The following is a 53,559-nucleotide window of genomic DNA, read 5'->3' as shown; positions in this document are numbered from 1 at the left end:
CGCTCTGCAGTCCGTGCTGAACGGCTGCTGACCCGCCACCGGTCCCGCCGCCCTCCCACCGGACCGGTGGCGACCGCGGTGTGACCACGAAGACCCTGACCTACCCGCCCGCCTCCGCCGTTCCGTACCCTTCGGAGCCACCGGTCACGAAGCGGTTGCCGGAGCCCCGGCCCCGGCAACCGTCCTTCACCACCACCGGTCACGGATACGCGAGGAGGGCACGACATGGCTGGGCTGCGCCTGGGACCACTGCTGCGGTACGTCGACTGGGAGTCCGGCTCCCGGGCGACCGTCTGGGTGGAGGCGAACCGTCCCTGCACGGCCGAGGTCCGCTGCGCGGACGGGGCGTCGGGCTCCTCACCCACCTTCACGGTCGCCGGGCACCACTACGCCCTGGTGGTGGTGACGGGACTGACCCCCGGCTCCACCACGGCGTACGAGGTACTGCTCGACGGCCGCCAGGTCTGGCCGCCGGAGGACTCCCGCTCCCCGGCGAGCACGATCACGACACCGGCCGTGTCCGAGCGGCCGGAGGAGGCCGCCCCGATCCGGGTCGCCTTCGGTTCCTGCCGCTGGGCGGCCCCGCCCGCCCAGGAACACGACCCCGTCGGCCCCGACGCCCTCGACACCCTGGCCGCCCGGCTCGCCGCCGACCCGCAGGGCACACGCCCCGACGTGCTGCTGCTCCTGGGCGATCAGGTGTACGCGGACGAGACGTCCGAGGCCACCCGGCAGCGGCTCGCGGCCCGCCGCGACCTGGACGAGCCGCCCGGGGCGGAGGTCGCCGACTACGAGGAGTACACCTGCCTCTACGACGAGTCCTGGCGCGACCCGGACGTGCGATGGCTGCTGTCCACGGTCCCCAGCTGCATGATCTTCGACGACCATGACGTGATCGACGACTGGAACACCAGCCGCGCCTGGCTCGAGGACATGCGCGGCACGCCGTGGTGGCAGAAGCGCATCGTCAGCGGGCTGATGTCGTACTGGGTCTACCAGCACATCGGAAACCTCTCCCCCGAGGCCCTGGAGGCCGACCCGGTCTACGCCGCCGTGCGCTCGGCCCCGGACGGCACCGAGATCCTGCGCCGGCACGCCACCGCGGCGGACGCCGACCCCACGTACACACGGTGGAGCTACCGACGTGTTTTCGGCCGAGTACGGCTGCTCATGGTGGACTCCCGGGCGGCCCGGGTCCTGGACGAACAACAGCGGTCGATGCTCACCGCCGAGGAGGCCCGCTGGATGCGCGAGGAGGCCCTCGCCGACCCGGAGAAGTACGACCACCTCCTGGTCGGCACCTCGCTGCCGTGGCTGCTGCCGCCGCTCGTCCACGATGCGGAGCACTGGAACGCCGCCCTGTGCCGGGGCGAGCGAGGCGGTCCGGACGGTCGCTGGGCGCGCCTCGGCGAGAAGGTCCGGCGCGCCGCTGACCTGGAACATTGGGCCGCCTTCCCCGAGTCCTTCCGTCAGCTCTCGGAGCTGTTGCGGGAGGCCGGGCGCGGCCCCGACGCCCCGGCGACTATTTGTGTGCTGTCGGGCGATGTGCACCATGCCTACATCGCGGAGCCCCAGTGGCCCACTTCCGCACCGGGCGGCACTCCCGACTCACGGATCCTGCAGCTGACCTGCTCCCCCGTCCACAACTCGGTCCCCGCGTCCATGAAGGCCGGCTTCCGTTTCGGCTGGAGCCGGGCGGGCCGGTGGCTCGGTCGCGGCCTGGCCCGCCACGGACGGGTCGAGCCCCCGGCGATGCGGTGGCACAAGACGGGCGGCCCGTGGTTCGGCAACCAGCTGATGACCCTCACCCTCCATGGCCGGAACGCTGCGCTGTCATTGGTACAGGCCAAACAGAAGACGACAGGCGCGCAGCTGGAGACGGTTCTGGAGCGCACGCTCAGCCCGAACGACTGAGCGACTTTCAGCCACTGAACAGAATGTTGAACTTGCAAGCACTAATGAGGTGTACCTAACCTGAGGGCCCCCGATCGGTTTCACGTCCCCAGACCGAAGGAGCCTCCCCCCATGCACACCTCCCTGAACCGGGCGCAGCCGTACGCACTCGGCCTGTTCCGCGCCGTCATCGGCTTCCTCTTCGCCTGCCACGGCGCCGCATCACTCTTCGGCGTCCTGGGCGGCGCCATGGGAGGCGGTTCCATACCCGCCGGCACGTGGCCGGGCTGGTACGCGGCCGTTATCCAGCTCGTCGGCGGCGTCCTCGTCGCCGTGGGCCTCGGCACCCGGGCCGCCGCCTTCGTCTCCTCGGGATCGATGGCGTACGCATACTTCAAGGTCCACCAGCCCGAGGCGCTGTTCCCCCTGCAGAACGGCGGGGAGGCGTCGGCGGTCTTCTGCTGGGCCTTCCTCCTGCTGGTCTTCACCGGCCCCGGCGCCCTGGCCCTGGACCGGCTGTTCTCCTCCCGCGACGGCTCGGCGCGCGAGGGAGAGGGCAGGCGCGAACAGGCGCCGGCCGTCTCGGTCTGACCGGCCGCGCTCCCGCTCCGGCCGCACGCCCCGGCTCCCCCACCCCAGGGGAGCCGGGGCGTGCGGTCCGTCAGGCACGTGACCTGCGCGACATCGCCCGGCACCGCGCGAACACCGGGTGAACCGGAGGCGTACTCTGGATCGCTGGCCCTGCCGCCCCTGCCGCTCCCCTGCGACGTCGCGGCGTTGACACGGTGACACGGAACGGGGAGTAAGAAGTGCTCGAGAGTGTGGGTGCGCTCACAGGCAGCCCATGGATCTACGCGGTGGTCGCCCTCTCGGTGCTCCTGGACGTCTTCCTGCCCCTCCTTCCCAGCGGTGTGCTGGTGATCACGGCCGCCACGGCCGCCGCGGCGAGCACGACGACGGTCACCGCGGCGGCGGGCGAGGCGACCCGGCAGGTGCCCTCACTGGTCGCCCTGACCCTCTGCGCGGCCACCGCCTCCCTGCTCGGCGATCTCGTCGCGTACCGCCTGGCCTGGCGGGGCGGCGAACGCCTCGATCGGGCCATCGCGCGCTCGCGCCGTCTGACGGCCGCGCAGGAACGCCTCGGGGCGGCCCTGAGCCGTGGCGGTGGCGTCCTCGTGGTCATCGCCCGTTTCGCGCCCGCCGGCCGCTCCGTCGTGTCGCTGGGCGCGGGCGCCGCACACCGCAGGCCCGTGGACTTCCTGCCGTGGTCGGCCCTGGCGGGAGTCGCCTGGGCGGTGTACAGCGTGGGCCTCGGCTACTTCGGTGGCCAGTGGCTCGGCGCCACGTGGCTCGGCACGGCGGTCTCGGTCCTCGCCCTGTTCCTGGCGGGCTCCCTGGCGGCGCTCGTCGTCCGCAGGCCCTCCCGGGCCGGGCAGGCGCCGGCGACCGGTGCCCCGATCGGCTCCTGACCCGCCACCGGGCCCGCGCCCGAACGGCGCGCGCACCTGACCGAGCGGCACCGCGCCGGTGCGGTCACACCCGGGCGGCGCCCCGTATCTCCAGGCCGTCCAGCAGTTCGCGGGTCGCCTCGGCGATCTTTTCGACGGCCCGGTCGAAGACCTCCTGGTTGTGTGCGGCGGGCGCGCGGAAGCCCGACACCTTGCGCACGTACTGCAGAGCTGCGGCTCTCATCTCCTCCTCCGAGGCGTCTTCGGGGATGGCGGGCGGGCGAAGCGTCTTGATGCTGCGGCACATGCCTCCAGTGTGACGCCCGCCACTGACAACGCGCATCGAGGACCTAGGCTCCCCGTCCGTCCCGGAGCCGCTCGATCGGCGGGATGACATAGCTGCCGTCAAGAACCCGCTGGTCAGGCTGGTGCATCCGCAGCAGCGGGCGGAAGCCACCCGCGGGTAGCGGCAGCCAGTTCGCCGCTGCGACCGGGTCCGCCGGCGGTCCGGCGGACAGGTGGAGCGTCAGCGAGCCGTCGGCCGCGCGGACGAGCCCGGGCGTACGGTCCCCGATCGTGCGGCGGCCGGTCTCGTCGCCGACCAGGCGCCCCCCTGGGTCGGCGTACACGGTCAGCGACCCGAACGCCCGGACCGGTGGCGGCTCCGCGAGGCGCAGGACATAGCCGTGGGACCCGTCGAGCGGGCGCCCCCGGGAATCACGGGACGTGTCGGCGTACACCGCCTCGTATCCGTGGGGCGGCCAGTCCCCCTGCCGAGGGCGAGCCCCCGCCCCAGCGCGCGCCCGAGGGCGGGCCCGGCCGACACGTACGGCCACACGCCCTCCTCCAGCAGCCCGAGGGGCTGGAAGCGGCCCTGGTACGCGCGATCGGCGGCACCGGGCGGGAAGTCCGCCATCCACACCCGCAGCCTCTCGAAGAACCGGAGCTCCCGGGGCACCCCGGGCTCGATCGCCGGAAGCCCGGTCCGGTGGGGGCGGTCACCCAGGTGCGTGAGCGTCAGCTCCTGCTGGAGCGCCCTGACCCGGAGCATGTCCCCGGGCCCGTCGCACTCGAGACGGCCGACGACGCAGACCACGGAGGTGGGCGCGTCGACCACTCCCGACACGCCGCCGGGCACGGTGCTCGCCCAGCCGGGCGGCACGATCAGCCAGTCGCCCTCGCCCGTGCCGGTGGCGCGGGTGCCGAGGTAGGCGAAGACGTTGCTCCAGGCGTCGACGAACTGGAGGACGTGGTAGGCCCCGCCGGTGTCCGGCAGGTGCAACCCGACCGGCCCCCGGACAGGTCGGCCGGGGCGAACGGGACCCGGGTGGCGGCAGTGGCCGGCCCGTCCGCATGGGCGAAGGCGTTGAACGCCACGGGCCCCGGGAGCCCGCAGCCCTCTTGGAGACCGGCCTGGACGGCCGACAGCCGGCGGACGAGCGGGGATCCGTAGACGTACGCCTCGGCCGCCAGCGCGGTGATGGCGTCCGGCTCCCGGGCGCCTCGCCCCGGGCTCACGTCAGAAGACCGGCTTCGACCGGTTGGCGCACAGGGCCCAGATCACGAAGACGTCGAGCGCGACGGAGATGACCGCCCACACCGGCTGGTACGGAAGCCAGATGAAATTGGCGATCAGGCTCAGCGCGGCCAGGCCGATACCCACGCCCCTGGCCCAGGCCGCACCCTTGAGAATGCCCCACCCGACGAGCAGCAGGATCACCCCGAGGACGAGGTGGATCCAGCCCCAGGCGGTGACGTTGAACTTGAACGTGTAGTCGTCGATGCGCGCGTACACGTCGTCGGACGCGATACCCGCGATCCCCTTGACGACGGCGAGGATGCCGTCGATGAGAAGCAGGACCCCGGCGAACGTCACCCCCGTGGTGGCCCAGGGGTTGCCCGCGTTGCCCGAGTCGGAGGCGGGGGGCCGTGAGGAACCGGGTGCGGACGCTGACTGGCTCATGGGGACTCCTCCACTCGACGGGCCACCCCGCACACTGCTGCGGGCAGATACGACCCTGGGGGACGACCCCACCGGCCACGACCGGGACGCGCCCGTTCGGGTGACGGCACCGACGGCATGCCGCCGCTGATCGAGGGGCCCTGGGACGGTGACGGGTCCCAGTCCCGGGCACTGGTGTCACGCACGAGCGGCGGCAGGCGGCCACGGCGGGTCGGCCGTGCGGGTCCGTGCCGGAGTCGCACGGCCGACCCGCTGTGGCCGTGCGGGTCCGTCCCGGGCCCTCGCACGGACCGCACGGTCCGTCCCGGGCCCTCGCACGGACCGCATGGGACCGGCACGGACGCCCGGGGGCTGAGCAGGCAGCGTAGAGGGGCCCCGGGATCAGCCCAGGGTCCGTCACCCCCGGCCGTGATCCGTGCAGAGACCCCGGGCCCCCCGTCACCCACGACCTGCGGTCGTGATCCGTTCAGAGACCCCTGGGCGCTTCTCCGGCGGCCGTGGCCTCGGCCAGCTTCTGGAACTCGCCCAGGTCGTAGTTGGCCAGCGCCGAATCGAGGTTGGTGAGCGCGCCGAGGTGCTCCACGAACCCCTTGGGGTCGTACTCGATCTGGAGGGCGACCCGGCTCGTGGTGTCGTCGATCCGGTGGAACGTCACGACACCGGCGTGGTGGACGCCCTCGATGGTCTTCCAGGCGATCCTCTCCTGCGGGACGACCTCGGTGAGCTCGGCGACGAAGCCCTTGTCCGCGCCCGGCAGGGAGAGCTGCCAGGAGAACCGGCGCTCGTCCATGGGGTCGACCCGCCGGACGTGGCTCAGGAACTTCGGCCACTGGGTGACGTCGCTCCACAGGGCCCAGGTGACTGCGACGGGCGCCTTGATGTCGACGGTCTCGACGAGGGAGGAGGACATGGTGATCACCCTTCTATCGCTCGGTAACGGCTTGCGCTGCCGACTACCCGGGAGTCGCCGCCGCACGCATGCCTCCCCCGGAGTCCCGAGCCCGGCCCCGTCCCGGCGCATCAGGATGTCCGTACCCCCGTCGCCGAGCGCCACCGCGTCCGGCCGGTGCCGCTGGACCAGAGCTTCGTACGCGGCACGCAGGGGCAGCACCCCGGTCCGTGGGAAGGCGTACACGGTCGACGGACAGTCCTGCCGGTCGAGTCACTGGGCGAGGGTCCGCTCGGGGAACCAGCTCTGGTGCGGCGCCGACCCCGGCGTGACGACGACGACATCAGGCGCCACCCACTCCTCCAGCAGAAGGCCTTCCAGCGCGCTGGAGGAGAGATTGGCGAGGTGGACCTCCTTGCCCTGGTGCATCAGGTCGAGAGCCAAGGGCCCGCTCCGGCGAGGAGGCCACGCTCGGCGTCGGCGAGCCGGGTGAACAGCGGATTGGCATGGAGGGAGGTCATGCATGGCGGTCATTGTCAGTGAGTGGGTACGCGGAGGTCCCTTTGCGATCCGGAATACGGAATCCGGTCGAGACAGCCCTGGCCTGCCCGAAGCGGCACTCAGCGGGACCGTTGCAACTCGATCGCGATGGCCCGGCAGCTGCGGACGAAGTCCTCGGCAGCAGCGACGGTCACTTCCTCGCTGGTGTGGACCGCCCGATTGCGCAGCTTGCGCAGTCGCACGTAGACGTCCAGTGCCTCACGGGACAGCCCCAGGGCTTCGATGGCCACCCGTCTGCGTTCGGTCGGCCCGACGAAGGGCGCGTCCTGCCCCTCGGTCTCGATTCCGCGGGCCCACATCACTTCCTGAAAACATGTTTCCAGGGCCTCCCATGCACGCATCACCGCAGCCCTGGGAGCGACGGGTGCTGTATGCAACGCCTTCCTGAAGCGCTTTCCTGACACACTCGACTCGAAGTCCGGCGGATCCAGGAGGTAGGGCACGCTCTCCAGCACCTCCACCACCCTCTGCCTCAGTCGCCGATCCTCCGGCACCCGGTCATCGGGCATTGCTCCGTCGTCAGTGTCCGCATCGTCAGTGTCCGCATCGGCCTCGGGCTCGACACGGCTGCCCTCCACGTCGGATGAGGAGGCAGCCGGCCTCGGTACCACCACGACCGGCTCCGGACCGCCGGCCGTGGACAGAGCGAGCTCTTCCGCGTCATCGAGTACGTCGGCTGCCGCCGCCGCGAACTCGGCGCTCCCCGCCGGCGTCTCCACACGCGTCAACCGACTGACGGCGCCTTTGAGTTGAACCCTCACAGTCCAGAGGAGAACAGCCGCGAACACCGGCCAGGCCAGGGCTTTGACGTACTCCAGTACCAGCTTCGCGATCTCCACGGCATCATCCTGCCGCTCGCCCCCTACGGACGTGGGGCGAACGCCCGGCGTTGTGACGAACACGCGACACACCACCGCCCGGTCTGCCACCACGGACCACCTTGGCGAGGAGGTGACGGAACGCGCCCTGATCCATCACCGGAAATCCCGCCACCACGGCAGTCGAAGGCCCGACCGCGAATCGGCCGGGCGCCTTTCGCGTGCGCGTCGCCCTTCATCACCCGTCGATCCTCGCTGTTCGTGCACGATCGGGCACGTGCTTCGTAAGCCTGGCGCCGACCCTAGGCCGGTCTTCGTCGGTCAACACTCGTGCACAGCGGAGGCTGCGAGGAACGACCCGCTGTACGCGGCGTTCGCGCTCGTCGTGGCTTTGGGTCTGCGGCGAGAAGAGCCCCTTGGACTCCGCTGGTCAGACGTCGACTTGAAGCGCCACACACCCACCGTGCGGGACCACATTCAGCGAGTACGGAAGGGTCTGTACGCAGACTCCGCGAAGGACCGCCGCACGCTTCGGGATCGGGCAGTGCGCTACCCCATGACCGCGCGGGCCGCGTCCAGAAACGCCAACCGGTTGTCCTCCAGATAGTCACGTACGCTTTCGCCGTCGGGCAAGCCTTCCCACACCGTCCGGTTGAGGTCGAGGAAGTACGCGCGTGCCGCGTCGTGCACGGGCAGGGGGAACTGGATGCGGATGAGCCGCTCCGCGACCCACAGCTTGTTCATGACGTCCCGGGTCGTGAGGAACCAGGCGTCGGTGTCCTCCCACTCGGACGGCCGGCTGAAGGCAGAGCGTTCGGCTGCGGCCCCCACCTCGATGAACCGCTCCAGCAGCGCCAGCCGTTCTCCGCGCCGGGCCTCCGACAAGGCGATCTTCTGCCGTCGTTGTTCAGCGCGTTCCGCCGAGAGCTGGGTTCTGTGCTGCACGAGGTAGGACAACGAGCCGCCGAGTACGACGCCGCCCAGCGATATGAGTGACACCCAGAACTGACCTGACATGGCGGCCATCGTGCCATGCCGTCGCTCTGCGCGACGATCTCGCTGCGCTGGTGTGAGCTCGGCGTCCGAGTCGTCCCGGCAGCCCTGGCCACCGGGCTGAGCCCGCACCAGTTCGGTGAGGCAATCACCGAGCAACGACGCGAGGGCGCGAATCCGGCACGCGAGGGTCGGCCGTGGATCCTGCCGCTGGAAGATCAGATTCTTCCGGTTCCCGCGTGCTGACACGCGAACCTGACACTGCGACAGCAGACCCCGCAGTTCGGCGCCTCGAAGTCACCGACACTGAGCCCGTCGGCGTGTGTCTGAGCCCTGATGCACCCCGATTGACCGTGGCTGACCGCTCGTTCTGGGATGGATCTGGCACGCGTGGCTCTGCTGGCACCGCCTCCCGCCCTGGTGAAGGGGATGCCTACGGTTCGGGACATTCGCCAGTGTTCGCCGTGGTTGCTGTACTTCGTTGCTGTACTGCGCCCACCCACGTACACTTGAGCGCCGCTTACTTCAAGAGCAACATCAACATTCACACGTAGATCGTGCTGGAGCGAAGTGCCGCAGCGGGCTCACCCGGTTGGCCATGCCGTCTACGCCTTCAAGAGAGGCGTAGTTCCGCATGCTCGAAAACGAAATCACGGCAGCACTGATCGCTCTGAGCCTGGTGATTTTCCTGATCTTCGGGGTCCTGGCTCTCCTGCGCTGCAATCGCAAGGACGTAGCTGAAGTCCTTCGCGTCCTTCTGCGTCGGAAGTAACGGGTAGACGTGGGCGGCTGGATCATTAATGGCCCAGCCGCCCACGCATATTCGCGCGGCCGGCGGAGTCTCAACAGCCGAGTCAAGCTGACGGGGCGACGCCCATCGATCGGGCGGCGCCCCGCCTGGCACAGCTTCGAGCCCCATCCCTATCAGGTCGAGCACCGGCGCACGTTTACGCCGCTCGGGTCAAGCCGCGCCAGTACGGGTGGTCCGTGGAGACACGACGACGACCGGTGTCGTTCGCCCGCGTTGGTGTCAGACACTGATGTTCAGCCAAGAAGCCGGACTGGACTGATGGAGCATCCGCCTCACGGACGATCAGTGGGGTGCGATCCGGTTCCTGTGCTCCGGTGAGTTCCCGTGTCGGGTGTCTTTCGCCGACGAGGAATGAGACCGAGCAGACCCAGAAGGCCTGCGAGGCCCCAGAGCCCCCATCCTCCGTTGTCGTCGTCCTTCTTGTCGTCATCCTGCGCTTGGCTCTGGGAGGTCTGCACCGTGGTTGCTTGGGTCACCCCCGTCGGCTGCGCTTCTGCGGTGACGGCAGCGGGCCCTGCGAGAAGTGCGGCGGTCAGGACGGCACCGACAGTCATGCGACGCATTGGTCCTCCTTCTGTGACCCGCGGACGGGGCCTTCTACCCATGGCGCGTGACGTCGGAGCGCGGCGCAACTCCGCCAGGCATGAAGGTCTCCGAGGAAGGAAGGTTCAGCCCATACCGGCGGCCCCGCGGCTGTCAGAGGCCACTAGGCCGAATGAGTGCTTGGTCTACCGACTCGTATGTCATCTCCGGCCACTCACCCAACACACCACTCACCCCTGCTCCCATCCCGTCCGCCTTCGACCCACACTCCGTGAAGCGGTCGTGGTTCAGGGCGTCGAGGTGGAGCGCGCCACTGTACGAACGACCTTGACGCCCTGGGCCGCGACTGCATGGCTCTGCCTGGCCTGGGTCGAAGGTGGTCCGGGGGCACTGCCGTCACTTACTACCGTCAACGCCCCCGCAGCGGCTCGCTGCGGGGGCGTTCTGGCTGGTGGGCGCGGACGGTTTCGAACCGCCGACATCTGCTTTGTAAGATATCGCGTCGGTCAATCTTGTATCGGTGAGTCCCAGTGAGTGCCAGTGAGCCAGGGCTAACGAGCCGATCAAGGCGGCGAGTGAGTAGCAGTGAGCGTGAGTGAGTAGCAGTGAGGGGTTTTTGTGGCCCCAGTGTGGCCGCTTGTGGCCTCGCGGCCTCACACCACCGCACGGAGCGTCCGCCCTGACACGAGCGCCGTACGCACCTCGTCGACCAAGTCGGCCCCGGCGTGCTGGTACAGCCACGTCACTCGGCCACCGCGCTCATGACCCATGACCACCTGCACGTCCTTCTCCGGGACGCCAGCATCCTTCAACCGGGTCGCGAAGGTATGCCGCAGATCGTGGACCTTCGGCCACCACTCCGTCCGCCCGGTCTCCGGGTTCGTTACCTGCCTGGCCAGGCCAGACGCCTGGATCGCGGGGAGCCACGACCTCCGGAAGTTGGGCCGCGTCAACGCGCCGCCGCGCGGGCCCCGGAACACGAGCTCCTCCTCGTGGAGGTCCGAGCCGTCTCCGATTGGTGACTCCGTGGCCGCCGGGTCCCACATCTCCCACATCATCTCGACCGCCTCGACGGCGGCCGGCGTGAGCGGCACCGTGCGGAAGCCGGCCTTGCTCTTGGGCGCGGCCTTGCGGTGGACCTTGCCGCGGTCGTCGATGAGAACTTCCTTCACCTTCATCACGGCTTGCCGTAGGTCCACGTTCGCAGCCCTCAGGCCAGTGAACTCCCCCCACCTGGTACCGGTCTCCTCGGCGAACACGATGAGGGGCCGGTAGTACTCGGGCAGGTGCTCACGGATGAGGGCGCACTGCTCGCGGGTGGGCGGGATCAGCTCGTCCGGGTGCCTGCTCGTAGCCGCGGTGACCTGGATGTCGGCGGCCGGGTTGAGCTGGATCCGCCGGTCCCGGAGCGCGGCCAGCATCATATGCCGGAATAGCTCCAGCACCTTGAGCTGCGTGGCGCGGCCCTTCACCTCGTTGGTGATCCAGTCCTGCACCTGGATCCACGTGATGGACGACAGCTTGCGCTTGCCCCACTTCGGCTTCACGTGGACCGTCCACGCGGACAGCTTCCTGTTCCGGGTGGTCACCGACTTGATGTCGACGGTCGGCCACCAGATCTCGTACCACTGCTCCACCGTGATGGACCCGCGCTTCGGGTCCTGGTACGTCCCGGCGTCCAGCGCCGCCTTGACCTTGTTGAGGTGGGCGACGGCTTCCTTGTACGTGTCGAAGCGGGGCCCGCACTGCCGGCCGTCGGCGTCCCTGTACCGGGCTTGCCACCGTCCCAGGCAATCGCGGCGGCCCTTGCGCTCACCATGCTCGCCGGGCGGGTACGCCTCGATGCACAGCTTGCAGCCACACTCCTTGCTCCTGATCTGCCTGGGGTTGTTCGTCGCTCTACGCGCCACGGGGCATCACCTCTCGGCTCCTACGCTGCTCGGGTACGCGGGGCAGCAGACGGACCGGCGCCCCGCAGAAACAGCGTGCACCGTCAGGTGGCTGCTCGACCGCGAGTTCGCGGAGAACAGCTCGGACGACGACGGCTGTGCTGCCGACAGGCAGTGACGCGGGGAGGGTGATGACGCGGGCGGACGGATCCCAGGGATCGGCCGGCAGGAGCGACGAGTATTCGATACGGACGCACACGTGAACCCCCGGAGTACGCAGGCGGAACAGGAACCTGCGGTCGATGAGGGGAGGGCATCGGCCGTACGGACGACCGTACCCCCGGATGGTGGAATATGCGACTACTGCTACGCGTGTTGACGAACAGTCATACACGGGGAGTGACGGAGTCCATTTAGCTGAGACTCACGGCTGCCGCGAACGGTTGCGCTCGACGAGGGCACGAATTTGGACCTCGGTCATCTCCTGCTGATCCTCGGTGAGTTCCTCGATCAGGGCAAGGATCCGCACGCGTGCGTCATCGGAGAGCGGGCCGGGTGCGGCGCGGCCGGCGGCGGCGAAGATCTCGGCCTCGGTGAACTTGGGGAAGGCGGCAGCGAGGGCGCGCAGCTTCTCCTTGTTGGGGCCGCGGGTGCCGCCTCGCTTGCGGTGCACCCAGGAGTTCACGGTGGCAGGGGCGACGCCGATGCGGCGCGCGATCTCCGAGTCGCTGACACCGTAGGTGTCTTTGAGGCGGGCGATCAGCTGCGCGAGATCCTCGGCGGGCTGCTGCTCATGGGTGTCCACGGACCTAAGAGTGGCAGTGGATCTTCTACTTTTGCAAGTAAAAGTAGAGGCATGGCGGAATCTCGCTGCGGCGCGTGACCTCCCCGTTGCGCGCCGTAGGCGGTGGCATATGTACAGAGTAGAACAGACGTTCGCTTCGCGGCCACCGCGACTAGGAACTCACTGAAACTCACCGAAACTCACTGCCGCTCACTTGACCCAATGACACTGACACAGTAGAAATGTGTCAACGGCGGCGCAGTACCGGCCGCAGAGACACCACCTGGCGTGAGGCACACATGACCAACCTGATCCGCAAGGGCGCAGGCCAGCCACTACGGGACGCAATGAAGCGGACCGGGCTGACCCAAGCCGAGCTCGCCGCCAAGACCAAGGCGGTCGACATTCGCGGACAGGGAGTCAGCCTCGGCACGGTCATCAAGGTGACCGGCCGAGGCGAGAGCGCGACCGACAGCTGCCGGCTCCGCACCGCGTGGCTCGTTACCACCGCACTCGGAGAGCCGCTCCAGAAGCACTTCGACATGCCCACAGTTTCAACCGACACAGTTGAAAGGTCCACCCCCCATGGCCACTCTCGCTGAACGCACCGAGACGCTCCGCGCCGTCGGCGTGGCACCCCTGCTCACCACCGCCCAGCTCCAGGCCCTGTACGGAGTCTCCAACTGGACCGTCAACAAGTGGGTGCAGGACGGGTGCCCCGTCGAGCCGACGAAGTTCCACGGCCGGCGCTTCGACCTCGACAAGGTCCGGGCCTGGATGGCGGCGGCGGACGAGCAGCAGCTCGCCGCGACCGGCTGACTCTCCACGCACCACGGGGCCGCCCCGGACGGCACATCCGGATGCGACCCCTCGGCAGTACCTCAACCACAGAGAAGAAGAGGACACCGTGAAACAGAATCCTACCGACCCCACGAACTTCCCCGCCGGTGACCGGCGCCCGACGACTGTGGCCGGCGTGTTTCGTGCGGCGGCCCGCATCCTCGCCGCGAACGGGTTGTACCAGGGGGACTACCTCCCGGACCCGTTCGACCGGGAGATGTGCATCCCCCACTTCCTGCGTCCGATGTCGATCGTGGCTGCGGTGAAGCGCGCGGTAACGGGTGACCCGCACACCGAGTCGCTGGTGGCGAACGAGGCGATCAGCGTGCTGGCGCTGCGACTGGGTGACGGGCCGCAGTGGGGGGACATCGCCAGCCTTGAGCGGCACGTCGACAACTGGGGGGACACCGAGGGGCGGACCACGGAGTCGGCTGTGGCGGTGCTGTACGCGGCGGCTGACGCATCCGAGCAGGTGGCGGCGTGAACGCCCGCGATGAGTTGGCCGCGCAGGTCGCCGAGCACGGGCCGTTCCCGATGCCGACCGGGGACACGACGCCCACGCCGATGATGCACGCAGGCCCGAAGGCGTGCGGCACGTGCAGGTCCCTCGCCCGGGAGGGCAAGCCGATCGAGCACGAGCAGTGCGCCGCCCGCGCGGTGCTGCTCCTGCCGCCGGACCAGCCGATGTATGAGGACCTTGTCGACCTGACCGACGAACAGCGCGCCGCGCTCCCCGCCCGGTTCCACACGCCGGTCTTCGACGGCCTTGGCCAGCCGAACTTGTGGCTGTGCCAGGTGTGCTGGGGTGACGGCTGGGTGTCGCAGTGGCCGTGTGGCCCGGCGCAGCAGAAGGGCGCCCTGGTCGTCGAGTCCGAGGGGACGGCCGAGGACACCGCTGCCGAGCTGATCCGGCTGCGTGCCCGGGTCGCCGAGCTGGAGGCGGGCACCCCGTGGGAGCGCGCGGTTGCCGGGCTGAACGCCCTGGCCGACGCGGACATTGCGTTCTGGATCGAGCCGGACGGGCACATCAGCGGTCCGTTCGGGGACGAGCACATCGAGTGGGACCAGTCGACCTCCCGGTGGCGCCTCGTCCACGACGACGAGAACCCGAATCGGGTATCAGCGGATCAGGCGCGTCGGATCGAGCGGGACCGTCCGAAGACCGCCACCTCCCACGAATGCACCACCCCGTTGACCCGGCGCCTCGACTGCGGCCACTGCCCGCACGAGATCTGTCAGGACTGCGACCGCTGCCCGCACACCTGCCGCTGCGCCTCGCCCGAGGACCCGCACGACAGTCCGCTTCACCGCACGTACGAGACGGGCCACGACCTGCCGCCGCTCCCCGGGGCGTGCGAGGCGTGCGGCGACACCGACGCCATGTGGTGCCCGGACTGCGGTGCCTGCCGCAAGGGCTGCCACGGCGGGCACGTCGACAACGACTGCACCCACGCGCGCGCCCCCTGGCAGGTGGCCCCGTGATCTGGCTCCTCACCCTCGCCTTCGCGTTCCTCTCCTTCTGGCTCCTCGAACTCGCCCTCGGAGGCACCGATGTCCGATGACCTGAAGCCCGTCACCGGGCCCATCCCGATCTACGTCCGCACCCTCCCCACCGGGGTGGTCCTCGACCTGGCCGCGCTCCGCGCGCTCATCGTCACCGACGTCGTGAACGAGCTCCTCAACTCCGAGGACACCACCGCGTGGGATCTCCTCCACCAGGCCGCCGACCCCGAGTCGGCCAGCGAGTTCGACGGGGAACTGCTGGAGCAGCGCCTCAACGAGCACGCCTCCTCCCGCATCCCCCTGTACGGGACAGCCGGCCTGGACCTCACCCGGAAGATCCGCGAGGCGTCCGCCCCGCGCGCCGTCCCCACCCAGAGGCGGACCGCATGAGCACCACTGTCCGCGTACTCGACCTGTACTCCTGCTCCGGCGGTGCGGCATGGGGCTACAACCTCGCCGGGCTGGACGTGGCCCGCGGGGTGGACATCGTCCACCGCCCCCGCTACCCGTTTCCCTTCACCCTCGACGACGCCATCCAGTGCCTGCTGGCCCACGGGCGGGACTTCGACTTCATCCACGCCAGCCCGCCGTGCCAGAGCCAGTGCGCACTGACTGTGGGCACCAACGCGTCCCGCAAGTGGGGTGCCGGCAGTGACCACATCGACTTGGTGGGGCCGACCCGCAGGGCGCTGGAGGAGATCGGCGTCCCGTACGTGATCGAGCAGCCTCTCGGCAAGGCGAAGATCCGCAAGGACATCACGCTCTGCGGGGAGATGTTCGGCCTCGGGGTGATCCGACACCGGGACTTCGAGCTCGGCTTCTGGGAGGCGCCGCAGCCGAAGCACATCCCGCACCGGGGGCGCGTGCGCGGCTGGCGCCACGGTGTCTACCACGACGGCCCGTACGTCGCCGTGTACGGCGACGGCGGGGGCAAGGGCACAGTCCGCGAGTGGCAGGACGCCATGGGCATCCACTGGACGGACGTCCGCAAGGAACTGGCCGAGGCAATCCCGCCGGCGTACGCGCAGTACATCGGTGAGCAGTTCCTGACGCTGGCCCGGAAGCCGGTGGCGGCATGAGCCCCCGCGCCTGGGCCTGGTCCCTGCTCCTCGTCACCCCGTTCTGGGCGGGCGTCACCCTCCTCATCACCCGGGAGGTGCTGTGATCGCCACTGGGAACGACGAGTACAGCCAGGTACTGGCCGAGCGGATCAGGGAGTTCATCCTCGACGCGGACCGGAACGCCGGCAGGTCGCAGCAGAAGGCCATCGGCCCGTCCGAGGTCGGGGAGCCGTGCGAACGCCAGCTCTCCTACAAGATGCTCGACTGGCCCGAGACAAACACCAACCGGGACCCGATCGCGGCGATCATCGGCACCGGGTTCCACATGTGGATGGCCGAGAAGTTCGAAGCGCGCCAGACGGTCATGGCCGACGGGACCCCGCGGTACCGCATCGAGGAACGCGTCACCGTGAGGGACAGCCCGATAGAGGCCGCGCGCCTCGGCGGTAGCTCCGACCTGTACGACCGGCTGGCCGCGCTCAACTACGACTGGAAGCTCGTAGGCACCAGCAGCCACGACAAGTACCGGCGGCAGGGACCTGGCCAGAAGTACAGGGTGCAAGCCCACCTGTACGGGCTCGGCCAGGAGAACGCCGGCCACCCCCCGGGCCGCGTCGCCGTGGTGTTCGTCGCCCGGTACCACGAGCTGAAGGTCCACGTCTGGTCCGAGCCCTACGACCGGGGTGTGGCGCTTGACGCCCTCGCCCGACTGGACCGCATCCGGGCCCGGGCCATGGAACTGGAGCCCGACCTCCACCCGGAGAACTGGGTAGCCATCCCCACCCCGGAGAAGCCGAACTGCCGGTTCTGCCCCTGGCTCAAGCCGGGCAGCACGGACCTCAGCCAGGGCTGCCCCGGGGCGCCGAAGACCAACGCGGGCGCCTCCCTCGAAGCGCTCATCGCCTGACCTACAGGCCCCACAAACTCGCCGCTCAACCGCAGTCGGCGTTCATCACAACCAGCAGGAGCAGAAGCAGATGACTACGCAGCAGTACCAGGTCCCCAGCGCCGACGACTTCCTGATGGGCGGCGGCGGCGCCCCCACCGCGAAGTTCCCCGTCCCGCAGACGACCGTCGGCGGCCGGATCACCGAGCGGCCCACCGTGGAGCAGCAGCGCGACATCTCCACCGGCGACAAGAAGTTCTGGTCCGACGGCAACCCGATGATGCAGCTCGTCGTCACCGTCCAGACCGACGAGCGGGACCCGCAGCTCGACGAGGACGACGGCCGGCGCCGCCTGTTCGTCAAGGGCCAGATGAAGAACGCCATCGCCGACGCGGTCCGCGCCGCCGGGGCCCGCGGCCTGGAGGTCGGCGGCACCCTCGCCGTCACCTACTCCCACGACGGGCAGGCCTCGCAGCGCGGCTTCAACCCGCCGAAGCAGTACACCGCCCGCTACACCCCGGCGGCCACCGTCGCACTGAACACCCCGGACCCCGGCACCGCCGCTCCGCAGCAGCAGTACGCGGCGCCTGCCGCACCCGCGGCGGCCATCCCGGGCCTCACCCCGGAGCAGATCCAGCAGGCCATGGCCAACCCGGCCACGGCAGCCCTGGTCGCCCAGCAGCAGGCGGCCACCGCCGCCGCGGCCACCACCCCGCCGCCGTTCTAGAACACCCCGCCAGCGCCGCCTGCCACCGCTGACTCTCCCTCGTCGCGGTGGCGGGCGGACCACCACAACTCGGCCCGACCGGTAACCACGCCAGGCCCCGCGGTGCAACCCCGCGGGCGGGCCCTCCCCGAGCACGGCACCACAGCTAGGAGCGACATTGAACGCCACACCGGACACGTTGGCCGCAGCCCTCCAGCTGCACACGGCCGGCTGCTCCGTCGTTGCTGTCAGAGCCGACGGGAGCAAGAGGCCGGCAGGCGACTGGAAGCAGGCACAGACCCAACGCCACACCGAGGAACAGCTCCACACCTTCTTCGCCCACAACCCGCCCGGCATCGGCGTCATCTGCGGCGCCGTCTCCGGCGGGCTGGAAATGCTGGAGCTGGAAGGGCGCGCGGTCGCCGAGGGCGTCCTTGACGAACTCGTGGAGATCCTCGTCGGCCACAACATGGCCGAGGTCTGGCAGCGCATCGCCACCGGGTGGCTGGAGCGCTCACCGTCCGGCGGCCTGCACCTCCACTACCGGGTGGAGGGCGGCGCCCCGGGGAACACGAAGCTCGCCAACCGCCTGGCCCGCGAGGACGAACTCACCGACGCCGAGCGGGACCTCCTCGTCCGCCACCCGCACAAGCGGATCATCCGTGGGCTCATCGAGACCCGCGGCGAAGGCGGGTTCGTTGTCACCGCGCCGTCCCACGGCAGCGTCCACCCCAGCGGGAAGCCGTATGAGCTCCTCGCCGGCGGGCCCGCGACCATGGCGACGATCACCGCCGAGGAACACAAGACGCTCCACACCCTGTGCCGCATGCTCGACACTGTCCCGGTCGACGAGGTGCACCCGGTGGCCACGGGCCCGGCGCCCGCGCCCCTTGACGAGGCGGCCGCCTTCCTCTTCGGTGGTGGCGGTGGCGGTGGCGGTGGCGGCACGGCCGAGCAAGGTGGACTCACCCCGGGCGACGACTTCGAGCAGCGCACCGAGTGGGCGGACATCCTCCAGCCCCACGGATGGAAGCTGATGTTCGTCCACGGGGGCACCCACTACTGGCAGCGCCCCGGGAAGGACGGACGCGAACCGTCCGCCACCACCGGCCGGGCCATGGACCGCGACCGCCTGTACGTCTTCACCACCAGCACCGAGTTCGTCGCCGAGAAGCCCTACACCAAGTTCGGTGCGTACACGCTCCTCAACCACGGCGGGGATCACTCCGCGGCCGCATCCGGGCTGCGCCGCCAGGGCTACGGGGCGCCCCCACCCGAACCGGTCCGCCACCTCACCGCAGTACCCAGCCCGAGGCCCGCCCCGGTCGACGGGACCGCAGCACTCGCCCTGGCACCGGAGCCGGTGGCCGAGGCAGGTCCGAGCACCTACTCCCGCACCGACGACGGGAACGCGCTGCGCCTCGTCGACGAGCACGAACAGGAAATCCGCTACGTCCCGCAGCGCGGAAAGTGGCTGCGCTGGGACGGGCACCGCTGGGCCTGGGACGACGCCGGGACGGTGCGGGAGATGTCCCGGGCCATCGCCCGCAAACTCCCCAACGGGGAAGGCGAGGCGAAGCACCGGGCCCGCAGTCTCTCCGCGGCCGGGATCTCCGCCATGGTCTCCATGGCCCAGACCGACCCGCGGATCGTTGCCCACGCCGGCGACCTCGACGCGCACCGCATGCTCCTCAACACGCCGCTCGGCGCTGTCGACCTGACCACCGGGAAGATGATCGCCCCCGACCCGACACAGATGCACACCCGGTCCACCGCGGTCGCCCCGGATACCGACGCGCCCACCCCGAAATGGGACGCCTTCCTCGCGCAGACCTTCGGCGGCGACAACGAGCTGCTCCAGTACGTGCAGCGCATGGCCGGCTACTCCTCCTCCGGCAGCGTGAAGTGGCACATCCTGCCCTTCCTTCACGGGGGCGGCGGCAACGGCAAAGGCGTCTTCCTCAACGTCATGCGCAGCCTCCTCGGCGACTACGCGGCCACCGCACCGAACGCGTTCCTCATGGCCGGAGCCCAGCGCCACGAAACGGAGATCGCCCGCCTTCACGGGCTGCGCCTCGTCATCGCCTCCGAGGTCAACCAGGAAGCGAAGTTCGACGAGGCCAAGGTGAAGGAACTCACCGGCGGCGACGGGCTCACCGCAAGGTTCATGCGCCAGGACCACTTCACGTTCGAGCCAACGCACAAGCTGTGGCTGATGGGCAATCACCAGCCCCGCGTCTCCGCCGGCGGAAAGTCGTTCTGGCGACGCCTGCGCCTCATGCCGTTCGTCCGCACCCCGGAGAAGGTCATCGAGGATCTCGACCTCCTCCTCATCTCCGAGGAAGGCCCCGGCATTCTCGCCTGGGTCGTCGCCGGGGCGGTCGCCGTGTTCCGCGACGGGCTCAACGACCCGGAGTCCGTGAAGGCCGCGACCGCGCAGTACGCGGCCGAGGAGGACGCGCTCGCCCGGTTCCTCGAAGAGGCCTGCCACGTCGGCGGCGGGCTCCAGGTCCGCACCGTGACCGAGGTGTTCCGCGGGGCGTACGAGAAGTGGTGCCGTGCCGAGGGTGAAGAGCCGCTGCCGTCCCGCCAGCTTGGCCGTGAGCTGAAGGACCGCTTCAACATCATCCGCAAGGGGTCGAACGGGACCTACTCCTACGTGAACGTCGCCCTGATTCCTGCGGCCGATGATCGGTGGGACGACGAATGACCATGATCAAAGTTCCGTTGCAGTTCCATCAAAGTGCCATTGAAAGTGCCGTTGAAAACAAGCGTTTCCCCAGGTCAAGTGCCATCAGTTCCATCAGTGCCGTTGAAATGAGCTATCCAGCTCCGTGCGCAGGTAAGAGCGTTGATGCTCAGAAACTGGCGCTGACGGCACTGATGGAACTGTCACCCCAGGTGACCTGCGAAAACAGCAGTTCCATCAACGGCACTGCAACGGAACTGCCCGCGGGCGGCACCCGATGAACCTGCATCCCGGCATCGCCGCGAAGCTCGCCGCCACCGCGGACCACGCGACCGAGACAGCATGCCCCCGGTGCGGTGCCCCGGTGCTCACCGCAAGAGCAGGACGGGTGGCTGCCCTCGACGTGATCGCCGATGTCGAGCCCATCGACACCACCGGCGAGATCCTCGCCCTCCTCGATGGCCGCCTCACCTGGCACCTCGTAATCGGCGCCCTCGGTACGCGGCGGATCACCTGGCGCGGGGCCACGCACATCCGTGCCGGCCCAGCCAGGCACGCGGTGCTGCAAGACCACACGTGTCCACCCCAACCCGTACAGGAGACGCTTCTGTGACCCGCAACTTCACAATCACCCTTCCCCCGGGGCTGAAGCTCCTCAACGCAAACCAGCGCGTCCACCACCGGGTCCGCGCCGAACTCACCCAAGCCATCCGCGGCGCCGCCATGGCGCAGTGCTCCGAGGAGCCCGGCATGCGCGCCGCGCTCGTCTCGGCCGGCGACGCCCCGGTCCTCGCCCACGCGTACATCCTCGGAGTCCTCCACCCGGGGAGCAGACGCCGGCTCGACCCGGCGAACTTCTACCCGAGCTTCAAGGCCGCGGTCGACGGGCTGGTGGACGCCGGGGTGCTGGAGGACGACGACCACACCCGGGTCATCGGACCCGACATGCGGATCGGCCCCGTCATGAAGGGCGGACGCATCGCCCTCCACATTCAGGAGCTGACTGCTGAGCAGCACGCCGCGTTTCAGTGGGCCCAGGCGGTGGCGTCGTGAACCGAACCATCGCCGAAGAGGGCATCTGCGCCCAGACCGATCCGGAGCTGTTCTTCCCGGAGAAGGGCCAGTCCGACGTGACGCGGGCGGCCATAGCTATCTGCATGGGCTGCCCGGTGCGGCGCCCCTGCCTCGCCGAGGCGCTCGCCGAAGAGGGCTCCGCTGCCGCGTCGCACCGCTTTGGGGTGCGCGGCGGGTGCTCGCCCCGGCAGCGCTTGCGCCTCGCACGACAGAAGGGATTGAAGTCGTGACCCTCACCCTGGCCACCGCCCGCGCCCTCCTCGACACCCCACCCACCCCGCCCGTCCCCGGGCAACTCACCACCAATCAGGAGCAGCACATGAAAAGCCCCGTCCCGTACTTCGGCGCAAAGGGCCGCACCGCCCCGTGGATCGTGTCCGTCCTGCCCCCGCACCAGCACTACGTAGAGCCCTACTGCGGCGGCCTGTCCGTCCTGCTAGCCAAGACCCCGTCCGCGATGGAGACCGTCAACGACCTCGACGGCGAGCTCATGCATTTCTGGCGGGTCCTGCGCGACCGGCCCGCCGAACTGATCCGCGCCTGCGCCCTCACCCCGCACAGCCGTGAAGAGCTCGCCGCGACGTGGGAGCCGACCACCGATGACCTCGAGCTGGCCCGCCGCATCTGGTGCCGCCTCGCCCAAGGTCGATCCGGAACCCTCCGCAACACCGGGTGGCGGTACTACATCGACCCCGCCGGCTCGACCCTGGGCATGCCGGACTACATGGCCGCCTACGTCGACCGCCTCGCAGCTGCCGCCGAACGCCTGCGCCGCGTGTCGCTGGAGTCGATGCCCGCCCTCGACCTCATCGCGAAGTACGGGCAGCAGGAGGACGTCCTGCTGTACGTCGACCCGCCGTATCTGGGCACGACCCGCGGGTGGGGCAACAACTACCGGGTCGAGATGAAGGACGAGACCTCCCACCGGGAACTCGCGGCCGCGCTCGCCGACTGCAAGGCCGCCGTCGTCCTCTCCGGGTACGACAGCCCGCTCTACGACGAGCTGTACGACGGGTGGCACCGGGCCGATCACCAGACCATGACCGGCAACGCGAAGACCGCGAAGGACCGCACCGAGGTCTTGTGGTCCAACCGGGTCCTGGCCGGCCGCCTGTCGCTCTTCGACGACGACGCCGCATGACCACGCAGCTGCGCCCCCTCGCTCGAACCGAGGGGGCGCCCCACCACCGTACCGATCACCGCACCCGTCTGGAGACACCATGACCACCACACCTGACCCCGCCGCCCGCGTCCGCTCGGCTGCACGGCGCGCCCTGGAATCCCTCGAAGCGCTGATCGCTGACAGCACCGACCCCGGTGTGGAGGCGCTCGGTGCCCGGGAAGAGCTCTCGACCGCCCTCTTCAACACCGGGGCGGGGGCCGACGGGCTCCGCGACCGGATCGCCCAGGCGCTGGCCGCCGACGATGGCCACCCGTGGGACACCCTCAGCACCCAGGCTCAGCAGCACTACCGCGACAACGCCGACGCGGTCCTGGCCGTCCTGCCCGCACCCGCCGACCGGGTCGCAGTCCTCCGCGAGGCCGCCTCAGTCCTCGATCGGCGGGCCACTGGCATTGACGCCTTCTCCAGCTCCGACTTCGGTGAGGAAGCGCGCGCCGTCCGGGAGCTGGCCAACGCCGCGAACGAGCTCCGCCGCCTGGCCGACGAGGCGCAGCAGCCCGCCCCCGCCGTGACCGAGGAGCCGACCACGGGCTGCCCCAGCCCCGAGACCCACAACTGGGGGTGCGGCTGCCCCACTGACGAGGCGCCCACGGCCAAGCGCAAGGAAGCCGAGCACGCCCTGTACGACGCCCTGACCACCGGCGTGAAGCACGCACAGATCCGTCAGCACCTCATCGATCAGCACCGCGAGGCCGTCGCCTACGAGACCGCCCGCACCACCCCCGACCGCGCCACCGAGGAGCCGAAGTGACACAGCAGCCCGACACCCTCGAAGCCGACTACGCCGCACCCGCCGCCAAGATCGGCCCGACAAGCCCTCTCGATGAACTCCGGGCTGCTGCCAACGTGCTGCGCGCCCGCGACACCTGGGAGTCCGGGGAGCTTGCCCTCTGGCTGGTCGACACCGCACTGATCCACGGCCCGGAAGACAACGGGCGCACCTGCTTCCGTGACGGCGACACCTGGCCCTGCATGGACGTCCACCGTGCGCAGCAGGTCGCGTTCGCCATCGGCTACGAACCCCCCGCCTCGTGATGTTCGCCCAGTACGCCCCGGACGGCGCCCTGTGCGCCGCCCTGGGCGTGCTGGCCGCACTCCTCATCCACCACAGCCACCACACCCCCGACAGGCCCGCAGCCGGGCGTACAGCGGGACGACAGGAGGAACCCATGGCCACCGCCCGCAGCATCCTCATCGAAGCCCTCGGCTACACCAGCACCGACTACCTCGACGCGCGCTTCGGCACCGGCCTCAACCTCGGCCAGATCGCCGACCACATCCTCACCAGCCGCGACGAGGAAACCCTCCACCGCGCCGCCGACGAGTACGAGCACGATCAGGCCGACCAGTACCCCGGCGCGATCTACGGAGCGATCCGCCGCATCCGGTCCTTCAAGGTCGGCGCGTACCTCCGGGCCATGGCCGATGAGGCTACCCGGTGACCACCTCGTCCGTGCCCCGGGGTGAACACGCACCTCACCCCGGGGCCCACCCCGACCCACAGGAGCAGCCCTGATGATCGCCCGCCTCACATGGCAGCCCGACGACACCCACCTCCCCGAAACGCTCACCGTCGACATGCCCGCGACCGGTGTCTCCGAGCTCCACAGCCTGCTGACCGCAGGCGCCTACTTCGGCGACACCGTCATGTGGATCCCCGTCCGCAACGACGACGGGACCTACACGCCGCGCCTCTTCCGCCTGGCCCGCATCACCGCAATCGAGGAGCAGCCCCGATGACTGGACAGCCTCGCCTTCCGGCCGACGCCGTCGAAGCCCGACTCAACCACCTCCTCGACCGGGCCCGGCGCGGGGTGCTCCTCCCTGCCGAAGGGGAAGCCCTCGCCGGGATGGTCGGGGAACTGGAGGCCAAGGTCACCGAATACGAGCACACGATCAACTGGCACACGACGTGCACCTCATGCGCCCGCATCCTCGACTCCGCCTATGCCGAGACCGTCCGAGCCGAGACCGCCGAGGCCGAAGTCGCCCGCCTCACCGCCGGGCAGTGCACCTGCTCCCGCCGCATGTGCGACCTCCACCACACGGTGCCCGTGGCCGGCTGCCCCTACCCGAAGTGCATCAAGGCGCGCGCCACCACCTGACCCCACCCCTGGCCGCCCGGACCCCACCCGGGCGGCCACCACCACCCCGTCCCACCCAGCACCAGGAGCAGCCACGTGAGCACCGCAGCCGCCGACCTCCGCACCATCGCCACCACCTGGACCGACCTCCACGACGCCCTCGGCGCACCCAGCATCGTCGGCGGCTTCGGCCGCGGCCTGTCCGCCTACCTCGCCGCCGCCAAGGCCATCGACACCGAGGAGATCGAAGCCCGCGGCTACCGGGCAGCAGCCCTCCGCCTCCTGGAGCGCGACCCGCAGCAGCTCGGCGACCGCCCCACCCCGATCCGCCTCGGCGTGTACGAGACGATGCGCACCGTCGAAGCCGCCCTCGTGGCCCTCGCCGACCAGACCGCGGCCGTGGTGCAGCGCCCCTCGATGTGCCGGGCGCCCCGGCACTGGCCGGCGGGCGAACGGCGGCGCCGCGACGAGCAGGCCGAAGCCGATGCGCTCGACCCCCGCCGGTGGCGGTACACCGGGGCCCGCACAGCGCCCTACGCCGCCCTGTGGCTCCTCGGCAGGGTCCAGGGCGGCCCCGGCCCGTTCCGCCCCTTGGGCGAGCAGCAGTACCGCCACGTGGCCCACGTCGCCGCCGAGGCCCGGCGGCGCATAGAGCATGCCCTCGACACCGGAGCCGCCGAAGCCGAACTCTCCCGCCCCTGCCCGCGCATGATCCACCAGGTGGTCCCCTGTGGCGGCACCATCACCGTCTACGGCGGGGCCGGCACCAGCCCGCTCGCCAACTGCGACACGTGCGGCGGCGTCTGGACAGAGCAAGGCGCCGCCCTACTACGGGCAGCAGCCCCCCACCGCCCGGCCCCTACGGGCCACCCCAGCAGTAAGGCACACTGAAGGTGGCGCCGGTGCGGAATCCCGATCAGAACGACAGGCGCGATCGGGGCCACGTAGTCCGTCTGCGTGGCGTAGCGGGTAACGGCCGCTGACCGGTTCGAATCCGGACCACCGGCGCTCCTGAACACAACAGAGCCCCCGACCACATTCCGGTCGGGGGCTTCCGCATGCCCGGGGCTACTCCACGGCCGGCCGCTTCTGCGTCCGAGGGTTCGTCACTCCGTCCGCGATCTGGCGCACCCGGCCGAAGCTGATGCCGAGCAGCTCGCCGATCGCGCGCAGCGTCATCCCCTCGTCCCGCAGCTCCCGCACCGCCTGCTGCCGTAGCTCCCGCGCCTTGGACTGCCGGCCCGGCAGCTCATCGAGAAGCAGCGTCAGGCGCTTCGCCCGCTCCGCCGCGTCCCCGTGCTCACTGAGTGCATCGATGGCGTCCAGCACCCGTTGCACCTCCTCGCCCTCTGCCATGCCCGCTCCTCGATCCGGGGCGGCGCGCCTACTGCTTGTGTAGAGACCCTACCCGTGTGTAGAGTCTCTGCACAACGAGGAGGGTCCGCCCTTCTCCACTCGATGCACAACGGCCCCGACCGGAGTTCGCACCTCCCGTCGGGGCCAGCCATCCCACCTGATCTCACCAGGAGGACAGCCTCATGGATCGTATCCAGCCCCCCGCCGTCCTGACCACGGACAGCGACCCCGACCCCGACGAGGCCCTGCGCCGCGCCCGCGCCGGCCGCCAGGCGGTGGCCGCGTGATGACCGACCTCGACACCGAGCTCCGCCACCTCCTCGCCGACCCGTCCCTCCCCCAGCAGATCCTCACCGCCACGGCGTCGTCGCTCCAGTCCGAGGACCCTTTCGCACCCCTCACCCTCGACACGCTCAACGCCACCCTCGACGGTGTCGCCTACGTCCTCACCGACGGGGTCCCCGTCGTCGTCGCCATGGACGCCACCCGCCGCGCCGCCGCAGTCCTCCCCAGCATCCACCCCGGCGAGACCGCCGACGCCTACGCCCTTCGCCTCCTCACCATCACCAGGGGACTGTGATGGCCCGCCCCGGCCCGGTCACCGGCCTCGCCATCGGCGCCGCAGCCACCACCGTCGCGCTCACCGCCGCCGCGTTCTGGCTGTCCTACGAGCACCTTCACGACATTGCCGAGGAGAACGGACTCGACGGGGCGCGCGCTTGGGCGTGGCCCGCAACGGTTGACCTGTTCATCGTCGCCGGGGAGCTCCTCATGCTCCGGGCGTCGCTCCGTGGCCGTGGCATGGACTGGTGGGCCGTCGCACTCGCTGCAACGGGCAGCCTCGGCAGCATCGCACTGAACGTTGCAGGCGTCGGAGCGCACGCGGACCCGATGCGGTACGTCGTTGCAGCCGTCCCGCCGACCGCTGCACTCCTCGCGTTCGGGGCGATCATGCGGCAGATCCACGAGCGCCTCGCACCGCCCGTTGCACCCACTGCTGCACCAGCCGTCGCAACGCTGCAACGCCTGCCGCAAGACGTCGTACCCGAGGGTGCAACGCAGCTCCCTGTCCTCCCTGCAACGCCCCCCGTTGCGCTGCCGTCCGCAACGCTGCAACGCCCTGCTCAGCGACCCGCAACGCCCCCCGATGACGCAACGCTGCAACAGGTCATCGAGGACGCCATGGCGCCCGTTGCAACGGACCTCGCAGGGGTGCAACTCATGACCGTTGCGGACGTCGCAGAGCTCAAGGGCGTGACGCAGGGCACCGTCCGCTCCTGGGTCAGCCGTCGCAAGCTGCAACCCGCGTTGCGCGACGCGAACGGGCGCCACCACTTCCACCCCGCCGACGTTGCAGCGATCGACTGATGGCCGCCGTCCTCGGCTGGCTGTTCGCGGTCACCGCCGTAGCCGCGCTCCTGGTCCTCTGCGCCCTTGTCCTCCACGCCGTGCCCAGGATCCTCGCCACCCTCGCCGTCATCACCACGCTCGCCGCACTCGCCGCGGCCATCCCGCACTGAGGAACCCATGAACGTCGTCACCGTCGGGGGCGTCACCCTCGGCCTCGCCCTCCTCGTCCACCACGTCGTCGCCTGGTGGCCCGGCACGAAGACCCTCCGCACCAACCCGGCCGGGCACGCTGGCACCCTCCTCCCCTTCCTCGCCGCGTGGGCCTACGGAGTCCTCACGATCCGCACCGTGGGCGGCATCATCGGCTGGATCGCCGACACCACCCTCTGGATCAGCAGCTGGCTGGGAGACGTCGCCCTCGTCTGGGGCGTCGGCGCACAGCCCGGCCAGAACGCCGGCACCGTCGCCTACCTGCCCCTCACCCAGACCGGGACCGCCCTCGTCCTCCTCCTCACCGTCGCCGTGCTCGCCGCGGTGAAGCGCAGCCGCTGGGGCTCGGACATCAAGCGGGGCGCCTGGTGCGGCATCTGCCTCGGCACCTCGGCCGGCGTCGCAGGGTTCGCCGCGGTGCCGCTCGCGCAGGCCGCGAACTGGTGCGGTGGCGCCCTGTACGGGGTGATCGCATGAGCCGCAAGCGACGCCCCGAGGAGGAGCCCGAGGAGGCGCCTGGGGGCAGCGCAACGGCCGGGGCGGTGGTCCTCTCCGTCCTCGGTACTGGGGCCGTCGGCGGCATCGTGGCCGTCTCGTCGACTGTCGGAGTTCTCGGTCTGTGGGCTGTTGGGACCGGCGCTCTGTGGTGGGCCATGCGCCGTCCGATGTCCGATTCGTCCGCCCCTCCCCCACCGAGGGAGGAGCGCCCCTCTTGCAGTGAATGCGCTGGTCACAGCCTTATCGGCGTGACCCCTCTCGAAGGCCAGAAGGGGATGTGGATCTACAAGACGGCGCCCCCGGACCGGCCCAACCACACCCACATCCACCTCGCCCGACAGGACGTGACGACATGATCCGACGCCTCATCACCGCCCTCGTCCCCACCTGGTGCAGCGCCTGCGGCTGGTGGACTGACGGCTGCGGCCACTGACTGTCGCACCCGCGCAGTACCGTGAACCCGAGCCCCGCCGTCACCCCCGTCGGCGGGGCTCACCCATGCCCGGCGCGGCCACGTTGCCGAAACGAACCGTCTCGTCTACAGTCAGGCGCAGATCCGGCATGCCCAGACACAGAACCACCGCATGCCCGATGATGTCCCCCTCACCAGGCACCACCCATGGGGGGACCATGCGCACCCGCACCACCACCGCACTTATCGCGGCCGGCCTGCTCGCCACCCTCACCGCCTGCGGCGGCGACACCGACGCCAAGCCAGCACCACCCAGCACAACGGCTGCGGCCAGCCCCACCCCGACGCTCAGCGCCCAGGCATGCGCCGACGCCCTGTACGAGGTCGACGGAGCAGCACGCAAGGCAGGCACCGACCCCGCCGACCGCGTCATGCCCGACCTCTGCGTCGGCCTCACCGCCGACGAGTACCAGGACGCGATCCTCGACGCCACCGTGCGCCTCAACCAGGACGCACGCGACGAGCTGCAAGACCAGAGCGACGAGGCCGCCGAGCAAGACCAGTAGCAGGGGGTGAGCGCCCGTGGCCGGCAACCCCCGCAACGGGCGCCGCTACAGGGCGCTGTGCGACTGGCTGCGGGCCCAGCGCCTCCCGTGCTGGCTCTGCGGCCACAACATCGCCTACGAGGTGCGAGGGCCCGAGGCGGGCAAGCACCCGCTCGCGTTCACCCTCGACCACGAGACGCCCCTCTCACGCGGCGGCGACCTCCTCGACCCCACCAACGCCCGGGCCGCACACCGCCGATGCAACTCAGCGCGCGGCAACCGCACCTCGGTCAAGCAGGCCCGAGCCTCACGGAGATGGTGACCATGGCCAGCCTCATGGACGCGGCAGCACTGCGACGCCTCGCAGACGCACTTGACCGCCTGACCGAGTCCACTGCCCAGACGGGCGTCACGCACTGCGCCTACGGGCTGCACCACGTGGAGATCGAAGGCGTCACCCTCGCAGTGGACAGCATCCACGAGGGCGACACCGTGCGCTACGGCGTCGACCTCAGCACATCCTGACCCTCACGGAAGTGGTGACCATGGCCGTACCCACGCCCCCGATCCCATTCCTCGTACGGCTCGCTGACGGCCGCACCTGGAGCGGAGCCGAGTTCACCCCTGGCGGGTTCGTCTGCGTTTACACCCCCGACGAGTACGGCGCCTGCATCATCGCTACATCCACCGAGCACCTGCTCGCCGACCGCACGCCGGAGGACCCCCTGCACGGGGCCACCATCGAGCCCTACGAGTGACGCCGTGCTCATCGTCGTCACCGGCCCGCCTGGCGCAGGGAAGAGCAGCTACATCCAGGCCCACGCCAAGGCGTGCGACATCGTCATCGACCTCGACTTGATGGCGCTCGCCATGGCCGGCCCAGGAGCAGACCACCACGACCACCACCCGGCACTACTCCGGGTAGTCCACCGGGCCAGGCAGGCAGCCATCCACGAGGCAGAGCGCCACCTGGATCAGGTCGACGTCTATCTCATCCACACGATGCCGCAGGCCAAGGCTCGCGCGCACTACAAGCGACTCAACGCACGCATCGTCACCGTCGACCCCGGTGAGCACATCGTCCGTCAGAGGGTCCGAGACATGCGCCAGCCAGCCATGGAGGCTGTGGTCACCCGCTGGTATCGGGACCGGCGCAAGGGCGGATCACGACCCGTGACCAGGCAGGCATCACGCACCTGGTGACCACGCCTCGCGACCGGCCGAGCACGCCGGCGGGAGGAGCTGGATCAAAACTTCAGCGCACTACCGGGCGACCCAAACGCCCTTGTCGCCCTGTTTTTTGCGCGGCCATTTTTCGAGCCACTAATTCGCGAATCCAACGGCTCGGGTAAATAGTGGCTTCACTCTCTGTGACATCACACTGCGTGACGGGGGTCGGTCATGATCGCTGACAAGATCCGCGAAGAGCTTGACAAACTCGGAGTGACCTCGGTGTCTCCCGGCATGTCCGCCGTCGCAATCCAGCTTGCCGAGGTGCTGGACAACCTCGGCTCCGGTGACGCTCCGACATCACAGGCCATGGTTGCCGACAAGCTGGCCGCCATCATGGCCAAGCTGCGCAACCTCGCGCCGCCAGCGACAGAGGGGGACGTCCTCGATGACCTCGCTGATCGACGGGCCCAGCGCCGTGGCGCCTGACAAAACCGCAGGTCAGAGCGGTGTTCAGCGTCCTCGGGTGTTCACCGCACCGCCGTACACGTCGTCAGCGGGGCAGGAGGCCATCGAGCTGGCCGCCCACGCTGGCCTGATCCTCGACGACTGGCAGCAGCACGCGCTGCACGTAGGGTTGGGCGAGCGGCCTGACGGCTCGTGGTCGGCGTTCGAGGTCGCGGTGAACGTCCCTCGCCAGAACGGCAAGGGCGGGATCATCGAAGCCCGCGAGCTCTGGGGGCTGTTCGTCGGCGGCGAGCGCCTGATCCTGCACTCGGCCCATGAGTTCAAGACGAGCATTGAGGCGTTCCGGCGCATCGTTGCGCTGGTCACGAACACTGACGGCCTGCGGAAGCGCGTCAAGGCGATCCGCCGGACGACCGGCGAGGAGGCCATCGAGCTCCTCACGGGGCAGCGGCTGCGGTTCCTGGCCCGCTCCGGCGGCTCCGGCCGCGGGTTCACTGGGAACTGCAACATCCTGGACGAGGACATGATCCTCGGTGACGACGCGATGGGCGCGCTGATGCCGACCATGGCCGCGGTGAAGGACCCGCAGGTCTGGTACTTCGGGTCGGCGGGAATCGGTTCGCCGTCGCAGCAGCTGGCCCGCCTGCGTCGTCGTGCGCTTGCTGCGGTGGAGTCGGGGCAGCCTGACCCGTCGCTGGCGTACATGGAGTGGTCGATCGACCCTCACCTGCGGGAGTGCCCGCCCGGGTGCACCGACCATGACGACCCGCTGTCGCCACTGTCCGTGGCCAAGGCGAACCCGGCGCTGGGATATCGCCTGACGCTGGAGCACACGGAGCGGGAGCGGCTGACGATGAGTGACGAGATCTTCGCCCGTGAGCGCCTCGGCGTCGGGGACTACCCCAGCGACGGGGAGGACACGTGGCGGGTCATCGACGAGGACGTGTGGCGGGCCCTGGCGGACGGTACGAGCAGCATGGCGGACCCGGTGGCGTTCGCCCTCGACACGACGCCGGAGCGCTCGCACACGGCGATCTGTGCGGCCGGAGCGAACGGCGACGCGAAGCACGTGGAGGTCATCGACCATCGGCCCGGCACCGGGTGGGCGCCGGAGCGGCTGGCCGAGCTCGTTACGAAGTGGCAGCCGTGCGCGGTCGTCATCGACGAGGGCGGCCCCGCCGGGTCCCTGGTGCCCGCGGTACGCAAGGCGCTGCGGGACGCAGGGCTGAGCGAGGACGAGGTGGACGCTCTGCTGCTCATCCCGAAGACGAGGCAGGTCGCTGCGGCGGCCGGCCAGTTCTTCGACGGGGTGGCCGAGCAGGCGATCGTGCACCTCGATCAGGCGCCGCTTGCTACCGCGCTGGCGGGCGCGGACAAGCGGCCGATCGGTGACGGGTGGGGCTGGGCCCGCCGGGGCGTCTCGGTGGACATCAGTCCGCTGGTGGGTTGCACGCTCGCCGTGTGGGGTCACGCAGAGCGCGCGGACGTCGAGCCGGAAGGGGCGCCGAACCTGTGGTGAACGTGGCGCTGTTCGTGCTGGAAGTCGTGTTCGTGCTCGCCGTCGTGGCGGGCGTGGGCATGTGGTCGGTCCCGGCTGCGCTGGTCCTGGCCGGCGCCCTCGGGGTGCTGGCCGTCGAGCGGAAGCAAGCTGAGCGGAAGGGGACGACCTCGTGAGCCTCTTCGGGATGTTCGAGCGGCGCGCGTCGGTGGAGTCCCCCACGACGCCCCTGACGGCGTCGTCTCTGTCCGAGCTGCTGGGCGGTGGGGCGCCGGTCGAGGCGGGTGTCAACGTCACGGAGACGGGCGCCCTGACGATGCCCGCGGTGTGGCGGGCGGTGTCCGTCGTGGCGAACGTGTCCGCGTCGCTGCCGCTGCATACGTACACGGTGGGGACGAAGGATCGCGCGGAGGTCGCGCTGCTGGAGGATCCGCACCCGGAGCTGACGCGCTTCGAGCTGTGGCGGCTGGTGTACGTACACCGTCTGCTGTGGGGCAACGCCTACGTGCAGAAGGTGACCAACGGGGCCGGCGCGGTGGTGCAGCTGTGGCCGATCCGCCCGGACCGGGTGAAGGTCGACAAGGAGCAGCCGACCCCGGAGAACCCCAGCGGGAAGGTGTTCTGGGTTGAGACGGACAACGGCGGCAGGGTGCGACGGACGTCCGCGGACATCCTGCATCTGCCGGCGCTGGGATACGACGGGGTGACGGGGTGCTCGCCGATCCGTGCGGCGGCGCAGGGTATCGGCCTGGGTATCGCTGCGGAGCGTGCGGCGGGGCGGCTGTACGGCTCGGGGAACATGATCTCTGGGGTGTTGCAGACCGAGCAGCGGTTGAAGCCGGACCAGGCGGCGGCGCTGAAGGCGGGCTGGAAGGCGCGCTACGGCGGGTCACAGTCGGCGCACGACGTGGCGGTTCTCGACTCCGGCGCGTCCTTTCACCCGGTGACGATGCCGTACAAGGACTCCCAGTTCCTGGAGTCCCGCATGTTCCAGGTGACCGAGGTGTCCCGCATGTTCGGGGTGCCGCCGTTCCTCCTGATGTCGACGGAGAAGAGCACGTCGTGGGGCACGGGGCTGGAGCAGCAGGCGCAAGGTTTCGTGACGTGGGACCTCGCTCCGACGTGGCTGACGCCGACAGAGCAGCGCGTCACGAAGGAGTTGCTGCCCAAGAACGTGTACGCGAAGTACCAGCTCGGTGGGCTGCTCCGCGGGGACTCCAGCGCGCGGGCGACGTTCTACCGGGCGATGCGTGACAGCGGCGCCTACTCGGCGAACGACATCCTCGCGCTGGAAGACCTGCCGCCCATCGAGGGCCCCGAGGGCGACATGCGCCTTCAGCCGCTGTACATGGCACCGCTGGGCTACGACCCGAGCGTCAAGGCGCCGGCGGACCTGCCGCCGGACGCGGACCGGGCGGCGCGCGCCGCCGACCATCTCGCCCAGGCGGCGGCCCTGATGGCTATGCCGGAGACGAAGGAGGGCAGCGATGCCGAAGACGACTGAGCGCCGTGACCTGACGCTCTCCGCAGCCGATGTGGCGCTGCGCGCGACCGAGGGCGGCGCCCGCCAGTTCTTCGGGCATGCCGCCGTGTTCAACAGCCGGACCGCGATCGGCAACCCGCTGACCTGGGGGTTCTACGAGGAGATCGCAGACGGGGCGTTCACCAAGACCCTGAGCGAAGGCGACTCCCGGTACCTCGTCGACCATGACACCCGGCTCGTCGTCTCGCGCGTGTCGGCCGGGAGCCTGCGCCTGACGCAGGACCAGATCGGCCTGGCCGTCAACTCGGACCTGGACGAGCGGCTCTCCTACGTCGGTGACCTGATCGTGAACCTCGACAACCGGAACATCACCGGCATGAGCTTCGGGTTCCAGGTCGTCAAGGACGACTGGGAGATGGTCGACGTCGAGACGGTCGACGGCGACAAGGCCGAGGCCGAGCTGCGGATCATCCGCGAAGTGCGGCTTTTCGAGGTGTCCGCTGTCACCTTCCCCGCCTACGAGGACACCGACGCCGGTCTCCGCTCTGTCGGAGTCGCCCTGGCTGCGCGCGGGAGCGATGACGCTTTCAACCGCCGGGCGAAGTACCGCCCGGAACTCAACGACTTCCGCCACGAGCCGGGCCCCGCGCCCACTCGTCGCGGTGACGCAACCCAGCCGGGAGAGACCACTGGGGGCCGTCAGGCGATGCGCATGGAGGCGCTCGCCGCCCGCTACCTGCTCGCACGGTAGCCGCTCTCACATCCGCTCTCAGCCCCTCGCCGTTCGGCGGTGGGGCTCTTCGTGCTGGGAGGCACAATGCCCAACCTTCAGACCCTGCTCGACAAGCGCGCGCAGGCGTGGGACAAGGCGCAGGAGTTCCAGTCCCGCGGCGACGACAAGCCGCTGTCCGCCGAGGACTGGCGGGCGTGGAACGCGGCCCTGGCTGACGTCGAGACCCTGTCCAAGGACATCGAGACCGAGGAGCGTCACCAGCGCCTCGCGTCCGTCGACTACTCGCAGATCGTCGCCCCCGGGGCGGACACCGAGGAGGCCGAGGAGGCCCGGTCCCGTCACGGAGGCGAGGACGGGGTGAAGGCGTACACCGCGGCGTACCGGTCGTGGATGCGCGATGGCACCAGCGAGCTGACCGCCGAGGAGCGCACCGTTCTGCGTACCGGCTGGGTCGACGGCAAGGAGCTCCGCGCCCAGGGCGTCGCCACCGGTGCGGCCGGCGGATACCTGGTGCCCCCGGAGTTCCGGGCCAAGATGGTCGAGGCCATGAAGTTCTACGGGGCGATGCGCGAGGTGTCCGAGGTCATCACCACATCGACCGGTGCGACGCTGCCGTGGCCGACGAACGACGACACGGCGAACGTCGGCGCGATCCTCGCCGAGAACTCCCAGGTCACCGAGCAGGACGTGACCATCGGCCAGGCCGACATCGGCGCGTTCATGTACACCTCGAAGCTCGTGCGCGTCAGCCTCCAGTTGCTCCAGGACTCCGCGTTCGACATCGAGACGTGGCTGCCCCGGAAGCTCGGTGAGCGGATCGGCCGGATCCAGAACACGCACTTCACGACCGGCACCGGGTCCGCCCAGCCGGAGGGCGTGCAGACCAACGCGGCCATCGGGAAGACCGGCGGCACCGGGCAGACCACATCGGTCACGTACGACGACCTGATCGACCTGATCCACAGCATCGACCCGGCGTACCGGTCCTCCGGCCGCCAGCGGTTCATGCTGAACGACGCCACCCTCGCGTCGGTCCGGAAGCTCAAGGACGGACAGAACCGTCCGCTGTGGGAGCCGTCGATTCAGGTCGGCGTTCCGGACGGGATCCTCGGCCACGGTTACGTCGTGAACCAGGACATGCCCGTCATGGCCGCGAACGCCAAGTCCATCCTCTTCGGAGACTTCTTCGCCGGCTACCTGATCCGTGACGTCAAGGACGTGCAGATGCTGCGCCTGGCCGAGCGGTACGCGGACTACCTGCAGGTGGGATTCCTCGGGTTCGCCCGGGCGGACGGCACCCCGCAGGACACCGCCGCGTACAAGGCGTACCGCAACAGCGCGACCTGACCCGGCACCCCCCGCACGCCACGGAACAGAAGGAGTAGGAAATGGCGATCACGCCGAAGAAGGAGGGCGCCGAATCGTCGGTGCTCCAGGACAAGCCGACCCCGGCCGCAGCGGAGAAGGGTGACCATGACCGCATCGTCATGGCGTCGCGCCGCGCGGACGGCAGCATGGACCAGACCCACCCCGAGTTCATCGGCGACAAGGACGTGGCCATCGCCGCGGCCAAGGAACAGCTCGGCCAGCAGGCGGCCAGCGCGGTGGACGTGGCGGCCCGAGGGGTGGCGAGCACCCCGGAGGGTGCTGGTTCGTCCGAGCCGGACCCGGACGTCAAGGCGCTGAAGGACGCCCAGGACAAGGCCATCGAGTCGGCCGAGTCGCAGGCTGAGCGTGAGGTTCGGAACCTGCACCAGGGTCTGGGTGACTGACCCGTGGCCCGTATCCGACTGCTGACGAGCGTGTCGGGCCGCGGGTTCGCGTGGGCGCCGGGTGAGGTCGTGGACCTGCCCGGCGCCGAGGCGGCCCAGTGGGCTGACGGTGTCCGCGCCGTCATGGTCCGCGACGAGCAACCCGACACCCCGGAGACGACCGCAGCCCGGCCGGAGCGGGCGCGGAAGCGGACGACGGCGCCCCGGCGCGAGACCCGGTAGAGGAGGACACCAGTGGCGCTGCTGACCCTGGACGAGGCGAAGGCCCAGCTCAACCTCCGTACCACTGCGTCTGACACGGAGCTACAGCTGTACATCGACGCGCTGACCTCGGTCATCGAGGGCTACGTGGGTGTGGTCGAGGAGCGGGAGGTCACGGAGACGGTGGCCGGGCAGGGTCCGGCTGTGGTGCTCCTCCAGACCCCGGTCCTGTCCGTGACGTCGCTGACTCCGGTGCAGACCGGGGGGACGGCCGTGGACGTGGCCAGGCTGCACGTGGACGGCCCGTCCGGGGTGGTCGGGTACTCGGACCGCTCTGTGTTCTCCTGCGGCCCGTGGACGGCGGTCTACACCGCAGGCCGGGCCGAGGTCCCGCCCTCCATCAAGCTCGCGGCGCTGCTGCTCCTACAGCATCTGTGGCGGACGAAGAACGGCCCGGCGCGCGGAGCGTCCAGCTCTGATGACTACGCGGTGACGGAGCCGGTGCCCGGGTTCGGGTACGCAGTGCCCAACCGGGTGCTCGAATTGCTGGAGCCGTTCAAGCTGCCGCCGGCGGTCGGCTGATGGCCACCTCGGCGGCGCACGCCGCGATCAACGCCCTCGTCGTCCGCTTCGAAACGGCCAACGACCTGACCGAGGTCCGGGTCATCGACGGGCCGCCACCGGCCACGAACTTCAGCGAGCCCGACCGGCTGTACGTCGGCTGGGCCCCCGGGGCGGAGCAGGCCGCCGAGATCCAGCAGCGCTTCGCTGGCGCTGGCGCCCGCCAACGCGACGAGGACGCGACCATCTCCTGCTACCTCGAGACTCGGGCCGGGGACGAGGACATGGCCCTGTGCCGCGCGCGGGTCTTCGAACTGCTGGCCGTGGTCGAGTTCGAGCTCCGGGCCACGACCGGCCGCCCGGAGGCACCCACGCTCGGTGGCGTCGTCCTGTGGTCCGAGCTGACCGCCGGCGCCCTGATCCAGGACAACGGCCCGGACGGTGCCCTGGCCGGCCTCGTCTTCACCGTGGCGTACCGCGCCCGCATCTGAACACCTACCACCTGAGGAGATACGCCATGGCGCGAGTGCGCTACATCGGCGCCGAGCCGGTCACCGTGCCGGAGCTCGGCAACAGGACCATCGAGCCGGACGAGCTGGTCGAGGTACCCGACGAGCGGTACGACGGCTACGTCTGTCAGCCCACCGCGTGGGAGGCGGTCGAGGAGCCCCGGGACGAGGCGCCGCCCGTCGTCGCCCCGAAGAAGCTTTCCGTCGCGGCCAAGGCCGTCCCCACCTCGAAGGAGGGCTGACCCATGGCGATCGGATCCGGGCTCGGCGCGCAGGTCGGCATCGCGGCCGAGACGACGTACGGCACCTTTGTGGCCCCGGCGAAGTTCATCGAGTTCACGAAGGAGTCCCTCCAGCTCAAGAAGACGACGGCCCAGTCCGCCGGCATCGCGGCGGGTCGGTTGGTGCCGCTGTCCTCGCGGCGTGTGGTGACGCAGCGGCAGGCGTCCGGGTCGCTGGAGATGGAGGTCACCAACAAGGCGATGGGGGTCCTGCTCCAGAGCCTGATGGGCACGACGGTGACCCCGGCTCAGCAGGCGGCGACCTCGGCGTACCTGCAGACGCACATCCTCGCGGACACGGCCGGCAAGAGCCTCACCATTCAGAAGGGCGTCCCCCTGACGACCGGGGTCGTGACCAGGAAGAACTTCCTGGGCTGCAAGGTGATCAGCGCCGAGTTCTCGTGCGAGGTCGGTGGCATGCTGACCGCGAGCTTCGAGATCGACAGCAAGGACGTCGAAGAGACCAGCGTCCTGGCCTCGGCAAGCTACCCGGCGATGGCTCCCTTCCACTTCGGGCAGATGTCCCTGAAGACCGGGGTGTACGCGTCCGAGGTGGCGCGCAACGGTGTCCGCAAGGTCTCGATCAAAATCGAGCGGCCGCAGGCCACCGAGCGGTTCTACGCCGGGGCCGCCGGGCTGAAAGCCGAGCCCATCGCGAACGACCAGGTGAAGATCACCGGCAGCATCGAGATGGACTACGTCGACACGATCCTCGACGACCTCCACACCTCGGACGCCGCGACCGCGCTGGTCTGGGACTTCACCGGCCCCCTGATCGCGGCGACGCATTTCGAGCGGTTCACGATCAAGCTCCCGGCGATCCGCTTCGACGACGCACCCCCGACCGTCGAAGGCTTCGACGTCGTCAAGCCCACGCTCAGCTTCACCGGCCTGTACGACGGGACGAACCCCACCGTCATCGAGTACATGAGCACGGACATCACGCTCTGATCGGAGGCCGGGATGCCCGCCTCCTTCCAGATCGTCGGGACCGGCCAGCTGCTGGAGCTGCAACGGAAGCTCAGGGCGGCCGGTCACGAGAACGTCCGCTCGTCCATGCAGCGCCGCATTCGGCGCGCGGCCGAGCCGCTGCGCACCGACATGCAGTCCACGATCCACGGCCTGTCGATCCGGTCGGCCGGCCGCGGATCGGGGAAGCGTGGTGGCCCGTCGCCAACGACGCGCCCACTGCGGGCCGCGATCGCCGCCGCGGTCCGCATCAGCGTCCGGACGGCTGGGAACCCCGGCGCCCGGGTCTGGCTCGACAAGGCCCTGCTGCCGCCGGACATTCCCATGGGTGTCGTCAACCGCCTGAACGAGGGGCGGCTCAGGCACCCGACGTTCGGCAACAAGCGGCGCTGGGCCCAGCAGAACACGACCCCCCTGTGGTGGGACAAGACGGTCCGCGCCCACACCCCCCGCATGCAATCCGAGGTGGCCCGCGTCCTGGACGACGTGCGCCGCCGCATCGAATAGGAGCATCCCTTGATCATCGTCTACACCCCTGCCGGTGGAGAGCCTGAGGAGTACGACGCCCGGACGCTCCTCGCGTCGGAGGCGTCGATCGTGGCGCGGACCGTCGACATGAAGTGGCCGGCCGTCAAGGAGGGGCTGACCGAGGAAGATCTCGACGCGATGCGCGCCGTGGTCTGGGTGCTGCGTAAGCGCCACGCCCCGACGCTGCGGTTCGGCGATTTCGACCCGGGCGTGGACGAGATGGTCACCCGGTACGACAAGACCGAGGTCGAGGCGTGGGTGGACGGAGCGTTCGGGCTGCTGGGTGTCGACCCTGAGCTGACTGTCGACGCGGTCACTCAGGCGCTGCGTGAGGTGCCGAATGCCGCAGCTGACGCGGATCACGCGAGGGCCTACATCGACAAGTGCCAGGCCGAGGCGGCCGAGGGAAAAGGCTCCGCGCCGGCCGCCGCTCCGACGGCGGCCGCACCCGCGCGGACGAAATCTGCGAAGAAGACGTCGCCGTCCTCCGCACCGAGTACCTCGGACTCTTCGCCCACCTCCTGAACATGCCGCCCCACGTCGTCGACCGGCAGCTCGTCGACGACTTCTACGTGCTCGTCTGCTGGCTGGATGCCCACCAGCGAGCCCAGCAGCAATCCGGAGGTGAGTGATCGTGGCAACTCGCCTGACGTTCCTGCTCGACGGCCGTGACCAGATCTCCCGGGTCCTGGACCAGATCGGCGACAACGCCAACCGGCTCGGTCGCCGGATGCTGATCGCGTCGATCGATGGTGACGCGGCCATGCGTCGGTTCGGGAACAGCACCACGCAGCGCATGGCCTCGATGCAGCGGGACACGAACCTCGGGGCAAGGGCACTCAAGGAGCTCAAGGGTGCGCTGATCAGCCTGGCGCCGGCCGCAATTCCGATGGCTGCGTCTCTGGCACCGATCGCCCCGGCCGCCGGCGCGGCCGCTGTCGCTGTTGCTGCGTTCGGTGTGGCGCTGGGCCCGCAGGTCGCCGCGATGGTCGAGGCGGCGCAAGCGGAGAAGAAGTACACCGACGAGGTCAAGAAGTCAGGCGCGACGTCCGAGGCTGCGATCACCGCACAGCTGGAGTACGTGCGGAGCCTCGCGGACATGCCCCCGGCCACGCGGCGCGCGGCGGCCGAGCTGTCGGTGCTGAAGGACGAGTACAAGGCGTGGTCGGCCAGCCTCGCCGAGGACACGATGGGCCCCGTCATCAAGAGCCTGGCGCTGTTCAACGCCGCGCTGCCCGCGACGACGGGGCTGGTCAAGGGCACGTCCCGTGAGCTCGACCGGATGCTGACGATCCTCGCCGGGGGCATGGCGTCCCCCGGCCTGGACGGCCTGAACCGGCGGTTCACCGAATTCGCGACGGGCACCTTGGCGCGGGTGAACTCGGCCCTGGTCCGGCTGATGCAGAACACCGACACCGGCAAGGTCGGCGGCGGGGTGTCCGAGTTCATGGCCTACGCCAAGGCGCAGGGCCCGGCCGTCGCGGACACCCTGCGGACCGTGGGCACCGCCTTGATGAACCTCCTGGAGGGTGCTTCCGGCGTCGGCGTCGGCATGCTCCAGGTTGTCAACGGGCTGGCCGGGATCGTGGCCGCTGTCCCCCCGGACGCGATCGCCACCATGCTCCAGCTCGCTATCGCCATCAAGGCGATGAAGCTCGCGGCCCTGGGATTGGCCGCAGCAAGGACGGCGGTGGCCGCGTTCGGTGTGCAGCTGCTCGCGATGCAGACGGCCGCTGCTGCGGCACCGGGCCGTATGGCTGCGGTCACCGCGGCGTGGGGTGCCATGTCTCGCGGTGCCCGGCTGGCCGCTGCGGGTACGGGTGTGGGGCTGCTCGTCATCACGATGATGGAGCTGTCGCAGGTCGGGAAGGAAGCGCCGGCGGACATCGACAAGATGACGTCGTCTCTGGGCCAGTTCGCCCAGTCGGGCAAGGTCGCCGGGGAAGCCGCGCGTGTCTTCGGCAAGGACATGGGCAGCCTCCTGAAGTCGCTCAATGTCCTCGCGGCCGGCTCCCGGTCGGCTGACGACTTCTTCAAGGCGTGGGAAAAGAACCCGGGCTCGGTGCGGGGCATGAAGAAGGAGGTCGAGGCGCTCGACAAGAGCCTCGCCTCTATGGTGTCCAGCGGCAAGGGTGACCTCGCGGCGGCGGCCCTGTCCCGTATCAAGGGGCAGATGACCGCGGCGGGCATGTCGACGTCCGGGCTGAACAGCAAGCTCACCGAGTACCAGGACGCGCTCGCCGGTGCGGCCTTCGAGCAGCAGCTCATCGAGCAGTCCATGGGCCTGTTCGGTGCGCAGGCGACCGCTGTGCAGCAGAAGCTCGACGCACAGAAGGCGTCCGCGGATGGGCTCAGGCAGGCGATCCAGGCTCTTAGCAACGTGCAGCGTGCCGGCCTCAGCGGGATGATCGGGTTCGAGGCATCGATCGATGCGGCCACCACAGCGATCAAGGGGCACGAGTCCGCGCTGTCGCTCACGGGCGGAAAGCTGAACCTCAACTCGGAGAAGTCGCGGGAGGCTGCGACCGCGCTGAACGACCTCGCGGCCAAGACGGATGAGGCGGCGGCGCAGGCCCGGGAGTCGGGCGCTTCGTGGGAGACGGTCAACGGGATCTATGCCCGGGGCCGTGCCGCGCTGATCCGGTCGGCCGACGCCATGGGCCTGAACCGCACCGAGGCCGCGGCCCTCGCGGATCAGATCCTGCGGACGCCGGACAAGACGGCGAAGCTCAAGGGCAACATCGAGGATCTGGAGGGCAAGCTCGCCACGGCGAAGGCGAAGCTGGCGCGGGTCCCGGACTCGCGGCGGGCGAAGGTGCGGGCGGAGATCTCCGACCTGCAAAACAAGATCGCGCAAGCGCAAGGCGCCCTCGCAAACCTGCGGGACCGGTCCGTCACGATCACCACCCGGTACGTGGTGGTCGGGGATGCGAGCGCGGCCCGCAAGGCCGGGTCCTACGGCGCGCAGTTGAAGTACGCGGACGGTGGCCTGGTCGGCTATCCGGGCGGCGGCATGGTGCGGGGCCCGGGCACGGGAACGTCCGACAGCATCGTGGCCCGGGTCTCGAACAACGAGTACGTCGTCAAGGCGAAGTCCGTGGCGAAGTACGGCGTCGCGTTCATGAACGCGATCAACGAGGGCCGGCTCGGGATGGCCTCCACTGTGAGCGGTGCGGGCGGTGACATGGCCGGTGCCGGGGCCGAGGCAGGCCGTGGTCTCCAGGTCGGACTGCGCGCGTCAGCGGCCGGGGTGGACGGTGCGGCCCGGGGTATGGCGTCCGCGGTGACGGCCGGTGTCCGGGCGGAGCTGGAGATTGCGTCGCCGTCGAAGAAGATGCGCGCCCTGATGAAGGACGTGGGGAAGGGCCTGGTCCTCGGTCTGACCGGCGAGAAGTCGAAGATCTCCGCTACGGCGAAGGATCTGGTGGCGGACATCTGGGCGGCGTGGAAGGGCGTCAAGACGACCAAGGACAGCCACCTGGTCGCGATGGTCACCCGGGACACGAGGAAGCTGCAAACTCTGGCGACTGCGCGGGACAAGATCACCGCGCAGCTGGCGCAAGCCCGCGAGTTCGCGGCCAGCGTGCAGAACCAGGCACGTGGCGAAGCGGGCCTGTCGTCGCTGGGTGAGGAATCGCTGACCGCAGGCGGGGGCGGCGTCCTGGCCGGCCTCAAGGGCAAGCTCGCCGTGATGCAGCAGTTCACCCGCTACATCGACCTGCTCCGGAAGAAGGGCCTGCGCGGCGACCTGCTGAAGCAGATCATCGAGATGGGGCCGGAGGCCGGGCACGCCTACGCGTCGACTCTGACGGGTGCGAGCAAGGGCACCATCGCGGCGCTGAACGCCACACAGGACGCGATCAATAAGCAGTCCAGCAAGCTGGGTTCCGTCTCGGCGGACGCCCTCTATGACGCGGGCAAGCAGGCCGGGAAGGGGATCCTGACGGGACTGGCGTCGCAGCAGAAGGCGATCGAAGACCAGATGATGAAGATCGCCAAGGCGATGCAGAAGGCTATCCGCAAGGCGCTGGGCATTTCGTCACCTGCGAAGAAGCTGATCCCGGATGGGGTCAACAGCGCCCGAGGCCTGGCCGTCGGCCTGGTCGAGGGCATTCCCTACATCGACCGGGCGCTCGGTGCGGTCACTAACCGAATCGCGGCCGCGCGCCCGGTCATCGGCCGGCCCGCAGTCGTAGGGACCGGCGCCGGTGGGGTGGTCTACCACATTCCGATCACCATCGGAAATGCCATGGACCCGGTGGCAGTGGCGCGCGAGTTCCAGAAGGTCTTGGTCAGGTACGGCCGTGCGCAGGGCGCCACGGTCAACTTCAGCGTGGGGAGGTAGCCGGTGCCGGTCTTGGTGGAGATGGGGTGGGGCGGGCTCGTTCAGGCCCCGTGGTCGATCACGTGGACGGACATCACCCCCCGCGTCGACATGATCCAAGGAGTGGCCATTACCCGGGGGGCGTCGGATGAGCTGTCCGAAACGCAGCCGGGCACGGCCACCATGACCCTGGACAACGCGGACGGTGCGCTCACCCCGGGCAATCCCAACAGCCCGTACCACCCCTACGTCCGGCGCAACGCCCCGATCCGGGTCAGCGCAGCGGTCATGCCGACCCGATCGGGTCCGGCGCCGTGGCCGCTATCGCAGATGGGCGACCCATTCGACGGGCCGGCGATCGACGCCGCGCTCTGGACGAACCGCTACGGCGGGTCGACGATCGTGAACGGGCGGCTGCGAATCCCGCTGTCCCCGGGGGGCTCGGCCGGCGTGCAGTCAGCCCGGTCGTGGACCCTGCCCGGCGCGTCGGTGTGCGCCCGCATGACAACCGCCCCGAAGGCGAACGGCAGCTCGGCCGCTCTGTCGCACTTCATCCTCGACGGGACGACGAGCGGCACGCGGCTGGGCTTCCAACTCAACGTGGTCACACAGACGTTGCGGTGCGTGAACTTCGTGTCGTTCTTCGACGCGACACCGGTCGACCTGCCGTACTCGGGGATCGATCACCTGTGGCTGCGGATTCGGGAGTCATCCGGAACGGTGTACTGGGAGACCAGCCCGGACGGCTGGGACTGGACGGTACGCCGCTCCCTGGCCACACCCGGCTGGGCGGCCACGCAGCAGCTCATCATGACGCTGAGCACCTCACGGACCGGCGGTACCGGGGACGTCGCGGAATGGGATCTCGTCGGCGCCCAGGTCTACCCCCGCTTCTACGGCATGGTCAACGAGTGGCCGATCACATGGGAGGGTCTCCTCAGCAAGGTCACCATCTCGGCGACGGACCTGTTCAAGCGCCTCAACCGGCTGCCCGAGCTACGGTCGATGCTCGGCATGGAAGTATTGACTGTCGACACCACGACCGGGATGTACAGCTTCCCCGCCGCCTACTACCCGCTGTCCGAGCCTGCCGAGTCGACGACCGCCGGATCGGTCGCCGGCTCCGGGGTCGGTGCCCTCGCGATCACTCAGGTCGGGGTGGGCGGTCTGCTCGAATTCGGCGGCGAGGGCGTCCCCGAGACGGGAGAGCCCGCACCCACATTCAGCCCGGTGTCCGCCTCGGCCGGCCGGTACCTCGTCGGGGACCTCGGTCCGCAGATGGTCGAGGACTCCACCTCGTGGCTGGCGCACATTCAGGTCTGGATCAAGACGGCTGCGGTCAGCCAAGCAATCTGCGGCATCACCGATTCGAACCTGGACTTCCAGCTCGTCCTCGCTTTGAGCTCGGCAGGAAAGCTGACGGTGGAGGCCGGTAACCCGCTCGTCGTCACGACGACAACCAGCGCGAACCTGGCCGACGACGTGTGGCACCACATCGTCTACGACGGGTCGGCGAAGCGCGTCTACGTCGACGGGGTAGCCGTCGGCGGGACGCTGCCCACCCCGACGACACAGGACACCCGCACCCTGTACGTGGGCGGCTACCGCGGCGGCCGGCTGTGGACCGGGCAGATCGCCCACCTGTCCCTGCACCTGGCCACCGGTCCGTGCGGCTCGGTGTACGCCGCGTCCTACAACGCGATCACCGGGTTCTCCGGGGAATCGGCGGACACGCGGGTCGAGCGCCTCGCCCGGTACGCCGGCCTGCCCTCGGTCACCGTCCTGGGATCCACCCACGACCCGGTCGCCAGCCAAGGGCCTGGCGGTGCCAGCGTGGTGTCCCGGCTCCGGGAGGTCGAGGCGACGGAGTCGGGGCGCCTGTATGCGGAGCGCGATTTCTACGGGCTGGCCTACCAGTCCCGTGACCTGCGCTACAACCCGTCCCCCTTGTCCGAGGTGTTCGCCATCGCCTACGCCGACCTGGAGCCGGGCATCGAGCTGGCCGACGATGACCAGAAGCTGGTCAACGAGGTGCAGGCGTCGCGCCCGGGCGGGGCGACACAGACGGTGACCGCCCCCTCGTCCGTACTCGCTTTCGGGTCGTACCCGCAGCAGCTGACCCTGCTGAAGATGACGGACAACAGCGTGACGGACGCCGCGTACTGGCTGGTGTCCCGCTACGCCAACCCCGGCCCCGAGCTGCGGGAAGTCCCGATCGAGGCGTACACCATGCCGACCTATCAGGACATCCTCGATGCGGACATCAGCTCCTTCTTCACCGTGTACGACCTGCCCGCGCAGGCACCCGCCACGGAGCTACAGGCCACGGTCGAGGGCTACACCGAGACGCTCCGAGACGTCGGCCACCACATCACGTTCCGCACCTCGGCCAGCAGCACCGACTCCGTGTGGATCCTGGGCGACCCCCTGTACTCCCAGCTCGACTACACCACCCGCCTCGCCTACTGAACGGACCACCCATGCCACCAGCCCTGCCCGCCGACATCGTGCGCGCGGAAACGTACTACTTGCCCCCGCCGCCGCGGCGCGGCCAGACGCCTCAGGACTGGTCGCAGGTTCCTGGGGCGGAGCTCATCTACAAGTGGGCCGAGTACCGCCTGGCCCGCCGCCTCACCGTCCCCACCGAATCGGTGCCTGACCACCCGGGCCTGTACGCGCGGATCGATGACGGACGCTGGCTCGCCGAGTGCGACGCCTGCGGTGCCGCGTGGATCGTGTCCGTCGCCGACCCCCGCTTCGGGTGCGTGGAGTGCCGGCGCGACTGGGTGCCGCTCATCGTCCCCGAGGACACCGCAGCCGCCGAGGCCGAAGCGCTGGCTCTCGACCGCCGGTTCTGGTGGCACCCCGACGACCCGAGGAACCCGACCCGCACCGAACCGCTGCCCGCCGACCTGACACCCGACGAGGAGCCGGTATGACGTTCGGCCCCCGCACCTGGAACACCGGTGAGACCGTCACTGCGGCCTTGCTGAACACGGAGATTCGGGACCAGCTGGCGAGCATGTTCGACGCGTGGACTGCGTACACCCCGGTATGGGGTGCGGCCACCACCGCCCCGAACATCGGGGATGGTGTCCTCACCGGCCGGTACTTGAAGATCGGGCGCCGGGTCGAGCTGGTCATCAAGCAGACGATGGGGGCGACCACGACCTACGGGTCCGGCGCCTACACGTGGACGATTCCGTTCCTGTCCGCGAACCAGGGCGTTGACTACCTCGGATCGTCCCGCCTGGTCGGCGCGTCCGCATGGCACGGGCAGTGCGTCCTGTCCGGGAACGCGTCCGTCATGTCGCCGGTATTCCCCGCCAATGCCAGCTCTACCCTGTCGACCACCCTGACCGGGACCACCCCGAAAACCCTGTTGAACGGGGACGTGCTGCGCATGCACATCACCTACCAGTCAGCGGCCTGACCAGCCCACACCGCCCGCCCCGGGTCGGCCGACCCGGGGCTCTTGCATGTCTGGAGACGCACATGGCCTGGTATCCGGGCGCCAAGAAGTACGAGCTGCAACCGGAGAGCGACAGCCAGCCGGCCATCCGGCCGACGCAGTTCATCGTGCACAGCATCATCGCCCCGTGGACCGCGAAGCGGACCTATGAGTACTGGCGGGACTCCACGAACCTGGAGTCCCACTTCGGTCTCAGCTACGAGGGTGACCTGGGGCAGTTCATCGGGACCGAGACGCGGGCGGACGCCAACTACCAGGCGAACCGGCGAAGCGACGGGACTGGCGCGGTGAGCATCGAGACCGCATCGAACACGAAGGGCACCGACCCGTGGACCGACGCCCAGGTCGAGGAGCTCATCAAGCTCGGGGTGTGGCTGCACCAGCGGCACAGCATCCCGCTGCGGATCTGCCGGACCCACTCCGATCCGGGGTTCGGATACCACCGGCTGCACTCCCAGTGGGCCGCGTCGGGCACCTCGTGCCCGGGTGATGCCCGGGTGAAGCAGTTCAAGGAGCGCGTGTTCCCCGGGATCGTCGCCCGCGCCAACGGCAAGACCACCCCCACCACCACACCCCCGAAGCAGGAGGAACCTGACGTGGCTCTGACCACTGCGCAGGATGCCCGGCTGGCCCGGGTCGAGAAGAAGCTCGAAGAGCTCGCCGACGCCGCCGCAGCCGCCCCGTGGACGTACCGCAATCCCACCCAGGACGCGGCGTCGAAGAAGGGCGGCCGCCGGATCCCGGACATGCACGGCCGGATCGAGCAGCTCCAGTCCACCCTCGACGCGCTCACCGTGGCCGTCGCCGAACTCAAGGAGTCCCGATGAAGATCTCCGCCATGGCCAAGTCCCTCGTCGCGGGTCTCGCGGCCGGGGCCACGGCCGCTGTGACCGCGGTGCAGGACCAGGTGCTCACCACCGGGGAGACGGTCACGATCGTCCTCGCCGTGCTCGGCGCCTGGGGCATCACCTACGCCGTGCCCAACCGCCCGGCCACCGACCGGGTTGTCCCCGGCCAGGGCATCTGATGCCGGCGGCGGTCCGGTGGCTGCGGCAGCACCTGGGCCGCCGCGGGCAGATCCTCCTCATCCTCGGCATCGGCAAGATCTGCTGGGGCGTCGGGTTCATCGTCACCCCGCAGCAGGACCCGTCCGGGCTGGAACTCCTGACCGAGCGATGCGGCCTCGCCTCGTGGGCGTGGCTCTGGATCGTGGCCGGTGCGGTCACGGCGTCGTGCGCGTTCCTACGCATCGGCCGGGACTGGGCCGGGTTCTACGCCGCACTGGTACCGCCGTCCGTGTGGGCGGTCGCGTATCTCTTCGCCGTCCTCACCGGCGACTACGCCCGCGGCGGGTTCGTGGCCGCGTGGTACCTCACCTCGCACGTTGGGGTTATCTGTTGGGCCAGCACGGTGCCGGAGTACTCCGTCCCCCCACCGCCGCGCCGGGCCCGGAAAGGCAAGGCCCCGTGAGCATCACGGAAGTGATCGGGTTGGTGGGTGCGGCGGGCGGCATCCTCGGCGGCGGCGGGTTCTTCGTGGCTCGGGCGACAGTGCGCGCGGCACGGGTGACCGCAGCCGCGCAGGAAGCGATTGCCCGGATGACGACGGAGCCGCAGGCAGATGCCCAGAAGTTCGCTGTGCTCCAGGCAACGGTGACCCGGGTCGACGAGGAGAACGGGCAGCTGCGGGGCCGGCAGGCCCGGTTCGATTCGCTGCTGGGTGGGTTCTCCCGGACGGTAAACCGGCTGATCTACCGCATGGAACGGGCGGGGATACCGCCCGAGCCCGAGGACATCGACGAGCTGGTACGTGAGTACATGCGCACCGGCGCCTGACCCGAGACAACGAGCGCCCCCTGTCCTGGCCTTCGCGGCCGGGGCGGGGGGCGCTTCGTCGTGCCCGGGGTCAGGCGTCTGGCCGGGCGACGAAGCTGCCCAGTCCGGGCTCGGTGTAGATCAGCCCCTCCTCGCGCAGCGCCCGGTGCACCTTCTGCCCGGTGGCCGCAGCGATCCCGAACTCGGCCTGCAACTGGAGCACGGACGGGATCCGGGTCCGCGGCGGGTAGGTGCCGTCAGCGATCCGGGCCCGGATCACCTCGGCCACCTGGCGCCATCGTGGCTGGTCAGGCACGAACTCGATCATGCGTCCACGCTGGCATGGCATGCCGTGTCACGCGAGACGTGGCATACCTAGCACGCCGTAGCATGGTGGGACTACGCTGCACGGATACGAAGAACCCCCGCGGCCGCGTCACCGGCCCGGGGGTGCGGACGACACCTTGGGAGCGTCGCCATGTCGAAGACTACTGCCGCCAACCGCGTGTTCACAGAGCCCGGCTACGGCTGGTGCCACTGGCACAAGGGGACGTCGGGCACCGCCGTTCTCATCAACGTGGTGGAGCAGGCGTCCGGGCCTGGGTACCGGCAGTACGCCTGCGCCCCGTGCCGGGAGCAGCGGGGCCTGGTCCCGTACGGGACGAAGCGGTGACCACCGCCCCGGCGAAGGGCGCCCTGACTGCGGCGTGCCGGATCGGCGAGCACCGCGAGTGCCCCGGCCCGCACACCACCCGCCGGCCGGGCGCCCCCTCGTGGGAGCGGCCGCTCGAGATATGCCGGTGTGACTGCGACTGCCACCGGCACTGAGACTCCCTGCCCGTACCCGAGGCCGGCGGCGGCCGGGGTGCGGGCAGGGGCTACGTCCGGACGAGATCGGCGAGGTCCACACCGAGGGCGTCAGCGATGAGGATGAGGGAGTCGAGGAGTGCGGCGCTGTGCCCCTGCTCGATGCGGTTGTACGTGGCCCTGTCCATCCCGGTGCGTAACGCAACCCGTTCCTGGGTGAGGCCGGCGGTGATGCGGGCGGTACGGATGCGGTCTCCGATGGCCCGGCGGCGGGTGAGTACCCAATCGGGCGGGGGGACGGAGCGTGGCACTCCACCACGCTCTGCCCTTCAAGATCGAATGTATGTAGGGCAGAACCTACACCTTGTGGATCATGGCCCTGGCACGTCAATCTGAACGGCCGCACCCGACAGGGTCGGCATCTAAGCGGTGCAGAGGTGTTCGCGTGTCCACCTCATTGCGCCGTTAGGCGGCATGACTCAGTCAAGACGCCCCGCCCCGCACGCTTCTGCGCGCGGGGCGGTTTACGTTGGACAGCAGAAGGCCCCCACCGACATAACCGGTGGGGGCCCTCGCTTCTGTGGAGCCAGGCCTCCCCGCTTGGTCACCACAGATCATCGGACGGCGCGTGTCAGGCGCGTGTGGGGAGTCACGCCTGCCCCGTCCGCCCTTGCACTCTACGTGTCTAGGCCACGGAGTCCATCCCTCGAACGAGTGACGGACGACAACGATTCTGTGGCGATGTGGCCTCTATGTGGCCTCGATCATGGAAACGGCCTCCCGATCCGGGTGGATCGAGAGGCCGAAACAGGCTCTCACCTGCGACTATCCGTGGTGGGCGCGGACGGTTTCGAACCGCCGACATCTGCTTTGTAAGAGCAGCGCTCTACCCCTGAGCTACGCACCCGTGGATGAAGGAACAGGTTACATGGCTCCCGGACCCCGCCCGTAATCCAGTCCCAGGCCGGCCCAGGCCAGGACCCCGTGCGTGTCCTGCCCGCTGCGGCCGCAACCCGGGCCGCAAGGGACGGCCGGGGTGGGTGCCGAGGTCTGGCGGGGGCGGTAGGGGGGATATCCCCACCCCGGAGACGGTAGCCGTCCGGATCGTCGCGGAGGGTGGTGCGTACCTACGGTGGGGGCACATCGACGGCGCGCAGCAGGGGGACTCGATCACCATGACCATCCGTAACCGCAACCGCAACAAGGCACTCGTGGCCGCCGGGGGCATCCTCCTTCTCGTCGCCGGGCTCAGCGGGTGCGGAGGTGCGGATGTGGACGACGCTCCGGTCGAGCACAAGTCGTTCGCCTTCGCCGGGAAGACCCTGACCATCGATGCCGAGAACTCGACGCTGGACCTCGAGCCCGCCGATGTGGACGAGATCGAGGTGACCCGCCAGGTCGACGGGTGGGTCCTGTTCGGCAGCGGTCCCGACCCGGTGTGGAAGCTGGAGGGCGACAAGCTGACACTCCGCGTGAAGTGCAGTGCGATGATCAGCGACTGCGGCTCGCACCATCGGGTCAAGGTGCCTCGTGACCTGGCCCTCAACGTCGACGGCTCCAACGGCCAGGTCACCGCCTCCGGCTTCACCGCCCCGCTGACCCTCGCGTCCAGCAACGGGCAGGTGCTCGTGCGTGACTCCGAGGGGCCGCTGGACCTGGAGAGCGACAACGGCTCCGTCGTGGCCGAGCGGGTCTCCGGGGACTCCGTGATCGCACGGTCGAGCAACGGGTCCATCGACCTCGCCTTCGATCGCGTGCCCAAGCTGGTGGACACCGTCAGCGACAACGGGAGTGTCCACATCGACCTGCCGCCGGGCAAGCGGGCGTACGCCGTGTCCGCGTCGGCCGACAACGGGAGCGTCTCCGTGGACGTGCCCCGCAGCGACTCCAGCCCGCACGTGGTGAAGGCCCGCAGCGACAACGGGGAAGTCACTGTCCGAAGTGCGAACTAATCGACCCGTGTGTTCGTCCTTACCGGGTGGGAGAATGAACCGGGCGGGGCGGATCGGCACGGGAGAGGGATGTGACGGCGACACACACGCGGCCGAAGGCGAAAGCGAGTGGCAGTTGCGCCGTCAAGGACGTCCTGGTGCTGATGCTGCTGCCGGTGCCGCTGATCGCCGCCGCGCTCCCCGCCGCCTTCGCGGGCGGGGGCACCCGGCGTTGGTTCGGGGGCCGCGGGGAGAGCCAGCGGGCCGACGCCCAGGCGGCGAAGGACGCGGCCGCCGAGGCCTTCTACGAGCTGGACACGGCTCAGCGGGATCTCAAGATCTCGATCGAGACGATCATCGCCGTGGACAGTTCACCGCGCGCCCGCCAGGCGGTGGAGGACTTCGCCGCGCTGGGGCGGCGCATCGACGAGGTGAGCCACGGGTACATCACCGCCGTCGACGCCCATGACCTGGACCATGACGACCTGGAGCCGTCGGCCGCCGCCGGCGCGCGGACGCAGCTGACCCGGGCGAAGGACGAGCTGGTACGGGTGAAGGGCGAGCTCGACCGGTTCGCCCAAGGGCTGGGGCCACTGCTGGGCAGTGCGGAGACCCAGCTCGCCCGGCTCGCCCCCGCCGTCGAGCGCGCCCGGCAGGCGCTGCTCGCGGCGAGCAACGCCCTGGACGCGGTGCGGGCCTCCGGTCTGCGCGCGGATGACCTCGCGGCCCGGCTCGCGACCCTGGCCCCGGAGCTGACCAAGCTCAACGAAGGCGCCGGGCGCCACGGTGTCGCGGAGACCCTGCAGCGGGCGGACAGGGTGCTGCGGGACGCCGAGGCGGTGCGGGCGGAGGCCGACCGGCTACCGGAGCGGGCAGCCGAGATCGACCGCAGGCTGGTCTCACTGCGCACACGGGCCCAGGCGCTGACGACCCGCGCCGGGAAGGTGGAGCCGGTCCTCAGCGAGCTGCGGCGCCGCTTCTCCGCCGCCTGCTGGCAGGATCTGCAGCCCGTCCCCGATCAGGCGGCGGTCAATCTCCGCCAGGCCGAGGAGAAGTTGGCGGAGGCCGCCGCGGCACGTGCCGAGCAGCGGTGGCCCGACGCGACGGCCCGGTTGAGCACGGTCCGGGCCCTGCTCAACGCGACCGACGAGGCGGTGTCCGCCGCCGGTGACCGGTTGCGGCGGCTGGACGCGGTGGCCAAGGACCCGCAGGCGGAGATCGACCGCACCCGGTTCGCCATCCGCGATGCCCAGCGTCTCGCCATGGCGGGACGTAACACGCCCGATCCCCGCCACGCCCGCCCGCTGGACGACTCGGTCGCCCGCCTGGACCGCGCGATCGCCGGGCTGGAGGGCCGCCACCCCGACTACTGGCACTTCCTCACCGAGACCAAGGCGGTGCGGCAGTCGGTGACCCGGGTGGTCTCCGCGATACGCGAGGAGCTGGGCAGCGGCAGCAGCTGACGGCTCGGTGCTGCGGCAGCAGCCGACGGCTCGGTGCTGCGGCAGCAGCCGACGGCTCGGTCCGGCAGCAGCCGACGGCTCGGTCCGGCAGCAGGAGAGGCTGCCATGCGCCCCCGGGGCGATGACTGGGCGGTGACTGCCACAAGCATCGGTGCGGCGGCACCTGGCTGCGGCTGAGAACTGCGGCACGGCCGGCGGCAGAGCAGCCGGCCGATCCCGGAAATCCGAGCCGTCCCCGCGGCAGGTATCCCGGGGAGGAGGGACTGGCCGGGGGCGAGGCTCTAACCTGGGGCCATGCCTCGTTACGAGTACCGCTGCCGCCCCTGCGGCGAGACGTTCGAAGTCAGCCGTCCCATGGCCGAGTCCTCGGCCCCTGCCTCCTGCCCGTCCGGTCACGAGGACACCGTGAAGCTGCTCTCCACCGTGGCTGTCGGCGGGTCCTCCGGTTCCGCGTCCGCGCCCGCTCCGGCGGCCGGTGGTGGAGGCGGGGGTTGCTGCGGTGGTGGCTGCTGCGGCTGACCAGGCGGCGCGTCCGTGGCCACCGACGCGCTCCTCGCCACGGACGCACGCCGCATGCCGAACGGCA

General features: G+C 70.0%; 74 protein-coding genes and 1 tRNA gene (1 of these 75 only partly in view). 59 read left to right on the top strand and 16 right to left on the bottom strand.

Annotation, left to right across the window (positions count from 1 at the left end; genetic code table 11):
- From ABZ371_RS01000 to ABZ371_RS00985, 4 genes are all read left to right on the top strand, one after another.
- Positions 1 to 31, top strand: the end of a protein-coding gene (locus ABZ371_RS01000) for an HNH endonuclease family protein (RefSeq protein WP_358672464.1). 614 nt of this gene lie to the left of the window's left edge; only the last 31 of its 645 coding nucleotides appear in the window; its start codon lies off the left edge, out of view; the stop codon is at positions 29 to 31.
- Positions 32 to 225: 194 nt separating this feature from the next.
- A complete protein-coding gene (locus tag ABZ371_RS00995; RefSeq protein ID WP_358672463.1) occupies positions 226 to 1,914 on the top strand; it encodes an alkaline phosphatase D family protein in 1,689 nt (562 codons plus the stop codon).
- A 111-nt stretch (positions 1,915 to 2,025) separates the two neighbouring features.
- Positions 2,026 to 2,484 (top strand): DoxX family protein, encoded by a 459-nt coding sequence (locus tag ABZ371_RS00990; RefSeq protein ID WP_358672462.1) that lies wholly within the window; start codon positions 2,026 to 2,028, stop codon positions 2,482 to 2,484.
- Positions 2,485 to 2,702: 218 nt separating this feature from the next.
- Positions 2,703 to 3,362 (top strand): VTT domain-containing protein, encoded by a 660-nt coding sequence (locus ABZ371_RS00985; RefSeq protein WP_358672461.1) that lies wholly within the window; start codon positions 2,703 to 2,705, stop codon positions 3,360 to 3,362.
- 64 nt (positions 3,363 to 3,426) lie between these two features.
- Here the strand turns inward: ABZ371_RS00985 and ABZ371_RS00980 are convergent, their stop codons facing one another.
- The 12 genes from ABZ371_RS00980 to ABZ371_RS00925 form a co-directional block, all read right to left on the bottom strand.
- The gene (locus ABZ371_RS00980) at positions 3,427 to 3,648 is read right to left on the bottom strand and encodes a DUF2277 domain-containing protein (protein WP_358672460.1); all 222 of its coding nucleotides are present in this window, start codon (positions 3,646 to 3,648) and stop codon (positions 3,427 to 3,429) included.
- 43 nt (positions 3,649 to 3,691) lie between these two features.
- Positions 3,692 to 4,081, bottom strand: a complete 390-nt coding sequence (locus tag ABZ371_RS00975; protein ID WP_358672459.1) for a DUF1214 domain-containing protein — start codon at positions 4,079 to 4,081, stop codon at positions 3,692 to 3,694.
- Entirely contained in the window at positions 3,973 to 4,623 is a 651-nt protein-coding gene (locus tag ABZ371_RS00970; protein WP_358672458.1) for a DUF1254 domain-containing protein, read from the bottom strand. The genes ABZ371_RS00975 and ABZ371_RS00970 overlap by 109 nt, the downstream gene beginning before the upstream one ends.
- Before the next feature lie 237 nt (positions 4,624 to 4,860).
- On the bottom strand, positions 4,861 to 5,304 hold the full coding sequence (locus ABZ371_RS00965; protein ID WP_358672457.1) for a hypothetical protein: 444 nt from the start codon (positions 5,302 to 5,304) through the stop codon (positions 4,861 to 4,863).
- 466 nt (positions 5,305 to 5,770) lie between these two features.
- Positions 5,771 to 6,214, bottom strand: a complete 444-nt coding sequence (locus ABZ371_RS00960) for an SRPBCC family protein (protein ID WP_358672456.1) — start codon at positions 6,212 to 6,214, stop codon at positions 5,771 to 5,773.
- Between the two features lie 252 nt (positions 6,215 to 6,466).
- A complete protein-coding gene (locus ABZ371_RS00955) occupies positions 6,467 to 6,637 on the bottom strand; it encodes a hypothetical protein (RefSeq protein ID WP_358672455.1) in 171 nt (56 codons plus the stop codon).
- A 176-nt stretch (positions 6,638 to 6,813) separates the two neighbouring features.
- Entirely contained in the window at positions 6,814 to 7,593 is a 780-nt protein-coding gene (locus ABZ371_RS00950) for a hypothetical protein (protein ID WP_358672454.1), read from the bottom strand.
- Between the two features lie 528 nt (positions 7,594 to 8,121).
- Positions 8,122 to 8,598, bottom strand: a complete 477-nt coding sequence (locus ABZ371_RS00945) for a hypothetical protein (protein ID WP_358672472.1) — start codon at positions 8,596 to 8,598, stop codon at positions 8,122 to 8,124.
- A gap of 580 nt (positions 8,599 to 9,178) precedes the next feature.
- Positions 9,179 to 9,502, bottom strand: a complete 324-nt coding sequence (locus tag ABZ371_RS00940; RefSeq protein WP_358672453.1) for a hypothetical protein — start codon at positions 9,500 to 9,502, stop codon at positions 9,179 to 9,181.
- A gap of 146 nt (positions 9,503 to 9,648) precedes the next feature.
- Positions 9,649 to 9,930 (bottom strand): WGxxGxxG family protein, encoded by a 282-nt coding sequence (locus ABZ371_RS00935; RefSeq protein WP_358672452.1) that lies wholly within the window; start codon positions 9,928 to 9,930, stop codon positions 9,649 to 9,651.
- 642 nt (positions 9,931 to 10,572) lie between these two features.
- On the bottom strand, positions 10,573 to 11,829 hold the full coding sequence (locus tag ABZ371_RS00930; protein WP_358672451.1) for a tyrosine-type recombinase/integrase: 1,257 nt from the start codon (positions 11,827 to 11,829) through the stop codon (positions 10,573 to 10,575).
- 403 nt (positions 11,830 to 12,232) lie between these two features.
- Positions 12,233 to 12,613, bottom strand: coding sequence for a helix-turn-helix transcriptional regulator (locus ABZ371_RS00925; protein ID WP_358672450.1), 381 nt, complete (start codon positions 12,611 to 12,613; stop codon positions 12,233 to 12,235).
- Positions 12,614 to 12,891: 278 nt separating this feature from the next.
- On the opposite strand from ABZ371_RS00925, the gene ABZ371_RS00920 reads away from it, so the two are divergent.
- The 20 genes from ABZ371_RS00920 to ABZ371_RS00825 all read left to right on the top strand — a co-directional run bounded on the left by ABZ371_RS00920 (position 12,892) and on the right by ABZ371_RS00825 (position 25,509).
- Positions 12,892 to 13,194, top strand: a complete 303-nt coding sequence (locus ABZ371_RS00920) for an XRE family transcriptional regulator (protein ID WP_358672449.1) — start codon at positions 12,892 to 12,894, stop codon at positions 13,192 to 13,194.
- Positions 13,178 to 13,411 carry a hypothetical protein gene (locus ABZ371_RS00915; RefSeq protein WP_358672448.1) on the top strand — a complete coding sequence of 78 codons (234 nt, stop codon included), beginning with the start codon at positions 13,178 to 13,180 and terminating at the stop codon, positions 13,409 to 13,411. Before ABZ371_RS00920 ends, ABZ371_RS00915 begins: the two co-directional genes overlap by 17 nt.
- Before the next feature lie 88 nt (positions 13,412 to 13,499).
- Positions 13,500 to 13,916 carry a hypothetical protein gene (locus ABZ371_RS00910; protein WP_358672447.1) on the top strand — a complete coding sequence of 139 codons (417 nt, stop codon included), beginning with the start codon at positions 13,500 to 13,502 and terminating at the stop codon, positions 13,914 to 13,916.
- Positions 13,913 to 14,914, top strand: a complete 1,002-nt coding sequence (locus tag ABZ371_RS00905; RefSeq protein WP_358672446.1) for a hypothetical protein — start codon at positions 13,913 to 13,915, stop codon at positions 14,912 to 14,914. Before ABZ371_RS00910 ends, ABZ371_RS00905 begins: the two co-directional genes overlap by 4 nt.
- Before the next feature lie 69 nt (positions 14,915 to 14,983).
- Positions 14,984 to 15,325, top strand: a complete 342-nt coding sequence (locus ABZ371_RS00900) for a hypothetical protein (RefSeq protein ID WP_358672445.1) — start codon at positions 14,984 to 14,986, stop codon at positions 15,323 to 15,325.
- Positions 15,322 to 16,014: a DNA methylase gene (locus tag ABZ371_RS00895; protein WP_358672444.1), complete on the top strand. Its 693-nt coding sequence runs from the start codon at positions 15,322 to 15,324 to the stop codon at positions 16,012 to 16,014. The genes ABZ371_RS00900 and ABZ371_RS00895 overlap by 4 nt, the downstream gene beginning before the upstream one ends.
- 82 nt (positions 16,015 to 16,096) lie before the next feature.
- A complete protein-coding gene (locus tag ABZ371_RS00890; RefSeq protein ID WP_358672443.1) occupies positions 16,097 to 16,903 on the top strand; it encodes a hypothetical protein in 807 nt (268 codons plus the stop codon).
- 70 nt (positions 16,904 to 16,973) lie between these two features.
- Positions 16,974 to 17,609 (top strand): hypothetical protein, encoded by a 636-nt coding sequence (locus ABZ371_RS00885; RefSeq protein WP_358672442.1) that lies wholly within the window; start codon positions 16,974 to 16,976, stop codon positions 17,607 to 17,609.
- Between the two features lie 157 nt (positions 17,610 to 17,766).
- Positions 17,767 to 20,298 (top strand): phage/plasmid primase, P4 family, encoded by a 2,532-nt coding sequence (locus tag ABZ371_RS00880; protein WP_358672441.1) that lies wholly within the window; start codon positions 17,767 to 17,769, stop codon positions 20,296 to 20,298.
- The gene (locus tag ABZ371_RS00875; RefSeq protein WP_358672440.1) at positions 20,295 to 20,558 is read left to right on the top strand and encodes a hypothetical protein; all 264 of its coding nucleotides are present in this window, start codon (positions 20,295 to 20,297) and stop codon (positions 20,556 to 20,558) included. The genes ABZ371_RS00880 and ABZ371_RS00875 overlap by 4 nt, the downstream gene beginning before the upstream one ends.
- Entirely contained in the window at positions 20,555 to 20,890 is a 336-nt protein-coding gene (locus ABZ371_RS00870) for a hypothetical protein (RefSeq protein WP_358672439.1), read from the top strand. Before ABZ371_RS00875 ends, ABZ371_RS00870 begins: the two co-directional genes overlap by 4 nt.
- Positions 20,887 to 21,330: a hypothetical protein gene (locus ABZ371_RS00865; RefSeq protein ID WP_358672438.1), complete on the top strand. Its 444-nt coding sequence runs from the start codon at positions 20,887 to 20,889 to the stop codon at positions 21,328 to 21,330. The genes ABZ371_RS00870 and ABZ371_RS00865 overlap by 4 nt, the downstream gene beginning before the upstream one ends.
- The gene (locus ABZ371_RS00860) at positions 21,327 to 21,581 is read left to right on the top strand and encodes a WhiB family transcriptional regulator (protein WP_358672437.1); all 255 of its coding nucleotides are present in this window, start codon (positions 21,327 to 21,329) and stop codon (positions 21,579 to 21,581) included. The genes ABZ371_RS00865 and ABZ371_RS00860 overlap by 4 nt, the downstream gene beginning before the upstream one ends.
- Positions 21,578 to 22,492: a DNA adenine methylase gene (locus ABZ371_RS00855; protein ID WP_358672436.1), complete on the top strand. Its 915-nt coding sequence runs from the start codon at positions 21,578 to 21,580 to the stop codon at positions 22,490 to 22,492. Before ABZ371_RS00860 ends, ABZ371_RS00855 begins: the two co-directional genes overlap by 4 nt.
- 79 nt (positions 22,493 to 22,571) lie before the next feature.
- The gene (locus tag ABZ371_RS00850; RefSeq protein ID WP_358672435.1) at positions 22,572 to 23,285 is read left to right on the top strand and encodes a hypothetical protein; all 714 of its coding nucleotides are present in this window, start codon (positions 22,572 to 22,574) and stop codon (positions 23,283 to 23,285) included.
- Positions 23,282 to 23,569, top strand: coding sequence for a hypothetical protein (locus ABZ371_RS00845; protein ID WP_358672434.1), 288 nt, complete (start codon positions 23,282 to 23,284; stop codon positions 23,567 to 23,569). The genes ABZ371_RS00850 and ABZ371_RS00845 overlap by 4 nt, the downstream gene beginning before the upstream one ends.
- On the top strand, positions 23,566 to 23,976 hold the full coding sequence (locus ABZ371_RS00840; protein ID WP_358672433.1) for a hypothetical protein: 411 nt from the start codon (positions 23,566 to 23,568) through the stop codon (positions 23,974 to 23,976). The genes ABZ371_RS00845 and ABZ371_RS00840 overlap by 4 nt, the downstream gene beginning before the upstream one ends.
- 73 nt (positions 23,977 to 24,049) lie before the next feature.
- Complete coding sequence (locus ABZ371_RS00835; protein WP_358672432.1) at positions 24,050 to 24,274, top strand: hypothetical protein; 225 nt, start codon at positions 24,050 to 24,052, stop codon at positions 24,272 to 24,274.
- Entirely contained in the window at positions 24,271 to 24,639 is a 369-nt protein-coding gene (locus ABZ371_RS00830; protein ID WP_358672431.1) for a hypothetical protein, read from the top strand. The genes ABZ371_RS00835 and ABZ371_RS00830 overlap by 4 nt, the downstream gene beginning before the upstream one ends.
- A 75-nt stretch (positions 24,640 to 24,714) precedes the next feature.
- Positions 24,715 to 25,509: a hypothetical protein gene (locus tag ABZ371_RS00825; protein ID WP_358672430.1), complete on the top strand. Its 795-nt coding sequence runs from the start codon at positions 24,715 to 24,717 to the stop codon at positions 25,507 to 25,509.
- 177 nt (positions 25,510 to 25,686) lie between these two features.
- Here ABZ371_RS00825 and ABZ371_RS00820 read toward each other — a convergent pair whose 3' ends face one another.
- Positions 25,687 to 25,974 carry a sigma factor-like helix-turn-helix DNA-binding protein gene (locus ABZ371_RS00820; RefSeq protein WP_358672429.1) on the bottom strand — a complete coding sequence of 96 codons (288 nt, stop codon included), beginning with the start codon at positions 25,972 to 25,974 and terminating at the stop codon, positions 25,687 to 25,689.
- 286 nt (positions 25,975 to 26,260) lie between these two features.
- On the opposite strand from ABZ371_RS00820, the gene ABZ371_RS00815 reads away from it, so the two are divergent.
- From ABZ371_RS00815 to ABZ371_RS00665, 31 genes are all read left to right on the top strand, one after another.
- A complete protein-coding gene (locus ABZ371_RS00815; protein ID WP_358672428.1) occupies positions 26,261 to 26,554 on the top strand; it encodes a hypothetical protein in 294 nt (97 codons plus the stop codon).
- The gene (locus ABZ371_RS00810) at positions 26,554 to 27,342 is read left to right on the top strand and encodes a DUF2637 domain-containing protein (RefSeq protein ID WP_358672427.1); all 789 of its coding nucleotides are present in this window, start codon (positions 26,554 to 26,556) and stop codon (positions 27,340 to 27,342) included. The genes ABZ371_RS00815 and ABZ371_RS00810 overlap by 1 nt, the downstream gene beginning before the upstream one ends.
- Positions 27,342 to 27,494, top strand: coding sequence for a hypothetical protein (locus tag ABZ371_RS00805; RefSeq protein WP_358672426.1), 153 nt, complete (start codon positions 27,342 to 27,344; stop codon positions 27,492 to 27,494). Before ABZ371_RS00810 ends, ABZ371_RS00805 begins: the two co-directional genes overlap by 1 nt.
- Before the next feature lie 7 nt (positions 27,495 to 27,501).
- Entirely contained in the window at positions 27,502 to 28,011 is a 510-nt protein-coding gene (locus ABZ371_RS00800) for a hypothetical protein (RefSeq protein WP_358672425.1), read from the top strand.
- Positions 28,012 to 28,662: 651 nt separating this feature from the next.
- Positions 28,663 to 29,010 carry a hypothetical protein gene (locus ABZ371_RS00795; protein ID WP_358672424.1) on the top strand — a complete coding sequence of 116 codons (348 nt, stop codon included), beginning with the start codon at positions 28,663 to 28,665 and terminating at the stop codon, positions 29,008 to 29,010.
- Between the two features lie 16 nt (positions 29,011 to 29,026).
- On the top strand, positions 29,027 to 29,311 hold the full coding sequence (locus ABZ371_RS00790; protein WP_358672423.1) for an HNH endonuclease: 285 nt from the start codon (positions 29,027 to 29,029) through the stop codon (positions 29,309 to 29,311).
- Between the two features lie 2 nt (positions 29,312 to 29,313).
- A complete protein-coding gene (locus ABZ371_RS00785; RefSeq protein WP_358672422.1) occupies positions 29,314 to 29,514 on the top strand; it encodes a hypothetical protein in 201 nt (66 codons plus the stop codon).
- 20 nt (positions 29,515 to 29,534) lie between these two features.
- The gene (locus ABZ371_RS00780) at positions 29,535 to 29,747 is read left to right on the top strand and encodes a hypothetical protein (protein WP_358672421.1); all 213 of its coding nucleotides are present in this window, start codon (positions 29,535 to 29,537) and stop codon (positions 29,745 to 29,747) included.
- A 4-nt stretch (positions 29,748 to 29,751) separates the two neighbouring features.
- Complete coding sequence (locus tag ABZ371_RS00775; RefSeq protein WP_358672420.1) at positions 29,752 to 30,192, top strand: AAA family ATPase; 441 nt, start codon at positions 29,752 to 29,754, stop codon at positions 30,190 to 30,192.
- Positions 30,193 to 30,390: 198 nt separating this feature from the next.
- The gene (locus ABZ371_RS00770) at positions 30,391 to 30,648 is read left to right on the top strand and encodes a hypothetical protein (RefSeq protein WP_358672419.1); all 258 of its coding nucleotides are present in this window, start codon (positions 30,391 to 30,393) and stop codon (positions 30,646 to 30,648) included.
- A gap of 37 nt (positions 30,649 to 30,685) precedes the next feature.
- Positions 30,686 to 32,146: a terminase gene (locus ABZ371_RS00765; protein ID WP_358672418.1), complete on the top strand. Its 1,461-nt coding sequence runs from the start codon at positions 30,686 to 30,688 to the stop codon at positions 32,144 to 32,146.
- Complete coding sequence (locus ABZ371_RS00760) at positions 32,140 to 32,301, top strand: hypothetical protein (protein WP_358672417.1); 162 nt, start codon at positions 32,140 to 32,142, stop codon at positions 32,299 to 32,301. Before ABZ371_RS00765 ends, ABZ371_RS00760 begins: the two co-directional genes overlap by 7 nt.
- Positions 32,298 to 33,629, top strand: coding sequence for a phage portal protein (locus ABZ371_RS00755; RefSeq protein WP_358672416.1), 1,332 nt, complete (start codon positions 32,298 to 32,300; stop codon positions 33,627 to 33,629). Before ABZ371_RS00760 ends, ABZ371_RS00755 begins: the two co-directional genes overlap by 4 nt.
- Positions 33,613 to 34,359 carry an HK97 family phage prohead protease gene (locus ABZ371_RS00750; RefSeq protein WP_358672415.1) on the top strand — a complete coding sequence of 249 codons (747 nt, stop codon included), beginning with the start codon at positions 33,613 to 33,615 and terminating at the stop codon, positions 34,357 to 34,359. The genes ABZ371_RS00755 and ABZ371_RS00750 overlap by 17 nt, the downstream gene beginning before the upstream one ends.
- Before the next feature lie 66 nt (positions 34,360 to 34,425).
- Complete coding sequence (locus tag ABZ371_RS00745; protein WP_358672414.1) at positions 34,426 to 35,688, top strand: phage major capsid protein; 1,263 nt, start codon at positions 34,426 to 34,428, stop codon at positions 35,686 to 35,688.
- Between the two features lie 41 nt (positions 35,689 to 35,729).
- Positions 35,730 to 36,113: a hypothetical protein gene (locus tag ABZ371_RS00740; RefSeq protein ID WP_358672413.1), complete on the top strand. Its 384-nt coding sequence runs from the start codon at positions 35,730 to 35,732 to the stop codon at positions 36,111 to 36,113.
- Between the two features lie 3 nt (positions 36,114 to 36,116).
- Complete coding sequence (locus ABZ371_RS00735; RefSeq protein ID WP_358672412.1) at positions 36,117 to 36,335, top strand: hypothetical protein; 219 nt, start codon at positions 36,117 to 36,119, stop codon at positions 36,333 to 36,335.
- Between the two features lie 12 nt (positions 36,336 to 36,347).
- Positions 36,348 to 36,896, top strand: a complete 549-nt coding sequence (locus tag ABZ371_RS00730; protein ID WP_358672411.1) for a head-tail connector protein — start codon at positions 36,348 to 36,350, stop codon at positions 36,894 to 36,896.
- A complete protein-coding gene (locus tag ABZ371_RS00725; protein WP_358672410.1) occupies positions 36,896 to 37,366 on the top strand; it encodes a hypothetical protein in 471 nt (156 codons plus the stop codon). The genes ABZ371_RS00730 and ABZ371_RS00725 overlap by 1 nt, the downstream gene beginning before the upstream one ends.
- 26 nt (positions 37,367 to 37,392) lie before the next feature.
- Positions 37,393 to 37,626 (top strand): hypothetical protein, encoded by a 234-nt coding sequence (locus ABZ371_RS00720; protein WP_358672409.1) that lies wholly within the window; start codon positions 37,393 to 37,395, stop codon positions 37,624 to 37,626.
- Positions 37,627 to 37,629: 3 nt separating this feature from the next.
- Complete coding sequence (locus tag ABZ371_RS00715) at positions 37,630 to 38,616, top strand: phage tail tube protein (RefSeq protein ID WP_358672408.1); 987 nt, start codon at positions 37,630 to 37,632, stop codon at positions 38,614 to 38,616.
- Between the two features lie 12 nt (positions 38,617 to 38,628).
- A complete protein-coding gene (locus tag ABZ371_RS00710) occupies positions 38,629 to 39,141 on the top strand; it encodes a hypothetical protein (RefSeq protein WP_358672407.1) in 513 nt (170 codons plus the stop codon).
- A 9-nt stretch (positions 39,142 to 39,150) separates the two neighbouring features.
- On the top strand, positions 39,151 to 39,687 hold the full coding sequence (locus ABZ371_RS00705) for a hypothetical protein (protein WP_358672406.1): 537 nt from the start codon (positions 39,151 to 39,153) through the stop codon (positions 39,685 to 39,687).
- 109 nt (positions 39,688 to 39,796) lie between these two features.
- Positions 39,797 to 43,507 carry a hypothetical protein gene (locus ABZ371_RS00700; protein WP_358672405.1) on the top strand — a complete coding sequence of 1,237 codons (3,711 nt, stop codon included), beginning with the start codon at positions 39,797 to 39,799 and terminating at the stop codon, positions 43,505 to 43,507.
- Between the two features lie 102 nt (positions 43,508 to 43,609).
- Positions 43,610 to 45,955 (top strand): LamG domain-containing protein, encoded by a 2,346-nt coding sequence (locus ABZ371_RS00695; RefSeq protein WP_358672404.1) that lies wholly within the window; start codon positions 43,610 to 43,612, stop codon positions 45,953 to 45,955.
- Positions 45,956 to 45,966: 11 nt separating this feature from the next.
- Entirely contained in the window at positions 45,967 to 46,425 is a 459-nt protein-coding gene (locus tag ABZ371_RS00690; RefSeq protein ID WP_358672403.1) for a hypothetical protein, read from the top strand.
- Positions 46,422 to 46,919 carry a hypothetical protein gene (locus tag ABZ371_RS00685; protein WP_358672402.1) on the top strand — a complete coding sequence of 166 codons (498 nt, stop codon included), beginning with the start codon at positions 46,422 to 46,424 and terminating at the stop codon, positions 46,917 to 46,919. Before ABZ371_RS00690 ends, ABZ371_RS00685 begins: the two co-directional genes overlap by 4 nt.
- A gap of 62 nt (positions 46,920 to 46,981) precedes the next feature.
- Positions 46,982 to 47,785 (top strand): N-acetylmuramoyl-L-alanine amidase, encoded by an 804-nt coding sequence (locus ABZ371_RS00680; protein ID WP_358672401.1) that lies wholly within the window; start codon positions 46,982 to 46,984, stop codon positions 47,783 to 47,785.
- A complete protein-coding gene (locus ABZ371_RS00675; protein WP_358672400.1) occupies positions 47,782 to 47,985 on the top strand; it encodes a hypothetical protein in 204 nt (67 codons plus the stop codon). Before ABZ371_RS00680 ends, ABZ371_RS00675 begins: the two co-directional genes overlap by 4 nt.
- Complete coding sequence (locus ABZ371_RS00670) at positions 47,985 to 48,428, top strand: hypothetical protein (protein ID WP_358672399.1); 444 nt, start codon at positions 47,985 to 47,987, stop codon at positions 48,426 to 48,428. Before ABZ371_RS00675 ends, ABZ371_RS00670 begins: the two co-directional genes overlap by 1 nt.
- Complete coding sequence (locus tag ABZ371_RS00665) at positions 48,425 to 48,793, top strand: hypothetical protein (protein WP_358672398.1); 369 nt, start codon at positions 48,425 to 48,427, stop codon at positions 48,791 to 48,793. Before ABZ371_RS00670 ends, ABZ371_RS00665 begins: the two co-directional genes overlap by 4 nt.
- A gap of 70 nt (positions 48,794 to 48,863) precedes the next feature.
- Here ABZ371_RS00665 and ABZ371_RS00660 read toward each other — a convergent pair whose 3' ends face one another.
- Positions 48,864 to 49,100 (bottom strand): winged helix-turn-helix domain-containing protein, encoded by a 237-nt coding sequence (locus tag ABZ371_RS00660; protein WP_358672397.1) that lies wholly within the window; start codon positions 49,098 to 49,100, stop codon positions 48,864 to 48,866.
- Positions 49,101 to 49,250: 150 nt separating this feature from the next.
- Here ABZ371_RS00660 and ABZ371_RS00655 point away from each other — a divergent pair, with 150 nt between their 5' ends.
- Positions 49,251 to 49,445 carry a hypothetical protein gene (locus tag ABZ371_RS00655; protein ID WP_358672396.1) on the top strand — a complete coding sequence of 65 codons (195 nt, stop codon included), beginning with the start codon at positions 49,251 to 49,253 and terminating at the stop codon, positions 49,443 to 49,445.
- A 205-nt stretch (positions 49,446 to 49,650) separates the two neighbouring features.
- Here the strand turns inward: ABZ371_RS00655 and ABZ371_RS00650 are convergent, their stop codons facing one another.
- Both ABZ371_RS00650 and ABZ371_RS00645 read right to left on the bottom strand, forming a co-directional pair.
- Positions 49,651 to 49,890: a helix-turn-helix transcriptional regulator gene (locus ABZ371_RS00650; protein WP_358672395.1), complete on the bottom strand. Its 240-nt coding sequence runs from the start codon at positions 49,888 to 49,890 to the stop codon at positions 49,651 to 49,653.
- Between the two features lie 521 nt (positions 49,891 to 50,411).
- Positions 50,412 to 50,486, bottom strand: a tRNA-Val gene (locus tag ABZ371_RS00645).
- Between the two features lie 268 nt (positions 50,487 to 50,754).
- Here ABZ371_RS00645 and ABZ371_RS00640 point away from each other — a divergent pair.
- From ABZ371_RS00640 to ABZ371_RS00630, 3 genes are all read left to right on the top strand, one after another.
- Complete coding sequence (locus ABZ371_RS00640; RefSeq protein ID WP_358672394.1) at positions 50,755 to 51,531, top strand: DUF4097 family beta strand repeat-containing protein; 777 nt, start codon at positions 50,755 to 50,757, stop codon at positions 51,529 to 51,531.
- 71 nt (positions 51,532 to 51,602) lie between these two features.
- A complete protein-coding gene (locus ABZ371_RS00635) occupies positions 51,603 to 52,973 on the top strand; it encodes a hypothetical protein (protein WP_358672393.1) in 1,371 nt (456 codons plus the stop codon).
- Between the two features lie 294 nt (positions 52,974 to 53,267).
- Complete coding sequence (locus ABZ371_RS00630) at positions 53,268 to 53,492, top strand: zinc ribbon domain-containing protein (protein WP_358672392.1); 225 nt, start codon at positions 53,268 to 53,270, stop codon at positions 53,490 to 53,492.
- Positions 53,493 to 53,559 lie beyond the last annotated feature (67 nt).

It is taken from the genome of Streptomyces sp. NPDC005899 (genome assembly GCF_040629645.1).
In the GTDB taxonomy this organism is placed as follows: Bacteria; Actinomycetota; Actinomycetes; order Streptomycetales; family Streptomycetaceae; genus Streptomyces.
This window is presented reverse-complemented; position numbering and strand designations above follow the sequence as displayed.

Excerpts from the sequence above, each read along its gene's own strand:
- ABZ371_RS00995 (WP_358672463.1), top strand. The coding sequence starts at position 226 with ATGGCTGGGCTGCGCCTGGGACCACTGCTGCGGTACGTCGACTGGGAG.
- ABZ371_RS00990 (WP_358672462.1), top strand. The coding sequence starts at position 2,026 with ATGCACACCTCCCTGAACCGGGCGCAGCCGTACGCACTCGGCCTGTTC.
- ABZ371_RS00980 (WP_358672460.1), bottom strand. The coding sequence starts at position 3,648 with ATGTGCCGCAGCATCAAGACGCTTCGCCCGCCCGCCATCCCCGAAGAC.
- ABZ371_RS00965 (WP_358672457.1), bottom strand. The coding sequence starts at position 5,304 with ATGAGCCAGTCAGCGTCCGCACCCGGTTCCTCACGGCCCCCCGCCTCC.
- ABZ371_RS00960 (WP_358672456.1), bottom strand. The coding sequence starts at position 6,214 with ATGTCCTCCTCCCTCGTCGAGACCGTCGACATCAAGGCGCCCGTCGCA.
- ABZ371_RS00945 (WP_358672472.1), bottom strand. The coding sequence starts at position 8,598 with ATGGCCGCCATGTCAGGTCAGTTCTGGGTGTCACTCATATCGCTGGGC.
- ABZ371_RS00935 (WP_358672452.1), bottom strand. The coding sequence starts at position 9,930 with ATGACTGTCGGTGCCGTCCTGACCGCCGCACTTCTCGCAGGGCCCGCT.
- ABZ371_RS00920 (WP_358672449.1), top strand. The coding sequence starts at position 12,892 with ATGACCAACCTGATCCGCAAGGGCGCAGGCCAGCCACTACGGGACGCA.
- ABZ371_RS00915 (WP_358672448.1), top strand. The coding sequence starts at position 13,178 with ATGGCCACTCTCGCTGAACGCACCGAGACGCTCCGCGCCGTCGGCGTG.
- ABZ371_RS00900 (WP_358672445.1), top strand. The coding sequence starts at position 14,984 with ATGTCCGATGACCTGAAGCCCGTCACCGGGCCCATCCCGATCTACGTC.
- ABZ371_RS00895 (WP_358672444.1), top strand. The coding sequence starts at position 15,322 with ATGAGCACCACTGTCCGCGTACTCGACCTGTACTCCTGCTCCGGCGGT.
- ABZ371_RS00885 (WP_358672442.1), top strand. The coding sequence starts at position 16,974 with ATGACTACGCAGCAGTACCAGGTCCCCAGCGCCGACGACTTCCTGATG.
- ABZ371_RS00875 (WP_358672440.1), top strand. The coding sequence starts at position 20,295 with ATGACCATGATCAAAGTTCCGTTGCAGTTCCATCAAAGTGCCATTGAA.
- ABZ371_RS00870 (WP_358672439.1), top strand. The coding sequence starts at position 20,555 with ATGAACCTGCATCCCGGCATCGCCGCGAAGCTCGCCGCCACCGCGGAC.
- ABZ371_RS00850 (WP_358672435.1), top strand. The coding sequence starts at position 22,572 with ATGACCACCACACCTGACCCCGCCGCCCGCGTCCGCTCGGCTGCACGG.
- ABZ371_RS00835 (WP_358672432.1), top strand. The coding sequence starts at position 24,050 with ATGATCGCCCGCCTCACATGGCAGCCCGACGACACCCACCTCCCCGAA.
- ABZ371_RS00830 (WP_358672431.1), top strand. The coding sequence starts at position 24,271 with ATGACTGGACAGCCTCGCCTTCCGGCCGACGCCGTCGAAGCCCGACTC.
- ABZ371_RS00820 (WP_358672429.1), bottom strand. The coding sequence starts at position 25,974 with ATGGCAGAGGGCGAGGAGGTGCAACGGGTGCTGGACGCCATCGATGCA.
- ABZ371_RS00815 (WP_358672428.1), top strand. The coding sequence starts at position 26,261 with ATGACCGACCTCGACACCGAGCTCCGCCACCTCCTCGCCGACCCGTCC.
- ABZ371_RS00810 (WP_358672427.1), top strand. The coding sequence starts at position 26,554 with ATGGCCCGCCCCGGCCCGGTCACCGGCCTCGCCATCGGCGCCGCAGCC.
- ABZ371_RS00805 (WP_358672426.1), top strand. The coding sequence starts at position 27,342 with ATGGCCGCCGTCCTCGGCTGGCTGTTCGCGGTCACCGCCGTAGCCGCG.
- ABZ371_RS00800 (WP_358672425.1), top strand. The coding sequence starts at position 27,502 with ATGAACGTCGTCACCGTCGGGGGCGTCACCCTCGGCCTCGCCCTCCTC.
- ABZ371_RS00795 (WP_358672424.1), top strand. The coding sequence starts at position 28,663 with ATGCGCACCCGCACCACCACCGCACTTATCGCGGCCGGCCTGCTCGCC.
- ABZ371_RS00785 (WP_358672422.1), top strand. The coding sequence starts at position 29,314 with ATGGCCAGCCTCATGGACGCGGCAGCACTGCGACGCCTCGCAGACGCA.
- ABZ371_RS00780 (WP_358672421.1), top strand. The coding sequence starts at position 29,535 with ATGGCCGTACCCACGCCCCCGATCCCATTCCTCGTACGGCTCGCTGAC.
- ABZ371_RS00770 (WP_358672419.1), top strand. The coding sequence starts at position 30,391 with ATGATCGCTGACAAGATCCGCGAAGAGCTTGACAAACTCGGAGTGACC.
- ABZ371_RS00750 (WP_358672415.1), top strand. The coding sequence starts at position 33,613 with ATGCCGAAGACGACTGAGCGCCGTGACCTGACGCTCTCCGCAGCCGAT.
- ABZ371_RS00745 (WP_358672414.1), top strand. The coding sequence starts at position 34,426 with ATGCCCAACCTTCAGACCCTGCTCGACAAGCGCGCGCAGGCGTGGGAC.
- ABZ371_RS00740 (WP_358672413.1), top strand. The coding sequence starts at position 35,730 with ATGGCGATCACGCCGAAGAAGGAGGGCGCCGAATCGTCGGTGCTCCAG.
- ABZ371_RS00725 (WP_358672410.1), top strand. The coding sequence starts at position 36,896 with ATGGCCACCTCGGCGGCGCACGCCGCGATCAACGCCCTCGTCGTCCGC.
- ABZ371_RS00720 (WP_358672409.1), top strand. The coding sequence starts at position 37,393 with ATGGCGCGAGTGCGCTACATCGGCGCCGAGCCGGTCACCGTGCCGGAG.
- ABZ371_RS00715 (WP_358672408.1), top strand. The coding sequence starts at position 37,630 with ATGGCGATCGGATCCGGGCTCGGCGCGCAGGTCGGCATCGCGGCCGAG.
- ABZ371_RS00710 (WP_358672407.1), top strand. The coding sequence starts at position 38,629 with ATGCCCGCCTCCTTCCAGATCGTCGGGACCGGCCAGCTGCTGGAGCTG.
- ABZ371_RS00690 (WP_358672403.1), top strand. The coding sequence starts at position 45,967 with ATGCCACCAGCCCTGCCCGCCGACATCGTGCGCGCGGAAACGTACTAC.
- ABZ371_RS00685 (WP_358672402.1), top strand. The coding sequence starts at position 46,422 with ATGACGTTCGGCCCCCGCACCTGGAACACCGGTGAGACCGTCACTGCG.
- ABZ371_RS00680 (WP_358672401.1), top strand. The coding sequence starts at position 46,982 with ATGGCCTGGTATCCGGGCGCCAAGAAGTACGAGCTGCAACCGGAGAGC.
- ABZ371_RS00675 (WP_358672400.1), top strand. The coding sequence starts at position 47,782 with ATGAAGATCTCCGCCATGGCCAAGTCCCTCGTCGCGGGTCTCGCGGCC.
- ABZ371_RS00670 (WP_358672399.1), top strand. The coding sequence starts at position 47,985 with ATGCCGGCGGCGGTCCGGTGGCTGCGGCAGCACCTGGGCCGCCGCGGG.
- ABZ371_RS00660 (WP_358672397.1), bottom strand. The coding sequence starts at position 49,100 with ATGATCGAGTTCGTGCCTGACCAGCCACGATGGCGCCAGGTGGCCGAG.
- ABZ371_RS00655 (WP_358672396.1), top strand. The coding sequence starts at position 49,251 with ATGTCGAAGACTACTGCCGCCAACCGCGTGTTCACAGAGCCCGGCTAC.
- ABZ371_RS00640 (WP_358672394.1), top strand. The coding sequence starts at position 50,755 with ATGACCATCCGTAACCGCAACCGCAACAAGGCACTCGTGGCCGCCGGG.
- ABZ371_RS00630 (WP_358672392.1), top strand. The coding sequence starts at position 53,268 with ATGCCTCGTTACGAGTACCGCTGCCGCCCCTGCGGCGAGACGTTCGAA.